Genomic DNA, 46544 nt, shown 5'->3' with positions numbered 1-46544 from the left:
TCCGTGCGAGCGGCGCCTACCGTGTCCACGTCGACCCGCGGTTACGACGCGGGCAAGAAGGTGCAGGGACGCAAGCGCCACATCGCCGTGGACACCCTCGGACTGCTGATCACGGTGCTGGTCACCCCAGCATCCACATCGGACAGAATCGCAGCCCGCTCCCTGTTGCGGCGCCTGCGGTCCGCCGCCGGACGGCGAGTCCAACTCATCTGGGCGGACGGCGGCTACACCGGAACCCTGCTCGGCTGGGCACGCAACACCCTCGCGCTGACCGTCGAGATAGTGAAACGGCCCGACCTACCGCATTTCACGGTGCTGCCACGGCGGTGGGTGGTGGAACGAACCCTGGCATGATCACCAACCACCGCCGCTGCGCCCGAGACTACGAACGACTACGCCACCACCACGAGGCAATGGTGCGATGGTCGATGATCCGCATCACCGTCCGACGACTCACGCAGCCTCAGTAGCTTAGAAACAGGCACTTAGGGCCTCAACGACGAGAGGCTGCTGCAGAGAACCTAAGTCCAGCCGACACCAGCCTACGTCAGTTATGCGCAGTCGGTTACAGATTGCTGATCGGCTGAGTGACGACTGAAAGCCAGTCATTCTTTACCATTATTTCCGCATAGCTGCGTGCCTCTATTGCCGCCTGGTCTAGAAGTCGCTTTCTGAGCAATGTTTCATCATACTGCTCATCCTCGTCGGGGTGATCCCACATCACCGTCGAAGGCATCGGATTCCGACTCGCGAGACAGGGACTGAGCCCGCAACTGGTTCCCGCGTCTTCATAGCCACCAGTAAGCACATCGGCAACCCACAACGGCACACAGTCACATTGAACGAGGAGGCGAACCTGCACTGCCGGGAAAAGTCGATATGCATATTTTTCAACCAGCTGCGTCCATGATTTCATGAGCTCATCCGGAAGAAGCGCGCCCAATCGCGCACAGCCTACTGACAACATGAACATCTGGGCACGTCGCCCAGCGAAGTCGCACTCAGCGCAGACTCGAGGTTCTATGCCCCAACCCTGCATGTCCAAACGCCCCACGAGGCCTGGCTCGGGACTTAAGCCCACCAGTGCGAGCAGCTTGGTAACAACGATGTTAATCTGATCATCAGCTTCGATGGGCGTGCACGAGATTGGGGCGGCCCGTGTGACCGCGACAGCCGGAAGGTCAGTTCTGGCACGGATGCTGTCCGTGCGGCGTCGCAGGCCTTGATGGCGACCCCCGAGGAAATTGAACGGATGTGGCGCCCAGGCGATGCGCGCTTCCCATGGAGCGCGGAGGCCGAGAGCATTATCGCGTGACATGCAGTCGCGACTTGCGACTGTCGCACAGTCAACACACAACCAGTTCAGTGGGCTGTGTTCGCCGATGGCTGCTTCAGAATCGTGATCAGATGTCCAGCCTCTGAGCATCTCCCCGAGCGCGGCGGATCCGTATCTCCCATAATCGGGCAGCGACAAAAGACGAGGAACTGGCCAAAGTCCGAATTGGCCGTATCCCAGGCTTATCATAGAGGCTTTCCGTATCGACTCGGAAAGATTGCACAGAATTCCTGTGTGAAGGAGTGAGGCGTTGGCGCTCGTCACTGCCGAATCCAGATTGGCGAACCATCGCAGGCTCAAATTCCCAATTGAGTTGCGGCGGAGCCAGATCCATTCCGGATCGTCCGACCCGCTAAAGTCCCGCCGCCCCCTTTCAACCGCCTCGCCGAACGCGGAGGTAATCGAGGAAGATATTCCTCGATCGCGCGGCAGACTTTCCCAGTCGGGCATATAGGTTATAATCGAGTCCGCATAGGAAAGAAAGCCAGCACGAAGTGACATCTCAGGTGAAAAACATGTGGCTACCAGAGGGGACAAATACTGATTGTGTCCTAGGGGTGGTCCGGTCGCACAGTCAAGCACTGTTTGATTAACATTGCCCTTCTCGTATCCTGCAGCTCCACTTCCGTCAACATGGACCGCTGGATCGAGGCTCGCCAGAAGTCCCCTGAGGTATGTCTCGGAGAACATGTACCACACGTGCAGGCAGCGATGCAAAAGCAAATCATCCACTTCGGACCTGATCGCATCGATATTCAACAATCCTGCGACATGGTCGACAAAAACGTCAAGTAATCCAATATCAGCAAGAAAGTCTGCCACGCGGTTAGCAACTTCGACCAGATTCTTCAGATCGTCCTCGACGCCACCTGAAGCGGGTTCCGATCTCGCCAACTCACGGACGCAGCTTGCATATATGCTGGTATCGTGGGTGGCGCCCAGATTCTTGCCACTGGCGCGCAAGATGTCGATCTCATCACAGATGAGCAGGCAGACGCGTCCAGACAGCAAGGCGGCCGATCGAAGCTTCTCAGCCTTCTCGACTGCTTGACTCATATAATTGACATGCAAGTTGCGCAGTTCATCCAAATCGCTCGCGCATGCAAACGATGTCAACTGCAAATCGGATACCATATTTCCTTTTTTGATGTCGGATCCTCTCTTTTGCTTGGCGAGTAGGTTTGAGTGAGTTCTGCAGGCAGCAGCATCGACCGCATTTCCATCTACGACATAATTCGGCCAACGTCTTCACTGCACGTCTGAGAGCGCGGCCAACCTAGCCGAGCGTTCTGCCGACCGGAACGGGGACCGTGCTGAGGGGCGGGCGCATGGACGCATGCATCCCATGCGTGATGCTCAAGGAAACCTTCTAATCCTTCCTGGGGCTGGCGGCCGCCCCGACGGCGATGTTCGAGCAGCAGGCGGGTCCTGAATTCTTCCTGCCCTCAAATGAACATGAGTCCAAAAATCTCGCCGACAATAGCGGATTTATCCACTCCGTGAGGATCGGGAACCCGCTTCGCAATTAATTTCCCTTTATTGAACTGCGACGGATGTTGTGACTTGAGATCGTGAATTCAAGAAATCATTTCGGATAACAATTGGCGCAAGATAGCCTCTTTCAACGAAGAGGAGAATTCGGGTATCTGCAGCTTCGTAAACTTCCGATTTGCTAGAAGTTTCCTCATCTTCGCATCAAAGCCTCTACGCCGCCCGAGCTCGACTGCAAATACTTACAATCCCTCGGCCGCCCCCATGGCGCGTTTTTGTTCGTCGTGTTCACCAAGTCCGTTGCGGGGATATTTGATATTGGTCTCAGATGTACTTCCGCATATAGTGGCATGCAGTTGTGAGAGAGATTTGGACCACAAGGAGACCAGATCACCGACACGGTCGATGTTCGTGTCCGCCAGCACGCTGGGGATGACGCGGCCGCGGTACTGAATTATCGCGATGATCGCGGGATGACGCGGAGGAAACGGGGGGCTAAAGGCATCGGTGACCACGGTTTCCTTCACGACAAGAGGGGGCAGCGGCACGGTAGTCACGATTAGAGGTAGATAGCGCGGATCGACGATGCGCCGGTACAGCGCGGTTATCACCGATCGCGGCGCGTGAGATAGCAGTGCTCGGTACAACTGACGTTGACGCAGCAACCGGGACAACCGTGTCTGCACTTGGATCTCGCGGAGACGGCGCTCGCTGGAAGCAGCGTAACACGGCAGGCTCATCGTTAGCACGCCCGACTGGTTTCCCAGGTACCCACCCTAGCTCCGAAGCGCGAGAGGAACACCGATGCGCAGGCCGCCGCGCCCTCGGCGACGCCCGCCAGAGTTCTGGCGCCCAGTCCCGCAGGACACCGGCCAGCGCAGTCAGGCAGATGGTGTTCCGACTGACTCTCGCTGCCTGAGCCGTTTCCCGTAACTGCTCTTGGTTCAACTTCACGGATACCATACGACGTTGGCCAGAGATGGCGTAGTCCGATAGTATCCACCTGGCGGTGTGCCGGAGCGGGATTCTAAGATACGTCGACACCGGCCGCCGCACGCGGGGGCGAGGTGTGCCACGATCGGTTGTCGTCGGTGCGGGAAGGGTTTGAGTCCCGAAGAACGCTCCCACAGCGGTCGCCACCCCGACTCCATCCAGGAAAGCGTGATGAGCGTAGTAGCACAAGGCGAACGAGCGTGGCGTTCCCTTCTCGTCAATGTCATGCCCGCGCAGCAGAACCAACCGCCACTACCGGCGATGCGAAGGAAGAGGTTCGTCGATCACCTTCAGCGCCTCGGCCCTCAGGTCCGCTCCAGGGACGAGCAAACGCTCTCCCACGTGCGCGTGGACGTCGAATTCGGGATCCGGTTCCCAAAACTTCCTACTCCGGCTGAGCCGGTACCGCAGGGTGGGTGCATGGTCCATTCGTTCCGCCAACAGCTGTCCTAATTCGCTCACGGTTGACGGAACGCCGGGAACCACCATCACACTGCCCAGGTGCATATGCGAGGAACTGACAGCGCTCTCCGCGATTTCCAGCAGCACTTGGTCGACTGCACTAAGAGGCGCAGTGCCGAGAAAGTCATCAGCCCGGCTTCGCTCGACTTTGTTTCGCAAAATACCCTCCAGAGGCATATCGATTGTCGGGTCCTTTCTCCTCGGCTCTCCACTCGAATCGGCATCGCCTCGTCGTGGTCGTTATCGACCGGATCGTGGGCTACTCCATCGACTCCCGGATGAAGTCCCGCCTCGCCGTCGCCGCGCTCACCAACGCCGTCGCGAGACGTGACGACGTCGCCGGCTGTGTGGTGCACACCGACCGTGGATCGCAATTTCGTTCCAGGAAGTTCGTCCGCGCTCTCGCGCGTCACGGCCTGTCCGGTTCGATGGGCAGGGTGGGCGCGGCGGGTGACAACGCCGCGATGGAGAGCTTCTTTGCGTTGCTGCAGAACAATGTTCTCGACCGACGTTCCTGGTCCACCCGCGAGGAACTCCGGATCGCGATCGTCACCTGGATCGAACGCACCTACCACCGCCGCAGACGCCAGGCCGCCCTCGGCAGGTTGACCCCTATCGAATACGAGGCAATCATGACCACGCCAGCCAGTCAGGCTGCGTGACTACCGCTGTCACCTATTCGTGCAGCAGACCCCCATCCACCTGACGCAGCCTTCTACCATCCGTCATGACAACTTCAGCCATTCTGAGAACAGCGGGTCAGGCCAACATCGCGCCGAGCGCGACAAGTTACGCATCGCCTGAAGTTCCTCACAGCAAGGAGACGATCTCAGTGCCAGTCGGAACGAATGTAATTATACTTCTGACCGAGAATTCCGCCGTAGCGCCCGTCTGGCAAGAAACCCCATTCGGTCGTGAACTGACATACCAGCCCACGATGCTGATAGAACAGTACGTGAGCAACGTCATTCCCCGTGTCGGTGAGCACACCATAATCAGCGGGTATGCACATAAGCCTCATGCTATACATGCTCGCGTCGTTGCAGTCGCGCATCACTGGAGCAAGACGAGCGGGCCCGAAGCACACGTGATCGTCCGGTGCATCGAGGGAAATGCCCCGATTCAGCTCGACTGAAGGCTGCCAGCAGGCCGCCTCGGCGAGCGATCACCTCATTTCAGCGGTGAAGCAGGATTCCGGCGCCCCAGATCCCCCATTATTTGGACAAGTCGGCTCGAGTGACAACCGGTTCGATGTATGCACGGGTTGCTCGCCTTGTATTTCTTGCCGCATGTGGCTTTTGTTGTTCGTGGTGTGCAGCTGGCTGGCATCGGAGCAGTCCTGTCGGCCTGTCTGCGTCGCGTCGTGGGGTGTTCGGGGCACCGGACGGACACGCGAGGTATGCGGGAGTGCCGCAGCCACACTGATTTCGAGATCGCATCGGAGCAGACGCGTGCGGGTGGTGTCGGCGACCCACAGCCGGCCTGGGGCCGGTGCCTCTCGTGGGTCGCGCCGGCTCGAGGATGTGCGCCGCTTCGCTTCATGACCGTCGGAGGTCCTGGCCAGCGGACGTGGGGACGAACCGCACCTTCGCACGGGCCGGCACGAGCAGGATGTCGGGCTGGGGAGCCGCATTCGCTGGTTCGTCCATGTTCAATTCGTAATCCCGTGCGAGCAGCGCCACCGCGCGCACGAGGACCTTCAGACCAAGCAGGCTGCCGATGCACACCCGCGGTCCGGCACCGAACGGAAGGTAGGCGTGTGGGGCATGGGGCTTCTCCTCGCCCAGCCAGCGTTCCGGGCGGATCTCGGCGGGGGCGTCCCACCACCGCTCGTCGTGGTGCAGCAGGTACGGGCTGAAGAGCACGCGCTGGCCCGGCCGCAGCTCGTGGCCGCCCAGCGCGACCGGGGTGGCCACGTCCCGGGCCAGCAGCCAGGTCGGCGGGTAGAAGCGCAGCATCTCCTTCACGAACCCGGCCGTGTACGGGAGATCCGCTTCGCCGGCCTGAGGTGGTGCGGTGCGGGCCTCGGCCTGCAGGCGCGCCAGCAGGTCTGGGCGCCGGGACATTTCCCTGATGCACCAGGCCAATGCGGTTCCCGGGGTGCCGTGGCCGCCGATCAGGGAGATCCGCAGGACGGCGGCAACCACCGGGTCCGGCATCCGGTCTGGGCGCGCGAGCAGCACGTCGGCCAGGCTGCTGCCCGGTTCGGGTGCGGCACGCAGCCGGCCCAGGACGGCGGCCAGGCGGTCGGTGAGATCTCGTTCGGCCTTCACGGCTCGGCGATAGCGCCGGCCTGCACCCCACGGCGGTGTGTCGAACGTGCGGCTGACCGCGAGGATGTCGTCCGATGCCTTCGCGGTGCGCTCGTAGAACGGGGGTGCTTCGTCGCCGAGGCAGATATCGATGATCGCGTGGCCGCAGATGCGCTCGCACGCGGCCAGCAAGACCAGCCGCTTGTCCGGAAGTGCGGTCACGGCAGCGGCCAGCGCCTGGTCGAGCCGCTGGTCGCACTGCTCGATCAGGTCCGGGTGGATGCCTCGGCCGCCCTGCCTGCGGCCGCGCATCCACGCGTCCAAATTCTCGGCGGCGGTCTGTTGGTGTTCAACCATCGGCACGGTCGCGGAGAACTCGCGGTTCGTCCTGGCCAGCACCTGGTGGACCAGCTCGGGGTGGTTCACCACGACGATGGCGGAGCCGTACTGGAAGACGTCGCCGTAGCGGGCCGACCAATCGGTGAGGCAGCCGATCCGGTCTTTGTCATAGGCGTACTGGTTGCGCAGGCCCGCGCCCCCGGGAACCTGAGGCATGACCGTCGTGACATCGGGGTCGGTGAACATGCACGCCTCATCTCAACGGGAGTCGAAACCTTCGCGGAGGACCGGGCCGCCGCTGAGGCGGCGGCCCGGTCCCTAGGCGCGGCTCAGCCGCACTTGGACTGGACGGCGTAGGGGCCCGTGTAGGCACCCGCCATCCGCTCTCGTTCGCTGCGGGTCGACCGGAGCACCGTGCGGGCCAGCTTCTGGAGCTTGCGCATTCGACTCACCTCCATACATCGAGAATTCGTCCGTGACGGAAAGTATGCGTAGCGGTTTCGGTTTCCAAGCCTTTTCGGCCCACGGTTCGCGGGTTGTGTCAAGATGCGACACACCCTCCGGGAAAACGCCGCGAAGACCTAGCTTGAACTGGTGAAACCTCCGGTCACGAAGCGCGAGGCACGGGAACGGAAGTGGCACGGCGATCTCGTAATCGATCCGTACCACTGGCTCGCCGACGAGCACCGCGAAGAGGACGTTCTCGCGCACGTGCACGCGGAGAACCGGTACGCCGAGGAATGCACGGCCGGGCAGGAAGAACTACGCGCGGAGATCCTCCAGGAGGTCAAGAAGAGGTCTGCGGAAACGGATCTCTCGGTGCCCGTCCGCGTGGGCGACTGGTCGTACTTCACCCGCACCGAGCAGGATGCGCAGCTGCCGACCCACTGCCGCGTCGCCGCCGACGGCCCCTGTGAGCAGGTCGTCCTCGACGAGAACGAGCTGGCCGCGGAACACGACCACCTCGCGATCGGCGTGTTCGACGTCTCCCCCGACGGTTCACGCCTCGCCTACTCCATCGACATCACGGGGAACGAGCGCTTCACGCTCCGGATCCGGGACCTGGCGAGCGGCAAGGACCTGCCGGACGAAATCCCCGGCACCTTCTACGGCAGCGCGTGGTCGCTCGACGCGTCGGTTCTCTTCTACGTGCGGGCTGACGAGGCATGGAGGGCGCATCAGGTGTGGCGGCACGTCGTCGGAACGGCGCCGGAGCTCGACACCGTGGTCTTCGAGGAGCCGGACGACCGCTTCCACGTCGGGGTCGGCCTCACCCGTAGCCGCCGGTTCGTGGAGATCGTCGCGGAGTCGCGCACCACCTCCGAGGCGTGGCTGATCGACGCCGGTGATCCAGCGGGTGCGCCGAAGGTGGTCGTGCCGCGGCGCCACGGCGTTCAGTACGGCGTGGAGCACTGGGCGCACCCGGCGGACCAGGCACGTGACCTGTTGCTGGTGCTGCACAACACCGACGGGAAGCAGAACCTGGAGCTCGCCGTCGCCGGGATCGATCGGCCGGACGTGTGGACGCCGTTGCTCCCGCACTGCGACGACGTGCGGCTGGAGTCGGTCGACGTGTTCGCCGGCCATTTCGTCGTCGCCTTCCGCCGCGACGGATTCACCGGTCTCGCGGTGCACGCCGTCGAGGACGGCACACCGTCGGCCGGCGGCCGGAAGATCGAGACCGGCGAGGTGCTGCGTACGCTGGAAGCCGGGCAGAACCCTGAGTACCACGCCACGACGTTCCGGTTCACCTGCACGTCGCTGATCACGCCGGACGCGTTGTTCGAGTACGACACGGCATCAGGTGAGACCCGGTTGCTCAAGCAGCAGGAGGTGCCGGGACACACGCCCGGCGACTACGAACAGCACCGGATCTGGGCCACCGCCGAGGACGGCACCCGCGTCCCGATGTCCGTCGCGTTCCGCCGCGGGACCTCCCGTGATGGCACCAGTCCTGCGCTGATGTTCGGCTACGGCGCGTACGGGACGTCGCTCGACCCGGCGTTCTCGGTGGCCCGGCTGAGCCTGCTGGACCGGGGTTTCGTCTTCGCCGTGGCGCACGTCCGGGGCGGCGGCGAACTGGGTGGTCATTGGCACGAGCAAGGCAGGCTGCTGGCCAAGAGGAACTCCTTCACCGACTTCGTCGCGTGCGCACGCCACCTGGTCGCCGACGGGTGGACCAGCGCCGATCGACTCGTCGTGCGGGGTGACTCCGTCGGCGGGCTGCTCGTCGGCGCGGCGGCGAACATCGCGCCGGACGCCTTCCGCGGTGTCGTCACCGACGTGCCGTTCACCGACGTCCTCAACACCATGCTCGATCCCGCCCTGCCGCTCACGGCCACCGAGCGCGAGGAGTGGGGCGACCCGGCTGACTCCGCCGAGGCGTACGCGTACCTGAAGTCCTACAGCCCGTACGAGAACGTCGCGGCGCGGCCCTATCCGGCCGTCCTCGCCACCACCAGTCTCACCGACGCGCGGGTCGGCTGCCACGAGGCGGCCAAGTGGATCGCCCGCCTGCGCGCGACGGCGACCTCGGGCGAGTTCCTGCTCAGGACCGAACTGACCGGCGGTCACACCGGGCCGGGTGGCCGGTACGACGAGTGGCTGGGCGAGGCGTACCGGATCGCGTGGATCGTCCAGACCGCCACATGACCCCGGCCACCCACATGACGCCCTCATCGGAGGTCCGCGACCAGGCCGTCGATCATCGCGCGCGTCACGTGCGGCATGGCGATGACCTGGGCGACGGGACCGCTGGTGGACAGGCGCCAGCGGCGGCACAGGTGCTCCGCGGGTCGTTCGAAGACCACGTTCACCGACGCCGGGTTGCGCCAGGGGCGGAAACCGGCAGCTTCGAGCCGGTCCACGGCGTAGGCGGCGGTGTCCAGGCACCGGTGCACCCGCGCGGCGAGTCCACGGTGACCGAGGCGGCGCAACGCGTACCAGAGCAACGCCGGAGCGAGAGCACTGCGGGAGCAGGCCAGCGTCGAGTCCTCCGCCGACAGGTACTCGACCTCCGCGGGCGTGCCCACCAGTTCGGCACGCGCGAGGACGACGCCGCACGGCACCGGCGTGCCGATCAGCTTGTGCCCGCTGATGGCCACGCTGTCCGCGCCCGCGTCGAAGCCCCAGCCGGGTGGGTTCGGGGCGAACGCCGCGACCAGGCCGCCCAGCGCCGCGTCCACGTGGAGGTGGTGCTCCCCCGCCGGTTCGACGGCTCGCAGCACGCCCGGCAGGCTGTCGATGCCGCCGGCCACGGTGGTGCCGACGGTGGCGACCACCACCGCGCCTCGGCCGGGTCGTCGTTCGCACGCCGCGCGCAGGGCGGCGAGGTCGATGCTGCCGTCACGCGTCGACGCAACGGGCACGGGTTCCATCCGCAGCAGCCGCGCCGTCCGTTCGACCGTGTAGTGCGCGGTGGTGCTGTAGTAGAGCGGCGCGTCGGGCAGGCGTTCGCGGCCGACGTGGATACCGAACAGGTTGTTCTCCGACCCGCCGCTGGTCACGTACCCGTAGGTGCGGCTGGAATCCGCGCCGGCCACGCCGGCGAGGAAGCGCACGACCTCGCGTTCGAACGGCTGGAGGTCGAGCCGGGCGTGATAGCCCCGGCTGGGATCGCCCACGGTGATCCACAGGACGTCGAGGAGCTCACCGAACGCCCGGTAGTCGACGTCCATGTTGACCGGGTAGCCGAGGAAGGCGCCCCGGCGTCCGCGCTGGCGGTTCCGCTGCTCGCGCACGAGGTCCAGGTCGCCGGGGCCGGTGCCGTCAGCTGTCACCGCGAGATCCATCTGTCACCCTTCACCGATTCTGCCGAGCAACCGGAGGCCGCGGTGTCCCCGTCCTTTCCCGAGACAACGTTGCGCACCGGGCGGTTGGTTCTCCGCCCGTTCACCGCAGAGGACGCCGAGGACGTCCAGCACGCCTGCGCGGACGAGGCCGCCCAGCGCTGGCTGCCGATCCCCAGTCCCTACACGATGGACGACGCTATCGGGTGGTGCACGGTGCGCGCCCACGCACTGCGCGAGTCCGGCGACGGCATCCACTTCGCGGTCACCGACGTTCAGACCGGCAAGTTGGTCGCCAACGTCGGCCTGCGCGAGACCGACTGGGAGAGTCTGACGTCGGAGATCGGCTACTGGGTCTCGCCGTGGGCACGGGACCGGGGTTACGCGGTCGACGCGGTCAGCGCCGTCACCGAGTGGCTCTTCGACGAGCACCGGTTCCAACGCCTGGAACTGCGCGCGGCGGACGGGAACACGGCCTCGCAACGGGTTGCCGTCAAAGCCGGGTTCCACCGCGAGGGCGTGCTGCGCAACGCGGGTGTGACGCACGGAGGACGGGTGGACATCGTCCTGTACTCACGGGTGCCGGACGACCGGAAAGGCAAGATCAAGTCGTGACGGTCGTTCTGGTGCACGGAAATCCGGAGACCGACGCGATTTGGGGCCCGTTGGCCGAGGCGTTGGGGCGTGATGACGTGGTGTGCCTCTCCCCGCCGGGATTCGGTGCCGAGCTGCCGGCGGACTTCCCCGCCACCCATCTCGCCTATCGCGACTGGCTCGAAGCGGAGCTCGCCCGGCTCGGCGAACCTGTTCACCTCGTCGGGCACGACTGCGGCGGCTTTCACATCGTGAACGTCGCGATGCACCGGCCGGAGCTGGTCCGCAGCTGGGTCAGCGACGTCGTCGGCGTCTTCGACGAGGACTACGTCTGGCACGACGCGGCCCAGATCTGGCGGACACCGGGCGCCGGTGAGGAGTTCGTCGCCGCCATGTCGAGCAGCACCGTCGAGGAACGGGCCGCCAAGCTGGGCGGAGTGGGCATGAGCGCGGACATCGCGACCGCCGTCGCCCGTCACCAGGGACCGGTCATGGGCCGGGCGATTCTCGCGCTCTACCGGTCACTCGGACCGGCGGCGCTGGCCGAGGCGCGACGTGATCTCGACCAGGCCGCCGCCCGACCAGGGCTGGCGATTCTCGCCACCGAGGACACGTACGTCGGCAGCGAGACCAGCCGCCGGCGCGCGGCGCGGCGGGCGGGTGCGCGCGTCGAGGTGCTCGATGGACTCGGCCACTGGTGGATGATGCAGGATCCGGTGCGCAGCGCCGAGATGCTCACCCACTTCTGGGAGTCCGTCGAGTAGAGGCCACCGCGGGGTTCACTCGAGCCCGACGTAGATCTTGAGCTGCACCTCCTGCGGTTTCGGGTCGTGGGTGTCGAACACCTCGAAGTCGGCCAGGTACGTGCGTTTGCCGCCCAGTTCCTCAGCGTCCATGGCCCAGATCTGGCGGTAGGCGTTCGCGATCACGGACTGGAGCGGTCCTCGCTCGGAGCGGAAGACCGCGTACCTGCCCGCGGGCATCGTGCGCGTCTCGAACCCATCGGGAACGCGCTCGCCGTCGGGGAACTCGTAGCCGAGCAGGTAGGTGAACGGTCCCTCGTGATCGGTCACGTAGTCGGCGTAGACCGCGCGCAGCGTTCGCTCGGCGGGGACGGAGCGACCGCGTCCGTCGGCCAGGAAGGCACTCCACAGGTCGGTGATCCGGGCGGTGCCGTGCAATTCGGTCTCGTTGTCCGTGCGGACGGTCATCCCGGCCATCATGACCGCCGGCAGCTCCACGACGCCTTCCTTGACCAGAACGGAGTCGGCGCCGTCGTCCTCGTGGTCGTAGAGCCAGAAGCGCTCACGACGGAAGACCGAGGTGGGCAGGGTGGTCCGGCGGGCGCCCGTCCCGTCGAACACCTGGTCCCAGCGCACCGTCGCACCGTCCAGGTACGCCTGGACGACCGCCGCGTGGTGGCCCGTCGGCTCACCCGCGCCGGTGGCCGGACCGGCGGCGAGAGCGGCCAGTGCCGCAAGGCGCTCGGCCCGGTCGCCCGCGGTGACGGCCGCGCGGTGGGCGAACGCGCTGCGGGTGGTGGCGAGCGAGTACGCGACGTCGCAGGTTCTCAGCTCCGGGTGGGCCGTGAGGTGGTCGTGCAGCCGCCGGGCACCCTCCCACAGCGCCTCCTGGCTGCGGCCCGAGATCACCCAGGGCAGGTCCTCGACGTCCGGGAGCGCTGGCGCCGGCGGCTTCGCGGGTGCCTGTTCGAGCAGGAGATGACCGCTGGTGCCGCTGATCCCCGTGCCCGACACCGCCGCCACCCTGGGCCTGCCGGTGTCGGGCCACGCCATGGCGCCGGTCAGCAACCGCACCGATCCGCTCGACCAGTCGACGTGCGGAACGGGCGCGTCGACGTGCAGTGTCCTGGGCAGGACGCCGTGGCGCATCGCCATCACCATCTTGATCACCCCGGCGACTCCGGACGCCGCCTGGGTGTGCGCGATGTTGGACTTGACCGACCCCAGCCACAGCGGCCGGTCGCGGCCGGTGCCGTACGCCTCGAACAAGGCGCGGACCTCGATCGCGTCGCCGAGCAGCGTGCCGGTGCCGTGGCCTTCCACGACGTCCACGTGGTTCGCCGGCATGCCCGCGTTGCTCAGCGCGGCGAGCACCGTCTGCTGCTGCGCGCGGCTGCTCGGTGCGGTCATGCCGTTGCTGGGGCCGTCGTTGGTGACCGCGCCGCCGCGGATGACCGCGAGCACCTCGTGGCCGTTGCGACGGGCGTCCGACAGACGTTCCAGGAACAGCACACCGGCGCCCTCGCCCCAGCCGATGCCGTCGCCCGCGGCCGCGTACGACTTGCACCTGCCGTCGCGGGCGAGCAGCCGCAGCTTGCTGTACTCGACGAACACCTCGGGCGTGGAGTAGATCATCGCGCCGCCCGCCAGCGCGAGCGCGCAGTCACCGGCGCGCAACGCCTGGCAGGCCAGGTGGATCGCGGTCAGCGAGGACGAGCACGCGGTGTCGACGGTCAGTGACGGGCCGGTCAGGCCCAGTGCATAGGAGATCCGGCCGGAGAGCATGCTGAGCAGCCGGGCGGTCTTCGCCAGACCGCCGATGCTCGGCGGCATGCCGGTCATGCCCATGCCGTAGTCGGGGATGATGCCGCCGACGTAGACACCGGTGCGGCTGCCGGTCAGCGCCGCCGGGTCGATCATGGCTCGTTCAACCGCCTCCCACGCGACCTCCAGCGCGACTCGGTGCTGCGGGTCCATCGCCAGCGCCTCGTGCTCGGACACCCCGAAGAACTCGTGGTCGAAACCCGCCACGTCGTCGAGGAACCCGCCCTCAGCGGTGTAGCTGGTGCCGACCGCGGTGACATCCGGGTCGTACACCTCGTCGAGCTTCCAGCCGCGGTCTCGCGGGAAGCCGGTGACGACGTCCCGCTCGGCGCGCACGAGCTCCCACAGCGCTTCCGGCGAGTCCACCCCACCTGGATAGCGGCAGCCCATGCCGATGATCGCGATCGGCTCGCGTCCGCGCTCCCGCTCCTCGCACAGCTGCTCGCGGGTGTGCTGGAGCTCGGCTGTGACGCGTTTGAGATAGCTGAGGAGCTTTTGCTCGCCGTCCACGTCGTTGTCCATGTCAACGTCCTCCTGGCCGCGGGGTTCAGGCCGAGCCGAGTTCCTGGTCGATGAGGGTGAACAGTTCGTCGGCGGTCGCCGCGGCCACGTCGGCCCGCACCTGCCGCTCAGGTGTCCGCCATGCTGCGATGGCGTGCTGCAGCCTGCTGATCAGCTGCTCACGTTCCTCGTCGTCACTGGCCGAGAGCTGCATCTCCACGCTCTCGACCAGGCTCGCCACCGACGGCCTCGACGCAGATGCGGCACTTGTCAGCTCGGCGAACAGGTACGCCGCGAGCGCGGTGGGCGTCGGGTGTTCGTACAGCACGGTCGCGGGCAGGTTCAGCCCGCTGACCGCGTTCAGCCGGTTGCGCAGCTCGACGGTGCTGAGCGAGGTGAATCCGAGGTCCTGGAACGTCCGGCCGGGCACGACACCGGTGTCCGCAGGGAGGCCGAGCACCGCGGCCGCCTCGCTCCGCACCAGCTCCGCCACCACCTGCTGCTGGTCGGCGGCCGTCCGGTGCGCGAGTTGCCGCCGCAGGTCCGGGCCGGTCTCAGATACAGCGCAAGCCAGCACCTCCCGGTACAGCGGCGCGGAGGCACCGACGGGGAACGACGCCCAGTCGATGTCCGCGACCAGCACCGAGGCCTCGTCGTGGCCGAGCAGCCGCCCCAGCGCGGCGAGAGCCCGAGCGGGTCGCATCGGCCGCACTCCGCGCCTGCGCAGCGCCTGCGCCTCGGACCGGCCCGCCATGCCCTCACCCGCCCAAGCGCCCCAGGCGACGGAGGTGGCGGGCAGCCCGAGTGCCCGCCGGTGCGCCGCGAGCGCGTCCAGGTAAGCGTTTGCTGCGGCGTAGCTCGCCTGGCCCGGGTTGCCCAAGTAGCCCGCGGCCGAGGAGAACAGGACGAACTCGGTGAGCGGCAGGTTCCGGGTGAGCTCGTGCAGGGTGGAGGCGGAAACCGCTTTGGCCCGCAGCACCGCGGCCAGCCGGTCCGGCGTCGTCGAGGTGATGACGCCGTCGTCCAGCACACCCGCGCAGTGGATCACCGCGGTGAGCGGTCTCCCGGCCGGCAGCCCGGCGAGGAGCGCCGCCACGGCGGAGCGGTCGGCGCTGTCGCAGGCCACCACCTCGGCCTCGGCACCGAGGGCGGCGAGCTCGGCGCACAAGGCCTCCGCGCCGGAGCTGTCCGGCCCTCGCCTGCTCGCGAGCACGAGGTGCCGTGCGCCTTGCCCGGCGAGCCAGCGGGCGACGTGCGCACCCAGCGCACCCGTTCCCCCGGTGATCAGCACCGTGCCCGGGAAGGACCGCCGCGAGATGCGCTCGCCGAGCGGTGCGCGGTCCAGGCGGCGGCCGAAGACGCCCTCCGCGCGAATCGCGACCTGGTCCTCGCCGTGCCCACCCGTGAGCACCGCACGGAGCTGGTCGGCCACCTCGTCGTCCCACCGCTGGGGCAGGTCGACGAGTCCGCCCAGCAGCTCCGGGTGCTCGACGGCCGCCGTGCGGCCGAATCCCCACACTGCGGCCTGTTCGGGTGCGGGCAGCGGTTCGGCACCGACCGCGACCGCACCCCGCGTGACGTACCAAAGCGCGACACGTCCGCGGGAACCGGCGAGCGCCTGCGTCAGTGCGAGCGTGCCGTGCAGGGCTCGTGCGGTCGCGGAGTGGGCGGGGATCGGACCGGCGGCGAGCGCGAGCAACGACAGGACACCGGACAGCGGTGCACCGGAGAGCTCGTCGAGCTGTGCGGCGAAGGCGTCACGGTCGCCTTCTTCGACCTCCATCGTCCGGACCGTCGCGCCCGCGCGTTCCAACGCACGAGCGCAGTCCGCGGCCAGGTCACCGGTGCCCGCGGCGTGCACGACGAGCCAGGCCCCCCGGTCCGGTTCCGGGGCGATGCCGTCCACCGGTACCCAGATTTCGCGGTACTGCCAGTCCTCGACGACGTCCGCTCGTCGCGTGGTGTCCGAGGCGAGCCAGTACCGCTCGCCCTGGAAGGCGTAGCCGGGCAGATCCGCCCGGCGAGCGCCGGTGCCCGCGAAGACCGCCTCCCAGTCAAGGTCGTGACCGCCGACGTGCGCGCTGGCCAGCCCCGCGACCAGCGAGCCGATCTCGGACCGGTCGTCGCGCAGCAGTGGCACGAACACCGCGTTGCCGGACGAGGCTCTGGCCGCCAGGCCCGAGAGAACTCCGCTGGGGCCGAGTTCGAGGCACGTGGTGACGCCCTGGGCGAGCACTGCGCGCATTCCGGCGAAGAAACGCACCTCGCCCCGCAGCTGCCGGACCCAGTGCCCGGCGGTGGTCAGCTCACCGGCGGTGGCGAGCTCGCCGGTCAGCGTGGAGACGACGGGGATCGACGGGGGATGCAGGACGACACCGTTAAAAGCGGCGCGGAACTTGTCGAGCACCTGGTCGACGTGCGGCGAGTGGAACGCGTGGCCCACGCGCAGTCTTGTCGTCGCCCGGCCACGTGCGCGCCACCGTCCGGCGACCTCCAGCACCGCCTCCTCGGCGCCGGAGATCACGACCGAGTCGGGACCGTTGACCGCGGCGACGGCGACCTGCTCGGGGAGGCCGGCCCGCACCTCGTCCTCGGCCGCCTGGACCGCCACCATCGCCCCCGGCGGGAGCGCCTGCATCAGGCGGCCTCGCTCCGCCACGACCCGGCAGGCGTCCTCCAGGGAGAGCACGCCCGCCACGTGCGCGGCGGTCAGCTCGCCGACGGAGTGACCGAGCAGGACGTCCGGGCGAAGTCCCCACGACTCGGCCAGCCGGTGCAACGCCACCCCGACCGCGAACAACGCGGGCTGGGCGTAGCGCGTCTGGTCCAGCAGCGCCGACTCCGCCGTGCCTTCCACGGCGAACACCACGTCGCGCAACGAGCGGTCGAGATGCGCGTCCATGGTGGCGCACACCTCGTCAAAAGCTTTGGCGTACAAGGGATATCGGCTGCGCAGCTCCCGTCCCGTCGTCGGCCGCTGACTGCCCTGGCCGGGGAACAGGAACGCGAGAGCACCGCCGGCGGCCACACCGGTGGTGACCTGTGCGGCCGGACGGCCGTCCGCCAGCGCCGCCAGTCCGGTGCTCAGCGCGTCCGCGTCGACGGCCACGACCACGCTCCGGTGCGGGAACCGGGTGCGCGTGGTGGCCAGCGAGTACGCGACGTCTACAAGGTCGGCTCCGGTGCCGATGTGGGTCAGCAGTCGTCCCGCCTGTGCCTTTAACGCCTCGGGCGTGTGTGCGGACAGCACGAACGGCAGAGGTGTCCCGGGCCGGGCGCCGGTCCCGGGGCTCGCCGCGGGTGGGGCTTGTTCGACGATGACGTGCGCGTTGGTGCCGCTGATGCCGAACGAGGAGACGGCAGCCCGTCGTGGAGCGTCGGTGTCGGGCCACGGCTGGGCTTCGACGAGCAGCCGCACGTCCGCCGCCGACCAGTCCACGTGCGGGCTGGGCGCGTCCACGTGCAGCGTTGTCGGCAGCACTCCGTGGCGCATGGCCAGCACCATTTTGATGACGCCCGCCAGTCCGGCCGCCGCCTGGGTGTGGCCGAGGTTCGACTTCACCGATCCCAGCCACAGCGGCCGATTCCGGCCGTGTCCGTACGCCTCGGACAACGCCCGCGCCTCGATCGGGTCACCGATCGGCGTGCCGGTGCCGTGCGCCTCGACGGCGTCGACCTGGTCCGCGGTCAGCCCGGCGTCGGACAGCGCCAGGCCGATGAGGCGGCGCTGCGCCGGGCCGTTGGGAGCGGTGAGCCCGTTGCTCCCGCCGTCCTGGTTCACCGCGCTGCCCCGGACGACGGCCAGCACGGGATCGCCGTCGCGCAGAGCGTCGGAAAGGCGCCGCAGCACCAGGACCGCGGCCCCCTCGCTCCACCCCGCGCCGTCGGCCGCCGCGGCGAACGCCTTGCACCGCCCGTCCGGCGACAGCGCTCGCTGCCGGCTGAACTCCACGAACGAGCCGGGGGTGGCCATCACCGTCACCCCCGCGGCGAGCGCCGTGGTGCACTCACCGGCTCGCAGCGACTGACCGGCCAGATGCAGCGCGACCAGCGACGAGGAGCACGCCGTGTCCACCGTCACCGCCGGCCCCTCGAAACCGAACTGGTAGGAGATGCGGCCGGAGAGCACGCTGCCCGCGATCCCGGTGCCCAGGAAACCCGCCACACCCTCGGGCGCTTCGTGCGCCGGTGGGCCGTAGTCGTGGTACATCGCCCCGGCGAACACACCGGTCGCGCTGCCGCGGAGCTGCTTCGGATCGAGGCGCGCGCGTTCGAGCGCTTCCCAGGACAGTTCGAGCAACAGCCGTTGCTGGGGATCCATGGCCAGCGCCTCGCGCGGGCTGATGCCGAAGAACTCCGCGTCGAACCGGCCCACGTCCCGCAGGAATCCGCCCTGGTCGCAGTAGCTGTGGCCGAGGCTGTCCGGGTCGGCGTCGAACAGCGAGCCCAGATCCCAACCGCGGTCGGAGGGGAAGTCGCCGACCGCGTCGCCGCCCGCCGTCACCAGGTCCCACAGCTGCTCAGGAGTCGTGACACCACCGGGAAACCGGCAGGACATCCCCACGATCGCGAGCGGCTCGCCACTGCGCGACCGCAGGTCGTCGTTCTCCCGCCGCAGCTGGTCGACGAGCTTCAGCGAGTCGCGCAACGCCTCGACGACGTCGTTGGCCGAGCTACTCATCGGTTGCTCTCTCCTGCCTTCTCGGTGCGGTTGTGGCGCGCCAGGCGCAGCAGGGCCTCGACGTCCATCTCGTCTATCTCGTCCATCTCGCCGGACGGCTCGGCGGCACCGTTCGGTTCGGGGTCGGGCGCCAGTTCGGTCAACAGGTGCGCGACCACCGCGTCCGGTGTCGGGTGGTCGAAGACCAGCGTGGCAGGGAGGCGCGCTCCGGTGGCGGCGTTGAGCCTGTTGCGCAGCTCGAGCGCGGCGAACGAGGTCATGCCCAGGCGCACGAACGGTTCCCCGGTCGCGACGGACTCGGCGGAGTCGAGCTCCAGCACGTCGGCGAGGTGCCCGCACAACCACCGCCGCACCACGTCGGTCCGCTCCTCCGGTCGAACCCGGTCCAGCCGCAGCGGGGGAACCGCATCAGCCCGCGGGGCGCTTGCCGCACGCGACGAAGTGCTGGACAAGGCACGCAACGTCAACGACCGCACAGTGAACACCGGTCGGCCATCGGTGTCCACGGCGCTCACCCGCACCGTCGCGGGCCGATCGGTGAGAGCCACCCGAACCCGCAGCGCGGTCGCGCCGGTCGTGTGCACCACGACACCGCTCCAGTCGAACGGAAGCGCGGGCACACCCGGTTCGAGCGGCAGCACGAGGCTGAGTGCGTGCATCGCGCCGTCGAGCAGGAGCGGGTGCAGGCCGTACGCCGCCTCGTGTGCCCGCTCTTGCGGCAGCGACACCTCGGCGAACGCCACCTCGTCGTCCTGCCGCCACGCGGCGCGCACGATCCGGAAGACGGGTCCATAGGTCACACCGGCCTCAGCGAGACGGTCGTAGATCATCTTCGGCTCCACCGCCTCGCCCACACCGAATCCGGTGGTGCCGCCAGGTTCGGCGGCCGGGCTCGACATCAGGCCGTCGGCGTGGTGGGTCCACGGACGACGGCTTTCCCCGGCCGGCTGCGTGTAGAACCGCACCGGCCGTCTGCCGGTGTCGTCCGGAGCGTCGACGACCAGTTGGAACCGCAGGCGTCCTCCGGCGCGCAGCACGACCGGCCGCACTGCGGTCAACTCGCTGACCTCGGGGCATCCCACCTCGCCGCCCGCGCGGATCGCCAGTGCGACGACGACGGCACCGGGAACCACGATCTCTCCGGCGACGACGTGCTCGGCGAGCCACGGCGTCGCGGCGACCGACAGCTCGCCGGTGCAGACCACTCCGTCGCGGTCGGGCAGTGCGGAAATCTCGGTCGGCACAGGGGCTTCCGGAGTGCGCTTGCCCATCGCACCGATCGGCTCGGGCCAGTACCTCTTGCGCTGGAACGCGTACGTCGGCACGTCGACCAGTTGTGCGCCGTACCCGGCGTAGAACGCGGACCAGTCCACCGCGACACCGCGTTCGAACGCGCGCGCGACCACGCTCACCACCTCATCCGCGCTGCCGAGCCCGGACAAGTCCACGAGGGACCGGACACCAGCGGTCTCCAGCATCACCCCGTCGGGGCGGTCCTGCAGCTGACGCGCCCAATGTGCCGGTGACGTCGCGTCCTCACCCGATGCGAGCACGACCGGGATCACCGGAGCAGAACAGGTCACCGATCCGGGTGCCGACGCCAGCGTGCACGCGTCCGCCAGCGACAGCACACCCGCGACGTGAGCCGCCACCACCTCACCGATCGACTGTCCCGCCACGAGATCCGGGCGGACACCCCAGCTCTCCAGCAAGCGGAACAACGCCACCTCGACCGCGAACTGAGCGCCTCCGGCGGAACCGAGTTCGGCCTGGACCTCCTCCCAGGCCTCGCGGAACGCCGGGAACGCCGCAGCCAGCTCCACGCCCACGTCCGCGTGCGGCAAACCCTTTCCGCCGAAGAGGAACGCGGTCTTCCCTCCGGCGGCCCGAACCGGCACCGCCTCAGCCAATCCGGCTGACACCGCGTCCTGATCACCCGCCACCACCGCAGCGCGGTGGTCGAAAGCCACCCGTCCGGCGAGCGAGCGGCCGATGTCCGCGAGACTCCACTCGCCCAGCGACGACCTCAACCGGTGCGCCTGCTCGATCAGCGACTCAGCCGACTTCGCCGACAACACCACTGGTACGACCGGCAGCGGCATCACCTCGGCGGCCTGCCGAACCGGCGCCTGTTCCAGGATCACGTGCGCGTTCGTTCCGCTCACCCCGAACGCCGACACACCAGCCCGACGGACCCGCTCCCCAGGCCACGCAACGGCCTCCGTCAGCAGCCGGACGTCACCGGCCGACCAGTCCACGTGCGATGAGGGTTCGTCCACGTGCAGCGTCCGCGGCAGCACGCCGTGCCGCATCGCCTGGACCATCTTGATCACACCGGCCACACCCGCGGCCGCCTGCGTGTGCCCGATGTTCGACTTCACCGACCCCAGCCACAACGGCCTATCCCGATCCCGGCCCTGGCCGTACGTCGCCAGCAACGCCTGCGCCTCGATCGGATCGCCCAGCGGCGTGCCACTTCCGTGCGCCTCCACCACGTCGACGTCCTCAGTGGACAAACGCGCACCGGCCAACGCCTGACGAATCACCCGCTGCTGCGACGGACCATTCGGCGCCGTCAACCCGTTCGACGCACCGTCCTGGTTCACCGCGGAACCACGCACCACCGCCAGCACCCGATGCCCCAACCGCTGCGCATCCGAAAGCCGCTCCACCAACAACAACCCGACACCCTCGGACCACCCCGTACCGTCCGCCCCCGCAGCGAACGACTTGCACCGACCGTCGGCCGGCAGCCCACCCTGCCGCGAGAACTCCACGAACACCCCTGGCGTGGACATCACGGTCACCCCACCGGCGAGCGCCATCGTGCACTCCCCCTGCCGCAACGCCTGCGCCGCAAAATGAAGCGCCACCAACGACGACGAACACGCCGTGTCCACCGTGACCGCCGGACCCTCCAACCCGAACGCGTACGAGATCCGCCCGGACACGACGCTGGCCGCGTTGCCCGTCAGCACGTGGTCGTCCAGGCCGGCCCCCGCCTGGTTCAGGACTGTCACGTAGTCCTGGAGGTTCGAACCGACGAAGACGCCGGTCCGGCTGCCGCGCAACGAATGCGCGTCGAGACCCGCCCGTTCGAACACCTCCCACGCGGTCTCCAGCAACAACCGCTGCTGCGGATCCATCGCCAACGCCTCACGCGGCGAGATCCCGAAGAACTTCGCGTCGAACTCCGCCGTATCGTGCAGGAACCCGCCGATCTCCGGGTGCACGGCACCGCCGAGGTCCCACCCGCGATCGACCGGGAACGCCGAGACCGCGTCGCCGCTACCCACCACGAGCCGCCAGAGGTCGTCCGGTGACCGCACGCCACCGGGGAACCGGCACGCCATGCCGATGATGGCGATCGGCTCGTCCGCGGCCGTGGTGGTCTGCTCGTCGGTGAGGTCGCCGGCACCGAAGAGCTCCGCCCTGAGGTGGGCGACGAGCGCCTCGGGATTCGGGTGGTCGAAGACAACGGTCGCCGGCAGGCGAAGTCCGGTCTCGGCGCTGAGCCGGTTGCGCAGCTCGACGGCGGCCAGCGAGTCGATGCCGAGGTCCCGGAACGCCCGCCCGGCCGGGATTCCCGCGGGGTCGCGGTGTCCCAGCACGGCGGCGACGTGGCCGTGCACGAGGTCGATGAGCGCCTGGTCGCGATCGGGTCCGGACAGCCGTTCGGTCGTGGCGCGTCCGGCGGTGGCGCGTGCCTCGGGCAGGAGGTCCAGCAGCGGACTCGGCCGCACAGCGGTGAACGAGGCGGCGAACCGCTCCCAGTCCACGTCGCCGACGACGAGAGTGATCTCGTCGTCCGCAATGGCTTGGCGCAGAGCGAGGACAGCGCGGGCGGGGGACATCGGGGTGACGCCGCGCGCTCGCAGCTGACTCTCGGCCGTGGCGGTGACCATGCCGCTACCACCGCCCCACACACTCCAGGCGATCGAGGTTGCGGGCAGGCCGTCGGCGCGGCGCTGTTCCGCGAGTGCGTCGAGGAACGCGTTGCCCGCCGCGTAGTTGGCCTGCCCCGCTCCGCCGATGGCGCCGGCCAGCGACGAGAAGACCACGAACGCGGAGAGCCCCGAGGTGAGCTCGTGCAGGTTCAGCGCGGCGTCGACCTTGGGGCGCAACACCTCGGCGAGCCGGTGCGGTTCGAGCGAGTCGAGGACGCCGTCGTCGAGCACGCCCGCGGCGTGCACGACCGCGTCGACCTTCGGTATCTCCGACAGCAAGCCGGCCAGTGCGTCCCGGTCGGCGACGTCGCACGCCGCGACGGTCACCTGCGCACCCAGCTCGGCCAGTTCGTCCCGCAGCTCGGCCGCACCGGGCGCCGCCAGGCCCCGGCGGCTGACGAGCACCAGGTGTTCGGCCCCTGCTCGCGCCGCCCACCGCGCGACGTGCGCACCCAGAGCACCCGTTCCACCGGTGATCAGCATCGTGCCGTTCGGCTGCCAGTCACCGGACCGCGGGGCGCCGGCCCGGACCAGCCGCCGGACGAACGTCCCCGAGGCGCGCACCGCCACTTGGTCCTCGGTCCCGCCGAGCACCTCGCGCAGCCCGCGGGCCACGGCTTCGTCCACCACCTCGGGCAGATCGATCAGACCGCCCCACCGCGCGGGGTGTTCGAGAGCGGCGACCCTGCCGAGCCCCCAGATCCGGGCGGCGAGCGGCGCCGCCGGCCGGTCGCCCGCACCGACGGACACCGCTCCGCGCGTCCCGCACCACAGCGGGGCGTGGACGTCGGCGTCTCCAAGCGCCTGGACCAGTGCGACCAGTGGTTCGAGGTCCAGCAACGCGAGGACGCCGTCCACCGGTCCCACGTCGCCGAGCCTGGCCGCGATCTCGTCGCGACCAGTTTCGGGTCCGACGCGCACCTCGACCACGTCCGCACCGGCGGCGGCCAGCACGGCGCGTTCCCACTCGCCCGCCGCCTCCGGGAGCACCGCGAGCCACCGGCCGGAAGCGGTCGTCGAGGTGCCGGTCAGCTCGGTCCACGTGATCCGGTACCGCCAGGACTCCACCCCCGCCTGCTCGGGTCGCCCGGCGTTGAGCCAGAAGCGCTCGCGCTGGAAGGGGTAGGAGGGCAGCCGAAGTGCGGGCGCCGCGCGACCGGTGAAGATCGGCCGCCAGTCCACCGGCACGCCGTGCACGTGTGCCTCGGCCAGTGCGGTGAGGAACCGGTCGAGGCCTCCGTCGTCACGGCGCAGCGTGCCGAGAGCGACACCGTCCTCCGGCAGGTGTTCGGCGATCGCGGCCGACAGCACGGGGTGTGGGGCGATCTCGGCGAAGGTGCCGAAGCCCTGCTCGACGAGCAGCGCGGTGGCGTCCGCGAAGCGCACGGTCTCGCGGAGGTTCCGGTACCAGTAGCCGGCGTCCAGCTCGGCCCCCCGAACCCAGTCACCGGTCACCGTCGACAGGAACGGAAGCTCCGGGCAGCGAGGCTGGACGGGTGCGGCCAGTTCGAGCAGCCGGTCGCGGATCCGTTTCACCTGCGGTGAGTGCGCGGCGTAGTCGACGGGGATCAACCGGGCCCGGACACCGTCGGACAGGCACGCTGTCACCAGGTCGTCGAGCGCCCGCGGGTCACCGGACACGACGACGGCACGAGGCCCGTTGATCGCGGCGATGCCCACGCGGCCTTCGAACCCGGAGATCCGGTCTCGGACGTCGTCGGCGGGCAGCGCGATCGAGGCCATCCCGCCGAGGCCGGACAGCTCGGTCAGCGCCTGGCTGCGCAGGGAGATCAGGCGGGCGCCGTCGGCCAGAGACAACACTCCCGCCACGCACGCGGCGGCGATCTCGCCCTGGGAGTGCCCGACCACCGCGTCCGGTACCACGCCGTGGGCCTGCCACAACGTCGCCAGAGAGACCATCACCGCCCACAACGCCGGCTGCACCACGTCGACCCGATCCAGATCGGCTCCGCTGCGCAGGACGTCGAAGAGCGACCACCGCACGTGCGGGGCGAGCGCGGCGGCACACTCCCGCATGCGTTCGGCGAACACGGGTGACGCGTCCAGGAGGTCCACGGCCATGCCCGCCCACTGCGACCCCTGGCCGGGAAAGACGAACACCACGGGATTGCGCGGCCGGGCGACGCCGCGCACCAGACCGGCCGCCGGGGCGTTGCCCGCCAGCGCGGCTAGCCCGCGGTCCATCCCTTCCCGGTCCGCGGCGATGACGACGGCGCGGTGCTCCAGCGCGGCACGTCCGGTCGCGAGCAGGTGCGCAACGTCCACCGGTGGCGCGTCGGCCGCGGCCGCGCGCACCCGTGCAGCCTGCTCGTGGAGCGCTTCGGGGGTGCGGGCGGAGAGCAGAACAGGCAGCACCGGCGGTGCGGCGGGTGTCGCGGCCGGTGCGGGCTCGGGTGCCTGCTCCAGGATGACGTGCGCGTTGGTGCCACTCACGCCGAACGACGACACACCGGCTCGGCGTACCCGATCTCCGGGCCAGACAACAGCTTCGGTCAGCAGCCGGACGTCACCAGCCGACCAGTCCACCTGCGGCGACGGTTCGTCCACGTGCAATGTCCGCGGCAGCACACCGTGCCGCATCGCCTGCACCATCTTGATCACACCGGCCACACCCGCGGCCGCCTGCGTGTGCCCGATGTTCGACTTCACCGACCCCAGCCACAACGGCCTATCCCGATCCCGGCCCTGGCCGTACGTCGCCAGCAACGCCTGCGCCTCAATCGGATCCCCGAGCCGCGTACCGGTGCCATGCGCCTCCACAACATCCACATCGGACGGCTCCAGCCGCGCACCCGCCAACGCCTGACGAATCACCCGCTGCTGCGACGGACCATTCGGCGCCGTCAACCCGTTCGACGCACCGTCCTGGTTGATCGCCGACGCGCGGATCACAGCGAGGACCCGGCGACCGTTGCGCCGCGCGTCCGACAACCGTTCCACCAGCAGCATTCCGACGCCCTCGGACCAGCCGGTGCCGTCCGCCCCCGCAGCGAACGACTTGCACCGACCGTCCGGAGAAAGCCCGCGCTGCCGGGAGAACTCGACGAACGTGCGGGGAGTGGCCATCACCGTGACACCACCGGCGAGCGCCATCGTGCACTCCCCCTGCCGCAACGCCTGCGCCGCAAGATGAAGCGCCACCAACGACGACGAACACGCCGTGTCCACCGTGACCGCCGGACCCTCCAACCCGAACACGTAGGAGATCCGCCCGGATGCGACGCTGCCCGAGCCACCACTGGCGAAGAAACCCTCCAGCTCGGCAGGCACGGCGTCCGCGCCGGTGGCGTAGTCGTGGTACATCATGCCGGCGAACACGCCGGTCCGACTGCCGCGCACCTCGACCGGGTTGATGGCCGCGTGCTCGAACACCTCCCACGCGGTCTCCAGCAACAACCGCTGCTGCGGATCCATCGCCAACGCCTCACGCGGCGAGATCCCGAAGAACTCCGCATCGAACTCCGCCGCATCGTGCAGGAACCCACCCGCACGCGTGTACGACGTACCCGCACGATCCGGATCAGGATCGTACAAACCGTCAAGGTCCCAACCCCGGTCGGCGGGGAAGCCGGAGACGCCGCCCCTGCCCGACTCCACGAGATCCCACAGGTCGTCGGGGGACGCGACACCGCCGGGATAGCGACAGCTCATACCGATGATCGCGATGGGTTCCTGGTCCGCCGACTCAAGCTCACGCAGCCTGCGGTGCGCCGACCTCAGATCGGCCGTGACCCGCTTGAGGTACTCGACGAGCTTGGCTTCCTCAGCCATCTAAGGTGTCTCCCTCGCAACCGGCGCACCGGCGTTGTGACAGGTTCAGGATCTGCCGAACTCGGCGTCGATGAGGTCGAGCAGCTCGTCCGCACCGGCCACCTCGATCTCGTCGTCCACCGGTTCCGCCGCTCGGCGCTTGTCGCTCCACCTGGTCAGGAGGATCTGCAGGCGCGAGGTCACCGCGCTCAGCAGGAGCTCGTCGGGTTCGGCGGCACGAAGCCCTGCTTCGAGGCGGTCCAACTCGGCCAGCACCGGATGAGCTTCCGGGGCGCCGCGATCGACCAGGTCCAGCAGCAACCGCTCGGCCAGTGCGACCGGGGTCGGGTGGTCGAACACCACGGTCGCCGGCAACCTCAGCCCCGTCGCCGCGCTGAGCGCGTTGCGCAGGTCCACCCCCGAGAGCGAGTCGAAGCCGAGATCGCGGAAGGCCCTGGTTTCCTCAACGGCGTCCGTCGTAGCGTGGCCGAGCACCGCGGCGGCGCGGCTGCGGACGAGATCGACGACGAAGCGGAGCTGTTCGGCCGCAGTCAGCCCGGCCAGCCGTTCGGCGACCGGCTTCTCGGCTTCGGCGACCTTCGGGCGCCGCGCCGCGATCAGCCCGCGCAGCAGCACCGGTGCCTCCCGCAACCCTGCTGGATCGAGCCGAGCCGGCACCAGGACCGGCTCGCCGGCACCCAGCGCCGCGTCGAACAGCGCCAGCCCCTCGTCAGCGGACATCGCGGCCAGGCCAAGCCGGCTCGTCCTGGACCGGTCGGCCTTCGCGCCCATGCCGTCCGCCCACAGGCCCCACGCCAGCGACACCGCGGGCAACCCCTGTTCGTGCCGCAGTTCGGCCAGTGCGTCGAGACAAGCGTTCGCCGCGGCGTAGTTGGCCTGCCCCGGGCTGCCCACCGTCCCCGCCACCGACGAGAACAGGACGAACGCCGACAGGTCGAGCCCACGCGTCAGCTCGTGCAGATGCCAGGCGCCGTCGGCCTTGGGCCGCAGGACCGCGTCGACCCGGTCCGGGGTCAGCGACCCGATCACGCCGTCGTCCAGCACACCGGCCGCGTGGATCACCGCGGTCAGGGGGTGCGCTGCCGGAATCGCGTCGAGCACCGCCGCCACCGCGTCCCGGTCGGCCACGTCGCAGGCCACCGGAACCGCGTCCACACCGTCCACACCCGCACCACTGCGGCTGAGCAGCACCAGGTGCCGGACACCGTGCCGCGCCACCAGATGACGAGCGACCAACCCACCCAGAACACCCGAGGCACCCGTGATCAGCACCGTGCCGTCCGGATCGAACACCGGCCGCGGCTCGGCCTTCGCGCGAGCCAATCTGGGCACGAAGACCCGGCCGTCGCGGACCAGCACCTCCGGCTCGTCCTCGACCACGACGGGCGCGTCGCCGTGGACCAGGGTGAACCGGCCCGGATGCTCCGCCTGCGCCGACCGCAGCAGTCCCCGCACCGCCGCCTGGGCCCGATCCGCGGCCGCGCCACGGGTCCACACCGTCAACGTCCTGTCGCGGTGCTCCGCCAGCCAGGCCCGCACTCGCGCCAGCGTCGCGGTCACCGCCGCTCGCACGTCCGTCCCGGACGCGACCTCGAACACCTCGTCCGGCACACCGGCGGAACCGCCGGGAAGCCACTCCACCCGGAACAGCGAATCGACCCGCCGGAGCCGCTCGGCCGACAGCGGCCGCACGGACAACGACTCCACCGACAACACCGGGCGGCCAGTGCCGTCGTCCGCCCGCAAGGTCACCGCTCCGGCGACCGTCTCGGCCAGCCGGACCCGCAGCACCGTCGCGCCCCGGCCATGCAGCGACACGTCGTTCCACGAGAACGGCACCGATCCCGCCGTCTCCGGCCGCAGCAAGCCCACCACGTGCAGCGCCGCGTCGAGCAGGGCCGGGTGCACCGCGAACCCGGACGCGCCGACCTCCTTCGGCAGGCCGACCTCGGCGAAGACCTCGCCCTCCCGCCGCCACGCCCTCCGGACTCCCCGCAACGACGGCCCGTAGCGCAGCCCTGCCTCAGCCAGCTCGTCGTAGAGCCCGGTGACCGCCACCGGTTCGACCCCGGCTGGCGGCCACTCGCCGAGCCCGGTCATCGCACCCCGACCCGGCGCCACCACACCCAGGGCGTTCTCGACCCACTCCTCGTCAACGCGCGAGTGCAGGGCGAACGGCCGACGTCCCGACTCGTCCGCCGCCCGTGCGACGAGCTGGATCTCGAGCTCACCCTGCTCGGGCAACAGCAACGGCGACTGGATGGTCAGCTCCTCGACCACCTCGCAGCCGACGCGGTCCGCGGCGAACCCGGCGAGTTCGAGCAGGGCGACACCCGGAACGACCAGCGCCCCCTGCACCTCGTGGTCGGCCAGCCACGGCACGCGCCCGGCCGACAGCCGGCCGGAGCAGAGGAGCCCGCCGTCGGCGAGCGCAACCACGGCGTCCAGCAGAGGGTGGCCGCTGCCGCTCCCCGACGACGACGACATCCAGTACTTCCGGCTCTGGAACGCATAGGTGGGCAGATCGACGGGCCGCGCTCCACGACCGGCGAAGAAGGCGTCCCAGTCCACCGGCACGCCGCGCGCGAAAACCTCGCCCAACGCCGCGACGACGCCGGACACCTCGGCCGTCCCCTTCCTGATCATCGGGACGAACCCGAGATCCGCCGGTTCTCGCACGCAGTCCTGTGCCAGCGCGGTCAGCGTCGCGCCCGGTCCAACCTCCACAAAGGACCGCACCCCCGCCGACTCCAGCTCCCGCACAACATCCAGGAACCGAACCGGCTCCCGCACCTGCCGCACCCAGTACTCCGGCGACGTCACATCACCCGACGACACCACCGGAATCTCCGGCGCCGAATACGTCACACCTTCAGCCACCACACGGAACTCGTCCAGCATCGGCTCCAGCAACACCGAGTGGAAAGCATGACTGACCCGCAACCGCTTGAAACCCCACCGTTGCGCCACCTCGAGCACGGCCTCTTCCACGCCCGACAGCACCACCGAGCGCGGCCCGTTCACCGCCGCGATCGACACCCCATCACCAAGATGCGACCCAACCTCCGCCTCACTGGCCCGCACCGACACCATCGCCCCACCACGAGGCAACGCCCCCATCAACCGCGCCCGCGCACCAACCAGCACACACGCGTCCCGCAACGACAAAACACCAGCCACATGCGCCGCCGCCAACTCACCAACCGAATGCCCCGCAACAAAATCCGGCCGCACACCCCAACTCTCCAGCAACCGGAACAACGCCACCTCAACCGCGAACAACGCCGGCTGAACAAAACCCGTGTCACCCAAACACACACCAGAACCCACGACCTCCGAGCCGGACAGCCCGAACTCCGCCCACACCGCATCCCAGGCCTCACGAAACACCGGGAACGCCGCAACCAGCCCCAACCCCATACCCACCCGCTGCGAACCCTGACCCGCGAACAGCAACGCGGTGCGGCCGTCGACCGCCCGGACCGGTGTGGCGGTGGCCAATCCCGCCAGCAGCTCATCGCGATCCCCCGCCGCCACCACGACCCGGTGCCCGAACGCGGCACGACGGTTGGCGAGCGACCAGGCGACATCGACCAGAGGTTGGTCACCGAGCCACGACCGCAGTCGTTCCACCTGCCCGGCCAAGGCGTCGGCGGACTTCGCGGACACGACGAACGGCAACGCCGGCAACGCCGCAGGATCGGCGGGCACGTCATCCAGTACGGGCTCCGCAGCCTGTTCCAGGACAACGTGGGCATTGGTACCGCTCATGCCGAACGACGAGACGGCTGCCCTGCGCGGACGTCCCGCCGACGGCCACGCGGCCCGCTCGGTCGCGAGCCGCACCGCTCCGGACGACCAGTCGACCAACGGGTTCGGCTCGTCGGCGTGCAGCGTCCTCGGCACGACGCCGTGCCGCAGCGCCTGCACCATCTTGATGACACCGGCCACTCCCGCGGCGGCGATCGTGTGCCCGAGGTTGCCCTTCACCGATCCGAGCAACGCAGGCGGGACATCCGCACCGCGGCGCCCGTAGGTCGCCAGCAGCGCACTCGCCTCCACCGGGTCGCCGAGCCGGGTGCCGGTGCCGTGCGCCTCCACGACGTCGACGTCTTCGACGGTTAGCCCGGAGGCGGCCAGCGCCTGCCGGATGACCTTCTCCTGCGCGGGCCCGCTCGGCGCCGTCAGCCCGTTGCTCGCGCCGTCCTGGTTCACCGCGCTGCCCCGGACGACCGCCAGCACCGGATACCCGTTGCGCACCGCCTCGGACAGCCGGGCGAGCACCAGCACGCCGACGCCCTCGCCCCAGCCCGTGCCGTCCGCGGCGGCGGAGAAGGGCTTGCACACCCCGTCGGCGGAGAGCGCACCCTGCCTGCTGAACTCGGTGAAGACACCGGGTCCGGTGTGATAGCTGACACCACCGGCGAGTGCCAGCGAACACTCCCCGCGCAGCAGGGCGGAAGAAGCGAGGTGCACCGCCACCAGAGACGACGAGCACGCGGTGTGCACGGTAAGGGAAGGACCTTCGAACCCGAACGCGTGCGAGACGCGGCCCGATACCACACTCGGCTCGGTGCCCAGGAGCAGCATTCCGCGCACTTCCTCGGTCGGCCGGTGCCAGTGCGGGCCGTACTCCGGACCGGCCGCTCCGGCGAACACACCGACATCGGTGCCGCGGAGATCGGTGACCGGCAGGCCGGCCCGCTCGATCGCCTCGTGTGCCGCGATGAGCAGCAGCCGCTGGTGGGGGTGCATCGCGACCGCTTCGCGCGGCGAGATGCCGAAGAACTCCGGGTCGAAGTCCACCCCGCCGTCGATGAACCCGCCGCGCCGGGCGACGCTGCCGCCCGGTCGTTCCGAATCCTGTCCGCACAACAGGTCGAGATCCCACCCCCGGTCCTGCGGCAGGTCGGAGACCGCGCACCGCTCCGCGAGCAGCAGGTCCCACAGGTCCTCGGGCGAGGCAACGCCTCCCGGAAAGCGACACGCCATGCCCAGGATCGCGATCGGCTCGTCCGCAGCTACGACCGAGACGTCGGCTTCGTCCGGCAGCTCACCCAGGACGACCCGGCGCAGGTGTCCGGCCAGCGCCGCGGGAGTGGGTTGGCCGAAGTACACGACAGCGGACAGCTGCGGCCCCACCGTCTCGCCCAACCGCGCCAGCAGCCGCGACGCGACGCCGCCCCGCACGCCCAGCCGCTGCCAGGACAGGCCGGAGTCGAACGTCTCGGCGGTGTCCGCGTCCACCAGCGCCGCCACCTGCGCGCGTACCTCCGCGAGGAGCAGCCGTTCCCCTTCGGCCGCCGACACCCCGCGAAGCAGGTCCCGCCACTCGTCAGGGGTGCGCTGAACCATGTTGGGCAGCTCCTTCACGAGGCCGTGTTGAGACGCGTACCGATGGCTGCAAGAACACCTCACCGCGGTCCTCGTCACCACGCAGAACAACTGGCAGAAGTTGACTCTGCAACTGTCAGCACGACAAGAAGTCCCGGCTCTCGTTCGGGCCGGGACTTCACTTGGTCACCTCAGCGCGGCAGCACCGCCGCGAAGCCGCCTACGAGGCGTTGAGCTGTTCGGTCAGGTTCTTGCGCAGCTTCGCGGCCTCGGCGGGGTCGACCCGGTCGCACAGCGCCAGGGCGCGCTCGCGTTCGCGTCGCGCCGCCACCGGATCGCGCAGCAGGTCGGACACATCCGCCATCTCTCCCAGCGTCTCCGCCTGGGACTGCGGCAGCCCGGCTCGCTCGAACAGGTCGAGCGCCTCGGCCAGCTTGCTGTGCGCGTTCTGGAGGTCGCCCTTCTGGCGCAGAAACTGACCGCTCGCCTGCAGGGTTCGGGCTCGTCCCATCGTCCCGCCGTGGCGTTCGAAGAGCTCGAGCGCTAGGTCGAGCTGGCCGAGCGCCCGGTCGACCTGGTCCAGCGCGGCCAGGTTGTGCGACGAGCGCAGCAGCAGGTTCGCGTAGTTGATGTCGTCCGACGGGGTCTTCCGGCCGCCGTACGGGTGTCTGAAGTACTCCAGGGAGACCGCGAACTCCTCGGCGGCCTCTTCCAGCTTGCCGATCTCGTGCAGGTACCCCGCCAGCATGAAGCGCGTGAGGTTGCTCCCGAGCGGGTAGTCGGCCTGCTCGAAAAGCCGCATCGCCTCGCTCATCGCCTCGGGATAGTCGACCGGGAGGCCGGACATGAGCTGCGTGTTCGCGAGATAGGTGCGCGCCCAGGCCTCGTGCTGCGGGTTGCCCCTCGCCACCGCGTCGTCGATGGCCCGCTGCGACAGCTCGAGGGCGTCCTGGGTGTCCAGGCCCATCTGGGATCGGCGCACCCAGGACAGGTAGTGGCGGTGCACTGCCTCGTAGAACCTGTTGTCCGTCGCGACCGCCGACCCGACCGCGACGTCGAGCAGGTCCCACGTCGTCTCGGTGCCGCCCAGCTCGGCGTACCAGTGCATGACCGCGGCCAGGTCGAGCACCTGCTGGTGGTCTCCCCTCTCGAAGCTGCGTCTCACCGCGGCCAGCCAGTTCTGCGCCTCCTCCTCCAGCCAGCGCCCGGCACCGCGGTGATCGCTGAATGACCGCGTGGCGGTCGGTGGCACGACCACCCCGTCGGTCGGCGCGAAGTAACAGCCCGCCGCAGTCGCCGTGTGCATCAACCAGCCGACGAGGCGGTCTTCCGCCTCCGCCACGGCTTCCGGGGTCTCCTCCTGGGCCAGCCGCTCCCCCGCGAACACCCGGAGCAGGTCGTGGAACTGGTAGCGCCCATAGGGTTGTGACGGTTGCAACAGACTCGCGTCGGCCAGCTCCTCCAGAAGGATGGCGGCGTCGTCCTCCTCCGGCGCGTCGATCAGCGCCATCGCCGCTCCCGCCGAGAAGTCCGCCGCCGGCACCAGCGAGAGCCTGCGGAAGACCTTGCGCGCGTTCGGGGAGAGCTGGCGGTAGGACAGGTCGAACACGCTGCGGACGTCGAGATCGCCGGCGGTGAGCGCGGTCAGCCGCCTGCCCTGGTCGCGGAGCTGGCCGATGAGGTGGCTCAGCGGCCACACCGGCCTGCTCGCGAGGCGGTTGCCGACGATGCGGATCGCAAGCGGCAGCCGCCCGCACAGCTCGACGAGCTCACTCGCCGCGGCGCGTTCCTGTGACACACGCGCAGACCCGATGATGCTCGACAGCAACGCGATGGCGTCGTCGTCGTCCAGCACGTCGAGGCTGATCCGCTGCACTCCCTGCAGCCCCACCAGCAGGTAGCGGCTCGTGATCACGGTCAGGCACCGCAGCCCGCCGACCAGCAGCTCGCGCACCTGGGCCTCGTCTGCGGCGTCGTCGAGGACGATCATGCTCCGCCGGTCCTGCAGCAGCGACCGGCACAGGCTCGCCCGCTGCTCCAGCTCGGCGGGGATCTGCGTCGCGTTGATGCCCAGTGACCTGAGCAACGGGTGCAGCACCTCGGTGGGCTGGTTCGGCTGGGTGGACATCCCGCGCAGCTTCAGGAAGTGGCAGCCGTCGGGGAACTCCGCGGCGAGATCGCGGGCCGCGCGCACCGCGAGGCTGGTCTTGCCGGTGCCGGGAGGCCCGCTCAGCACCACGTAACGGCCGGAGCGGCTGCCTGCACCTCCCAGCTCGGCGGTGATCGCGCTCAGCTCGTCCAGTGCGCGCTCGCGGCCGGTGAAGTCGTTGAGGTCGGGGGGCAGCATGCCCAACAGCAGCGGATCGTGCAGGCCTGGCGACGGTGCCGGCGACGACGTGGTGCCGGAGGTGGTGGCCGGGCGGGTGCGCGCCTGCTTGGCCACCTTCTGCAGCTGGGCCAGCTCCTCGTCAGTCAGCGCCAGCGGCGGGGCGAGCGACTCGATCGTGCGGCGCTGCGGGCTTTTGGCCGTGCCCCGTTCCATGTCACTGATGGCGCGGACGCTGACACCCGACTTCTCGGACAGCTCCTCCTGGGTGAGGCCGGCCCGCAAGCGGTAGCCCTTGAGCAGTTCTTTGAGTGGGTCTGATGAGTCGTCCAGGATCGGCCTCGTCATGGTTGGGATTATCCACCCTCACCGGAGGAGCTGTCGGTCGGTTCTGCCGTGTGTCCTGCCTGGTAGCCGGACCGCTCGTGAGGTGTGCTGGTGACACGTTCCCAAACGCTTCAGGAGGTGGTGTCGTCGTGCACGGTGATCCCAGGCCGGCCGGCCGGTCAGCGCGGTGGTACAGCACGGTGATGGGGTGGCGCACCGATGCCGACGAATCGGGGGGTCGTCTCCTGCTCGGCCGCGGCATCGTCGCGATCGACGTCCCCGCTTCGTGGGCACCCGCGGTGAGAGCGACGCTGGAACGCGTCGAACGCTGCACGCCCGCACTGCTGCTGGCCACGACCGAACCCCGCGTGGTGTTCCTCGCGGAGGCGGACACCTCGGTGCTGGGCCAGTTCCAGCTCCCCGTCGGCGCGCGGTTCCTCACCGCGCCGACGATGCTGCGCCTGCCCCTAGCGTCTACTGCGGAGCAGGGCGGCACGATCTGGTACTGCCCGCCCGATCCGGCGCACCGATGGCTCTTCCCGGCGGGCGCGGTGCTGCAGGCGGTCGAGTCTGCGGCCGCCGGCGGGGACGCGTCGGCAAGGCCGAGGCGCGCCGGGAACAGTCTGTTCATCGGCTGACGGCGGAGGTGCCGAAGCGGATCGTGCAGCTGCCCGCCGTCAGGTCGGGACGCAGCTCCGCGCGCAGGCCCACCTGCTCGGCGAAGAAGCTCGCCGTAGGTGTCCGGCACACGCGCAGGCACGCGTCCGCACCACCCTCGGCGAGGAAACGGCACCGCGGAATCTTGATCGTCGTGGCGTCGCGGACCGCGATCGGACCCACCAGCCAGCGAAAACCGGCGGGCATCAGCCGAACGACCACCCGCGCCAGCCCGTCCGGCCACCGCCGGGCGACCGGGCGCAGCACCGCGAGCACCGGGCGGGAGAACAGATCCCGCAGGTCCGCGTCGATGATCGCACGCCGGCGTTCGTCGCCCGCCGCGGCGATCTGCCGGACCTGGTCCATCGCGCCCGCGTACCCCGCCAGACCGGAGCCGAAGCCCGAGTTGCGGCGGCAGATGCGACGGAACCGCGCCACCAGCAACCGGTCCAGCAGGTTCTCCCGCTCAGACATCGAACAGCGCCGAGAAGTCGCGCAGGCCCACGTGCGCGATCGCCCTGCCCTGAGCCAAGAAGCCGAGCTCCGGCACGTCGGGGACGAGGGTGGCGCGCCCGAACGTCAGGCGGCATCGCGAGCGCAGCTTGGTGAACCTGTACCTGCCGTTGAGATCCTGCACCAGCCGGACGGTCAGCCCCGTGCTGAACGGCAGCGTCGGGCCGGAGCGGAACGACCCGGTCACGCGGCCCGCCTCGCCGAGCGACATCTCCAGCTCAGCGTGTTTCCCGTGCCGGAACGAGAACTTCGCCATCTCCTTCGGGATGCCCCACAACGCCCGGCCACCCACTCGTGAGCGGTGGTCGTCCACCCAGATGGACACGGTGGTGAGACAGGCCTTGCGACCGGCCCGGCACAGCACGCCGACCAGGAACTCGCGGTACTCGAGGACGCTGCCCCGCTGGTAGTCGACCCACATGACGGCAGCGATCGCGTGGCCGGCCAGGGTGATCGGCACCACGCCTGCCGGCAACCGCGGCATCAGCGCTGCCGGGAAGCGGTAGATCCCGGCGTACGACTGGCCGTTGAGCCGCCACGGCGGCTCGGGATAGTTCGTGCTCATCGGAAGCCCTCACCGCTGTGCTCGGATTTCGGTCGCCATCTCCACCGAGCTGAGCTCGTCCGCCGTGATCCAGCTCGAGTGGAAGCCGTAGGGCACGCGGAACGGCAGGTGCACCACCGCGACCGGCGTGTCGGTGAAACACCGCGCGTCCAGCACGACCAGATCGGACGTGTCCGTGTCCGGATTCCACCGGAAGTGCAGGATCCACCCGTCGTCCTCGCCGTCGCCGCGGGGCACGAACACCGGTTCGCTGGGAACACCGCCGTCGTCGCGCACCTCGGTGCGTTCGCCGACGTGGTCGTGCTTCAGCAACGCGTCCGGGGTGCGGTTCGCGATCTGGCCGCTGACCGCGTAGTGGTAGCGGGTCGGCGCGCCGGTCCGGCGCGGGTCGGAGCGCGGGAGCTCCTGGGCGTGGTCGTCGACCTGCCGTTCCGTCAGACGACCCGTGACGAGGTCGGCGGCCCACTCCCAGAGCACCGCACCCTCGGTGAGCGGTCCGGCGGCGCTGCCGGTGAACGCCTCGCGGTACCGCAGAGCGCGCACGATCACCCGGTTGTCCTGCTCGTGTGCGCTGACGACGTGGAAGACGAAGCACGGGTCGATGTCGAACCAGCGCAGGTCCCGCGCGGTACCGGCGCGCGGCAGGACGCCGAGCCTGGTGCGATGCCGTTCGTGCCAGTGGAACGGGAACCGCCCGGTCGCCGCGTAGGCGAAGTCGAACCGCACAGGGAGGTCGAAGAGGGCGACGTGGCCGCGAGTTAGCGCGAAGTCGTGCAGCATCGGGCGCCCGCCGAGCGGCAGGCGCTCAAGCTTGCACACCTTCCCCTGCGAGCTCACCACGATGTAGTCGGCCTTGGTGCGCAAGGGCGAGTACGCGATGGCCACCAGCTCGCCCGTGACCGGGTCGAGCTTGGGGTGGGCCGCGAAACCGCGTGGCAGCGTGCCGCCGAGATCCGTGTACGCCACCGTGTTCAGCTCGCCGTCGAGCCGGACCGGGACGCAGCCCGTCTCGACGAGTCCCAGCAGCATGTTGCCGTGGTAGACGACGTTGGTGTGCACGGTGTCGTTGAAGAAGTGCCGCGGGCCGGACGGGCGGGGCACCCCGAGGTGCTTCGCGGCGCGGCGCGACCTGATCCAGCGGTTGCGGAACCACAACGCATCGCCGTCGCTGAGCCGCACCCCGGATACCATGCCGTCCTGGGTGAACCACGAGTAGGCCGCCGCGCCGCGCTTTCTGGGCTCCTGTACCGGGTTCGGCCCGATCTGGGTGAACAGGCCGTCGAGCTCGGGCGGCAGTATGCCGCTCACCCGCAGGCGGTGCACAGTTCGTTCGCCCAGCACCGGCGCGAAAGCGCCTTGCAGGAACATGCTCTCGGCGAGATCGGGCAGATCGGGCAGGCTCATGCCGCAACTCCGGGTGCGCGGGGACACAGTGCCGCGAAAACGGTGCGCAGCCGCACCGGCCAGTCCGCGTGGCCGAACAGGGCGCTCATGGCGTGCAGCGTGCCCAGCAGGTCCGTGCGACCGGAGAGATAGGCGCGCTGGTGGTGCGCGGGCAGCCGGAAGTAGGCCTCGAAGAAGCGCGGGATCTCATTGGGAGGCATGGCGAGCACCGATTCCATGCCGCGGCGGCGCAACTGGTGCACGAGCTTCGCGGAGGCGGGCCAGACGGCCTTGCGGAACGCCGTTTCCGCTGCCGCGGGACCGTTGGGCAGCGATAGTGCGACGGCGGCGGCCACCGGCGAGGCGAGGCTCAGGGAGGTGGCGAGGCCGTAACCGGTGGACGGATGAATCATCCCGGCGGCCGCGCCGAACGACGCCACACGCGCCGAGGAGCGGGCCGCTTGTTCAACCGGGAAGTGCACCTTCTCCACGTCGGCGTCATCCGTACGTACACCCCGTGCGTGCAGCCGGCTGAACAGCCTGGTCCTCAACTCCCGCAACGGAAGCCCGGGACGACGAGCCAGCGAGGTCTCCTCCAGCAGCACGCGGCCGTCGCCCAGCGGCACGCCGTAGAGGAACGTCGGCCAGTCCGTTTCGGTCGCGGCGGGCTGAGTCCAGTCCATGAACAGCGCTTCCCCTGGCCGCACCAGCTCCGCGACCCGGTCCTGGGCGATCTTCAGGCCGTACGCGGTCTGCGCGGCGGGCACATGACCGGCGAGTGCGCGGTGATGCCCGCTGGCGTCGACGACCAGGGTCGCAGCCAGCTCCCGGCCACAGGCGAGACGAACTGCGGCTCCGGTGGTACCGCGAACGGTCTGGACCGCTCGGCCGCGGTGCACCGGCAAGTCCGGTGTGGACAGCCAGTCGCGCAACCGTTCGTTGTCCATGACCGAGTACGGCCGGGCGATGGTGTGCTGGGTGGTGGTCATCGCGCGCAGCACGGGTGCGGTGGCCGCGACCGGAACGCCTGCGGGCAGTTCGTCGTCCCACGCGCCGAACGTCTGCCGCCACGGCCGGTCCGGGTGCTCCTCCACCAGCGCCACCCGCAGTCCCCGCCGGTCGCACTCGGCGCCGAGCGCGCGGCCCGCGGGTCCGGCGCCGACGATGAGCACGTCGTACATCAGCGGGCCTCCGTCTGGAAGTGCGGCGTTGGAGCGATCCTGAAGCTAGCTCGCGGCTCGTCCACCGTTCCAGCCGATCAGGAACGGTGTGTCAAAGTGCGACACCCGCGGTGGTGTGACGGCCGGACTCGCTCAACCAGCGCGCGTGTCCGGCGAGTGCGGATCGGATGCCGTTCAGCACCACCCGGAGCGCCATGCGTTCGGGAGCGCACCACGTCCGAGCCTGTTCCAGCGCCAGTCGCTCGTAACCGACGTAGTCCTCGCAGCGCACTGAGATCTCGTCGTCGATCCGCCGCACGGCCTGCTCCATCGTCAACGACTCGGTGCGCATCGTGATGAGCACGAGGTTCTCCACGTCGCCGGACACGGCTTCACGCGCCACTGAGGCGATGTCGTTGCGCCACGCCGTGATGTCGCTCGCGGTGTGCACGATCAGGTGGTACAGGAACACCCCGTTCGTCCACGGCCTCAGGTCGCCGTAGGTCGCCCAGGTCGGCATGAGGTGCCTGCGCCGGGCCTCCGCCGCGAGCGCCTCACCGTGCCAGGCGAAGGCTTTCAGCGCACGCGCCCGCCACGCCTCCGACATGGGGTCGCAGATGACCCGCCATTCCTCGCCGACCGCTCTCACGAAAGGACTTCCGCCGTCGGCCCCGGTCATCGCGGCGAGCAACGACCGGGAGGACTCACTGACCTCCGCCGGATCCGCCTGGGCGTGATCGGACCTGTCGTCCAGCCAGAACAGCACTGCGATCCAGCGGGCCAGCGCGATCAGACGTTCCGTCCGCGCTGCCGGCAGGACGCCGGCGGTCAGCCGTGCCACGCCGTTCCGCAGCACCTCGTCCTCGGGCAGCCCAGCCCGGCGCACCCACGAGGCGAGGTCGGCTTCGAGCAACCGGGTGTCGGGGTGCGTCGCCTCCGGCGCCAAATCGGACTCACGTGGCATCGAACATCTCCAATCAGACGGAACTCTGCGCGCGCGTGCCGTTGACCCGCATCGCGCGTGACACGAGATCCGGGTCGGCCAGGGTCGACGGGTGCGCCATCAGGAACGTGACGGCCCGGACAGCGGTGCCGATCGGCACGTCCCGGAGAGCCGCGATCAGCACCTGCCGCACCTCCCTGTTCCTCCCTGCCCGGTCGCCGGTTGAGGACGTGATCCAGGCCGCCTCGACCACGACTTTCTGCAGCTCGAAGAAGTGACGCGCGTGGTCGGTGAAATCAGGGCCCGACCGCAGGAACTCCGACAGGCAGGACGCGTGCAGCGACGCCGACGACATGCCCTGACCGTAGACGGGGTTGAACGACGCGACGGCGTCACCGACGACGACAAGCCTGGCCGGAAAGCGTTGCACGGACTCGAAGTGACGCCACCGGTTGTCGGGATGGCGGTACGGCACGACCTCGCCGACCATCCGCCCGCTGACGGCCTCTTGGAAGATCGGCGGGAGCGCACGGCAGTGCTCGACGAAGTCGGCTGCGGTGATTCCCTCGTGGTGCACCATGACCGACCACAGCCCGCCCTCGACAGCCGTGGCGGCCGCCCCTCTCAACGGCTCGGCCGGCGCCTGCCCCGGCGAGCGGCGGCAGATGCCGGTGAGCGGTCCGGTCCAGGCCGCGGACCGCTCGAACCGCGCGGTCAGGTAGCGGATGTCGACCTGAAGGCGTTCGAGCTCCGGTGCGGCCCAGCCGCCCTCGGCCAGCCAGTCACCGACGCGGCTCGACCGGCCGGTGGCGTCGACGACGAAATCGGTGCTCGCGACGATCTCACCGGTGCCGGTCCGGTAGCGCACCGCCGCGACCTCGTCACCGGTGTACCGCAGCCCGATGGCTTTTCCATTGACCAGCCGGACGTTCGGCAACGCCAAGGTGCGGCGCCGGATCAACAGCTCCAGGAACGGCCGGGTGCTCGACATGACCGCCGCGTTGGGTGTGGTGACCTGCGCCACGCCGTCCACGTGGTCGATGAACCGGTCCGGATCACACCAGACCGCGCCCGCGCCGAGAGCTTCCGCCACCAGTCCTGGGTAAAAGCGTTCGAGCTGCTGCTGCCCGCCCGGCAGCAACGCGTGCACCTGATAACCCTGCGGCACCCCGGGGCGTGCCTCGCCGGCCGAACCGGCGTCGGCACCGTCGGATTCGACGATCACCACCCGGTCGGCGTGGTCTGCCAGCACCCGCGCGGCGAGAAGGCCCGAGATACCACCGCCGAGAACGTGTGCGACCGCGAAATGGCGTTGCGGGGCGAAAGGAGCTTCGACGGTGCTGAGTCGCTCGAAGATCCGGGCGGAAGGATTCGGCATGTTCCCCTCACTCACTGACAACAGCCCGGCGAGGCGTCCTGGTGCGCCGCAAGGTCCACCACGACCAGCAAACGCCGCCTACCAACGACTCCAGGACGGTGGTGAAGAGGGTGAACAGCAGCACGCCCGCCGCCGCCTCGGGCCCCCCGTGACCCCAGGAGAACAGCAGGGCGAGGGTGCCGCCCTCCGTGACACCGGTGGCTCCCGGCGTGATCACCACCAGGGCGAGCATGCGGTTGACCGCGAACAGCACCACCGCGAGGCCCAGCTCCACCCGCGTTCCCGCCGCGGCCAGGCAGGCCCACAGCAGCACGCCGTGCAGCACCGACACCGCACACGTCGCGATGGTCATCTGCTGCCAGTTCTGCCTGGCCACGGTGAACGCGAGGTCAGTGACGCCGGGGAACGCCCCTCCCCGCCGGTCGCCGAGCAGGCGCGTGAGCATCCGGGTGACCAGGCTGACCGTGCGTCTGCGGGTCAGCACCACCACACCGGCGGCCAGCACGGCGGCGGTCGCGAGTCCGTACCAGAGCACCTCGTCGCCGGCGTGGAACCTGAAGCCGGCGGCCAACAGCAGAACGAGCAACGGGAACAACAGGCGGCCGACGAGGTTCCACACGCCGGTCAGCGTCACGGACACCCCGATCGCCACCGCGCTGTGGCCCCAGCTGGTGCCCATCAGGAACGCCGTGGTGGTGCCGACCACGCCGCCGAGCGGCACGACGTTGCCCACCGCCGTGCCGACCGCGGCCAGCTGGAACGCTTGCGACTGCGTCATTCCCGGCAACGAGCCGGTGATGACGTTGTTGCCGCACCACATCACCGCCATCGCCAGGACGAGCAACCCTGCCAGCACCACGGGCCCGACATCCGCCAGCTCCGCGCCGATCGCCGGCAGGTCCACACCGGACACGCCCGGCAGGACGATCACCAGCAACACCAGCGCGAGCACGAGCGACGCCACCGACGCAAGCACCCGCATCAGCACAGCTCCGCCAAGGGGTGCGTCATCCGCGAACCGGCGAGCATCTCTCGCCGCACGTACCACTCCGTCCCCAAAGCCAGCCGGAACAACGGGCGCGGCAACCTGAGCAGCACGGCCAGTGTCCTCGTGTCACCGCCGCGAGACGACGCCTGCGAAGCGTGCGCCGCCATGCTCGCGCGCTTCTCGGCCAGCCACGGCCGCACGTCCACCCGATGCGTGATCTCGGAGCTTGAGCTGTACACCTGACCGGTATCCGGCGGTACCTTGACCCCTGCCACCCGCGCGGCTTTCAACCCGCGCGCGTACCAGGTCCTGTCCACAGTGGCCTCCAGAAGGATCGGTGTGCGCGCGAGCTTCGCGGCGAGCGTCGCGACCCGGTGCACCTGCCGATGATCGGGGTGGCCATAGCCGCCGTTCGGATCGTAGGAAGTCAGCATCCGCGCTTCCTCCTCGTGCAGGACGTCCGCGAGCCGGCGAGCGACCTCGTGCGGGTCGTGGGCCGAGAAGCCGGTCGGGGATCCGCTCAGGCCGGAGTCGGGATAACCGAGCTCCACCAGGCGATCGCAGCCGAGCAACGCGGCGGAGGACCGCAGCTCGGCCCGGCGCAGCACACCCGGATTCCCACCGTCCGCGACCAGTCCGGCCTCGCCCGCGGTCGCCACCACGAGCACCACGCGATGCCCTTCCGAGCTGAGCCGCGCCATGGTGCCCGCGGTCAGCAGTGCCTCGTCGTCCGGGTGGGCGTGGAAGAAGACGCAGGTCACCACGTGATGTCCTTCTTCCGGAAGATGTGGTGCGCCAACGCGTAGCACGCCGCGAAGTAGAGCAGCGCGGACAGAGCCCCCTTCGTGACGTTCGCCCAGTCAGGATCGGTGCTGGTGAGGTCCAGCCAGGCGAACCCGAAGTGGCTGGGCAGCAACTCGCGCACGCTCTCCGGCAGCGGGAGGTCATCCAGGATCTGCGACAGGTTGGACACCGCGAGGGGCAATCCCCACGCCACCAGCGTGCGGTTGGTCGAGACGCTCACCACGAGTGCCGCTCCTCCCAGCCACAACAGGTGAACGAGCTCGTAGCCGATCATCTGGGCCGCCATCAGCAGGCACTGCCCGTACGAAACGCTTTCCCCGAGAGGACTCACGGCGTCGCTCGTGCCGAACGCGACAGTTCCCGCCACGACCGCCGACACGGCCACCACGGCGAACGCGGCCGCGCACCTGACCCACGCGCTACATGCCTTGATCCACAACAGCCGGTGGCGCGGCACGGGCAGGGCCAGCAGGTACTTCAACGTTTGCCAGGACGCTTCCGACGCGATGGCTGAGCCGAAGGCGACGGCGACGATCATCGGCAGCGCCAGGCGACACGACGCGAACAGCACGAACATGGCGAAGTTGCCGCCGCTCGCCGTCGCGAGCTGCTCGATATCGCCACCGAGCCACGGCGCCGACGCGGGTGCCCCTGCGAACGTCAGAACCAGCAGCACCGGCACGATCGCGGCCAGCGCGAAGGTGAGGCGCGTCTGCGTGGTCCTCTTGTGGCGCAACAACTCCGCCTTGAGTCCCATTACAGCCACCGGCCTCGCAACGGCATCCGGGATCACGTCGTCACTCCATTCGTCCGGGCCCGATCTCGTGTCATACTCCCGAAATGACCATCCACGAGAATCTCCGCACGATCACGGATGACGGTGTGGCGCTGCACGTCGAGGCGCAGGAAGCCGAGCCGGGCGCGCCGACGATCGTGTTCGTCACGGGCGTCAACACCACGCTCAGGTTCTGGCGCCGACAGCGCCGCGAGCTGACCGGCCGTGCGCGGATGGTGTTCTACGACCACCGCGGGCATGGAGGTTCCAGCGAGACGAGGCCGGCTGCCGCGACGATCGTGCAGCTCGCCCGCGACCTGCACGTGGTGCTCACGACCGCTGCACCGGACGAGCAGGTGATTCTCGTGGGTCACTCGATGGGCGGGATGGTGATCACCGCACTCGCCGAGCAGCTGGGCGAGAAGTTCCACGACCTCGTCCGGAGCGTCGTGCTGATCAACAGCGTCCCGAACGGCCTGGCACAGCACTGGATGCGGCTCTCCGAGGTGTCCGCGCGGCGCACCGTCGCCCTGATCCGGAAGGTTCTCCCGGCGGCGCGCCGGACGAGTCGCGCGCTCACCCCGCTCTTCCGCCGCGCCGGACTCGCGAAGTTCCTGCCCGAGGTGCCGACCGAGGTGACGGAGGCGTTCATGGCGGCGGCCTCGTTCGCTGACCACCGTCCGGGGCTGGAACGGTTCCACGACAGGAACACGCTCGTCATCGCGGGGGAACGGGACAACTGGGTGCCGCTCGCGGCGACAACCGCGATGGCGCGGACGATCCGTGGTGCGACGCTGCTGGTGATCCCGGAGGGCGGCCATCTCACGCCCGTCCGGAATCCCGAGCTCGTGTCCGCTCATCTCACATCCTACTTGGACGGTGTGATCGCGGACCGGACGTAGCCGTGCGCTCGTTGCCCGATGCGTACAGTGCGTCCCAGCGGGCCAGCACCCCTGGCCAGTCGAAGACGACGAGCGGGTGAGCCGCCGCGAACTCCGCCATACCGCGCCTCAGATCGTGGTTGGTGACCATTTCCCGCAGCCCGTCCTCCAAGGCGACGCCGGGCTCGCACAGGAACCCGTTCTTGCCGTGCCACACGAAGTCGTTCACACCGGACTCCGCCATCGCGACCACCGGCACGCCGGAGGAAAGCGCTTCCACGGTGGCGACGCCGAACGCCTCGCGCCGCGCCGGGTTGACGAAAAGATCGGCACCGGCCAGCAGGTCCCTGATCTCGGTACGGCGCAGGACACCGGCGAACGACACCGCGGACGCGAGTCCGCAGCGCCGGGCGTACGCCTCCGCCTTCGCCCGTTCCGGTCCGTCTCCGACGATGGTCACGCGGACGTCCGAACTGCCGGCGACTTCGCGGACAGCCTTCAGCAACGACATCGGCTCCCGCCGGGACACCAGCCTGCCGACGGCGACGACGTGCACCCCGCCGGAGCGATCCGGCGGGTGCGGCACCCGCCACCACCCGACGTCGATCCCGTTCGGTACGAGGTGAACCGGCAGTTCAGGGCACGTGCGGCGAACGCGGTCAGCGGTGAGCGAGCTGACCGCCGCCACCGTCACCTGATTGCGCGCCCAGGACTTCAGCCCGGCCAGCCGCGCCGCGAGAACACCCGGCCCCACCCACAGCGAGTGCACCGACACGACGGCCCGGACGGAGAGCTCGACCGCCACGTCCACCCCGGCCCAGCCGAGCGGGGACACGACGCTCACGTGCGCGTGGACCACATCGGGACGCAGCGGCGCGAGAACCGCCCTGAGTCGTCCCTGCGCACCCCAGCCGGAGCGCAGGCGGTGGACGGTGAAGGGAAACCCGGCGTCCGATCCGGATGCGGCGAGCTGCCGCGTGACGACGTGCACGTCGTGCCCCGCGGCGGCCTGCCGCGTCGCCAGGTCGACGACCTGATGCTCGATCCCGCCCAGCCGCGGGTGGAACGAGTCGGTCACGTGGGCAATGAGCATCCCGGGGTCCGATCGCGCGAAGGGAGGTGCACGCCGCTCAGGATGCGGTCCGTGGGGCGCAAGATCGGCCCGGTGTCGCAACCTGACACCACTGACTGGGACCTCTTGGCAGCTTCCGGGAAAAAGGCGTGAATCGAGCGAACGACCACAGAGCCCGCAAGGGGGAGCAACCGTGGCATTGTCGATTCCGGACTGTTGAGCGACCGCGTCACCCAAACGCCCGACACCGAGGCGATGCGGTACCGCGTCGGCGGCGGCTGGGCCTCGCTGACCTGGGCGCAGTTGCAGGACCGCGTGGCGCGCGTGGCGTTCGGGTTGCGCGAGCTGGGCCTCGGACGCGGTGACCGGGTCGCGCTGATGGGCAGCACCAGCATCGCGTGGATCATCGCCGACCTAGTGCTGCGTCACGCAATCTTGGCCGGGTAATGGGTCCAGGTGCGGATGGGTGAGTCGGTGGCGAAGCCGGTCTTGGGTTGGGCGCGGGCGTTGCGCCAGCGGATGTAGGCCGCGATCGCGGCGTTCTGCTCGGCGTGGCTGCGGTGGTCGGTGCCGTTGAGGGCGAAGTAGCGCAGGGCGGTGAACTCGGCCTCGATCCAGTTCAACCAGCTGGAGTAGGTCGGCAGGAACACCAGCTCGACGTCGTTGGCGGCGGCCCAGTCCAGGACGTCGGGGTG

The 46544-nt window shown here is 69.4% G+C and carries 25 protein-coding genes and 3 pseudogenes; 8 read left to right on the top strand and 20 right to left on the bottom strand.

What is annotated here, in order from left to right:
• Positions 1 to 354 (top strand): transposase (locus BLQ91_RS38005; RefSeq protein ID WP_143023038.1); only part of this gene is annotated, 354 nt, incomplete at its 5' end.
• 211 nt (positions 355 to 565) lie between these two features.
• Here the strand turns inward: BLQ91_RS38005 and BLQ91_RS40835 are convergent.
• Both BLQ91_RS40835 and BLQ91_RS40830 read right to left on the bottom strand, forming a co-directional pair.
• On the bottom strand, positions 566 to 2458 hold the full coding sequence (locus BLQ91_RS40835) for a hypothetical protein (RefSeq protein ID WP_143023037.1): 1893 nt from the start codon (positions 2456 to 2458) through the stop codon (positions 566 to 568).
• A gap of 611 nt (positions 2459 to 3069) precedes the next feature.
• Complete coding sequence (locus BLQ91_RS40830) at positions 3070 to 3594, bottom strand: WS/DGAT domain-containing protein (RefSeq protein ID WP_281199890.1); 525 nt, start codon at positions 3592 to 3594, stop codon at positions 3070 to 3072.
• A gap of 924 nt (positions 3595 to 4518) precedes the next feature.
• On the opposite strand from BLQ91_RS40830, the pseudogene BLQ91_RS37995 reads away from it, so the two are divergent.
• Positions 4519 to 4944 (top strand): annotated as a pseudogene (locus tag BLQ91_RS37995) (transposase); the annotation flags it as partial.
• An 876-nt stretch (positions 4945 to 5820) separates the two neighbouring features.
• Here the strand turns inward: BLQ91_RS37995 and BLQ91_RS37990 are convergent.
• Positions 5821 to 7119, bottom strand: coding sequence for a cytochrome P450 (locus BLQ91_RS37990; RefSeq protein ID WP_090105190.1), 1299 nt, complete (start codon positions 7117 to 7119; stop codon positions 5821 to 5823).
• A 348-nt stretch (positions 7120 to 7467) separates the two neighbouring features.
• Between BLQ91_RS37990 and BLQ91_RS37985 the strand changes: the two genes are divergently transcribed.
• On the top strand, positions 7468 to 9525 hold the full coding sequence (locus tag BLQ91_RS37985) for a S9 family peptidase (protein ID WP_218130562.1): 2058 nt from the start codon (positions 7468 to 7470) through the stop codon (positions 9523 to 9525).
• A 23-nt stretch (positions 9526 to 9548) separates the two neighbouring features.
• On the opposite strand, the gene BLQ91_RS37980 is transcribed toward BLQ91_RS37985, so the two are convergent.
• A complete protein-coding gene (locus BLQ91_RS37980) occupies positions 9549 to 10652 on the bottom strand; it encodes a histidine decarboxylase (protein WP_176960180.1) in 1104 nt (367 codons plus the stop codon).
• A 54-nt stretch (positions 10653 to 10706) separates the two neighbouring features.
• On the opposite strand from BLQ91_RS37980, the gene BLQ91_RS37975 reads away from it, so the two are divergent.
• Both BLQ91_RS37975 and BLQ91_RS37970 read left to right on the top strand, forming a co-directional pair.
• A complete protein-coding gene (locus tag BLQ91_RS37975; protein ID WP_090105183.1) occupies positions 10707 to 11276 on the top strand; it encodes a GNAT family N-acetyltransferase in 570 nt (189 codons plus the stop codon).
• The gene (locus BLQ91_RS37970) at positions 11273 to 12019 is read left to right on the top strand and encodes an alpha/beta fold hydrolase (RefSeq protein WP_090105181.1); all 747 of its coding nucleotides are present in this window, start codon (positions 11273 to 11275) and stop codon (positions 12017 to 12019) included. The genes BLQ91_RS37975 and BLQ91_RS37970 overlap by 4 nt, the downstream gene beginning before the upstream one ends.
• Before the next feature lie 15 nt (positions 12020 to 12034).
• Here the strand turns inward: BLQ91_RS37970 and BLQ91_RS37965 are convergent, their stop codons facing one another.
• From BLQ91_RS37965 to BLQ91_RS37945, 5 genes and pseudogenes are all read right to left on the bottom strand, one after another.
• On the bottom strand, positions 12035 to 14344 hold the full coding sequence (locus tag BLQ91_RS37965) for a beta-ketoacyl synthase N-terminal-like domain-containing protein (protein WP_090105179.1): 2310 nt from the start codon (positions 14342 to 14344) through the stop codon (positions 12035 to 12037).
• A 25-nt stretch (positions 14345 to 14369) separates the two neighbouring features.
• The gene (locus tag BLQ91_RS43210; protein ID WP_090105177.1) at positions 14370 to 19004 is read right to left on the bottom strand and encodes a type I polyketide synthase; all 4635 of its coding nucleotides are present in this window, start codon (positions 19002 to 19004) and stop codon (positions 14370 to 14372) included.
• A gap of 203 nt (positions 19005 to 19207) precedes the next feature.
• Positions 19208 to 26743: pseudogene (locus tag BLQ91_RS43205) on the bottom strand (type I polyketide synthase); the annotation flags it as partial.
• Between the two features lie 45 nt (positions 26744 to 26788).
• A complete protein-coding gene (locus tag BLQ91_RS37950; protein ID WP_143023035.1) occupies positions 26789 to 32098 on the bottom strand; it encodes a type I polyketide synthase in 5310 nt (1769 codons plus the stop codon).
• 199 nt (positions 32099 to 32297) lie between these two features.
• Positions 32298 to 34751, bottom strand: coding sequence for an XRE family transcriptional regulator (locus BLQ91_RS37945; protein ID WP_090105170.1), 2454 nt, complete (start codon positions 34749 to 34751; stop codon positions 32298 to 32300).
• A gap of 182 nt (positions 34752 to 34933) precedes the next feature.
• Here BLQ91_RS37945 and BLQ91_RS37940 point away from each other — a divergent pair, with 182 nt between their 5' ends.
• A complete protein-coding gene (locus BLQ91_RS37940; protein ID WP_090105168.1) occupies positions 34934 to 35368 on the top strand; it encodes a hypothetical protein in 435 nt (144 codons plus the stop codon).
• On the opposite strand, the gene BLQ91_RS37935 is transcribed toward BLQ91_RS37940, so the two are convergent.
• From BLQ91_RS37935 to BLQ91_RS37895, 9 genes are all read right to left on the bottom strand, one after another.
• Complete coding sequence (locus BLQ91_RS37935) at positions 35358 to 35861, bottom strand: beta-carotene isomerase domain-containing protein (RefSeq protein WP_090105166.1); 504 nt, start codon at positions 35859 to 35861, stop codon at positions 35358 to 35360. The two genes, BLQ91_RS37940 and BLQ91_RS37935, sit on opposite strands and share 11 nt — an antisense overlap.
• Positions 35854 to 36465, bottom strand: a complete 612-nt coding sequence (locus BLQ91_RS37930; RefSeq protein WP_090105164.1) for an acetoacetate decarboxylase family protein — start codon at positions 36463 to 36465, stop codon at positions 35854 to 35856. Before BLQ91_RS37930 ends, BLQ91_RS37935 begins: the two co-directional genes overlap by 8 nt.
• Before the next feature lie 9 nt (positions 36466 to 36474).
• Entirely contained in the window at positions 36475 to 37869 is a 1395-nt protein-coding gene (locus tag BLQ91_RS37925) for a carotenoid oxygenase family protein (protein WP_090105162.1), read from the bottom strand.
• Complete coding sequence (locus tag BLQ91_RS37920; protein ID WP_090105160.1) at positions 37866 to 39029, bottom strand: lycopene cyclase family protein; 1164 nt, start codon at positions 39027 to 39029, stop codon at positions 37866 to 37868. The genes BLQ91_RS37925 and BLQ91_RS37920 overlap by 4 nt, the downstream gene beginning before the upstream one ends.
• A gap of 91 nt (positions 39030 to 39120) precedes the next feature.
• On the bottom strand, positions 39121 to 39972 hold the full coding sequence (locus tag BLQ91_RS37915) for a terpene synthase family protein (protein ID WP_143023033.1): 852 nt from the start codon (positions 39970 to 39972) through the stop codon (positions 39121 to 39123).
• A gap of 13 nt (positions 39973 to 39985) precedes the next feature.
• A complete protein-coding gene (locus tag BLQ91_RS37910) occupies positions 39986 to 41329 on the bottom strand; it encodes an FAD-dependent oxidoreductase (protein WP_143023032.1) in 1344 nt (447 codons plus the stop codon).
• A gap of 7 nt (positions 41330 to 41336) precedes the next feature.
• Positions 41337 to 42311, bottom strand: a complete 975-nt coding sequence (locus tag BLQ91_RS37905; protein WP_143023031.1) for a lysylphosphatidylglycerol synthase domain-containing protein — start codon at positions 42309 to 42311, stop codon at positions 41337 to 41339.
• Entirely contained in the window at positions 42311 to 43081 is a 771-nt protein-coding gene (locus tag BLQ91_RS37900; protein WP_090105152.1) for a PIG-L deacetylase family protein, read from the bottom strand. Before BLQ91_RS37900 ends, BLQ91_RS37905 begins: the two co-directional genes overlap by 1 nt.
• Positions 43075 to 43878: an ABC transporter permease gene (locus BLQ91_RS37895; protein WP_090105150.1), complete on the bottom strand. Its 804-nt coding sequence runs from the start codon at positions 43876 to 43878 to the stop codon at positions 43075 to 43077. The genes BLQ91_RS37900 and BLQ91_RS37895 overlap by 7 nt, the downstream gene beginning before the upstream one ends.
• Positions 43879 to 43961: 83 nt before the next feature.
• Here BLQ91_RS37895 and BLQ91_RS37890 point away from each other — a divergent pair, with 83 nt between their 5' ends.
• Entirely contained in the window at positions 43962 to 44798 is an 837-nt protein-coding gene (locus BLQ91_RS37890) for an alpha/beta fold hydrolase (protein WP_090105148.1), read from the top strand.
• On the opposite strand, the gene BLQ91_RS37885 is transcribed toward BLQ91_RS37890, so the two are convergent.
• Entirely contained in the window at positions 44758 to 45855 is a 1098-nt protein-coding gene (locus BLQ91_RS37885) for a glycosyltransferase family 4 protein (RefSeq protein WP_176960179.1), read from the bottom strand. The two genes, BLQ91_RS37890 and BLQ91_RS37885, sit on opposite strands and share 41 nt — an antisense overlap.
• A 210-nt stretch (positions 45856 to 46065) precedes the next feature.
• Between BLQ91_RS37885 and BLQ91_RS37880 the strand changes: the two genes are divergently transcribed.
• Positions 46066 to 46296: an AMP-binding protein gene (locus tag BLQ91_RS37880; RefSeq protein ID WP_090105144.1), complete on the top strand. Its 231-nt coding sequence runs from the start codon at positions 46066 to 46068 to the stop codon at positions 46294 to 46296.
• On the opposite strand, the pseudogene BLQ91_RS37875 reads toward BLQ91_RS37880, so the two are convergent.
• Positions 46275 to 46544: pseudogene (locus BLQ91_RS37875) on the bottom strand (IS630 family transposase); the annotation flags it as partial. The gene BLQ91_RS37880 and the pseudogene BLQ91_RS37875 sit on opposite strands and share 22 nt — an antisense overlap.

Source organism: Lentzea jiangxiensis (assembly GCF_900104175.1).
Taxonomy (GTDB): Bacteria; Actinomycetota; Actinomycetes; order Mycobacteriales; family Pseudonocardiaceae; genus Lentzea; species Lentzea jiangxiensis.
This window is presented reverse-complemented; position numbering and strand designations above follow the sequence as displayed.

Excerpts from the sequence above, each read along its gene's own strand:
- BLQ91_RS37890 (WP_090105148.1), top strand. The coding sequence starts at position 43,962 with ATGACCATCCACGAGAATCTCCGCACGATCACGGATGACGGTGTGGCG.
- BLQ91_RS37990 (WP_090105190.1), bottom strand. The coding sequence starts at position 7,119 with ATGTTCACCGACCCCGATGTCACGACGGTCATGCCTCAGGTTCCCGGG.
- BLQ91_RS37940 (WP_090105168.1), top strand. The coding sequence starts at position 34,934 with ATGGGGTGGCGCACCGATGCCGACGAATCGGGGGGTCGTCTCCTGCTC.
- BLQ91_RS37945 (WP_090105170.1), bottom strand. The coding sequence starts at position 34,751 with ATGACGAGGCCGATCCTGGACGACTCATCAGACCCACTCAAAGAACTG.
- BLQ91_RS37905 (WP_143023031.1), bottom strand. The coding sequence starts at position 42,311 with ATGCGGGTGCTTGCGTCGGTGGCGTCGCTCGTGCTCGCGCTGGTGTTG.
- BLQ91_RS37935 (WP_090105166.1), bottom strand. The coding sequence starts at position 35,861 with ATGTCTGAGCGGGAGAACCTGCTGGACCGGTTGCTGGTGGCGCGGTTC.
- BLQ91_RS37895 (WP_090105150.1), bottom strand. The coding sequence starts at position 43,878 with ATGGGACTCAAGGCGGAGTTGTTGCGCCACAAGAGGACCACGCAGACG.
- BLQ91_RS37920 (WP_090105160.1), bottom strand. The coding sequence starts at position 39,029 with ATGTACGACGTGCTCATCGTCGGCGCCGGACCCGCGGGCCGCGCGCTC.
- BLQ91_RS37910 (WP_143023032.1), bottom strand. The coding sequence starts at position 41,329 with ATGCCGAATCCTTCCGCCCGGATCTTCGAGCGACTCAGCACCGTCGAA.
- BLQ91_RS43210 (WP_090105177.1), bottom strand. The coding sequence starts at position 19,004 with ATGAGTAGCTCGGCCAACGACGTCGTCGAGGCGTTGCGCGACTCGCTG.
- BLQ91_RS37915 (WP_143023033.1), bottom strand. The coding sequence starts at position 39,972 with ATGCCACGTGAGTCCGATTTGGCGCCGGAGGCGACGCACCCCGACACC.
- BLQ91_RS37925 (WP_090105162.1), bottom strand. The coding sequence starts at position 37,869 with ATGAGCCTGCCCGATCTGCCCGATCTCGCCGAGAGCATGTTCCTGCAA.
- BLQ91_RS37965 (WP_090105179.1), bottom strand. The coding sequence starts at position 14,344 with ATGGACAACGACGTGGACGGCGAGCAAAAGCTCCTCAGCTATCTCAAA.
- BLQ91_RS37950 (WP_143023035.1), bottom strand. The coding sequence starts at position 32,098 with ATGGTTCAGCGCACCCCTGACGAGTGGCGGGACCTGCTTCGCGGGGTG.
- BLQ91_RS37930 (WP_090105164.1), bottom strand. The coding sequence starts at position 36,465 with ATGAGCACGAACTATCCCGAGCCGCCGTGGCGGCTCAACGGCCAGTCG.